Below are 54,955 nucleotides of genomic sequence, written 5' to 3'. Positions count from 1 at the left end.
ACGGGCAGCCCTGCGGCATGGATCATGCGCTCGAGGGTCATCTTGCTCGCAAAGTGCGGCACGTCGGCATAGTCCTCGCCCTTGAACACCGACAGATAGACAACGCCCTTCACACCGGCGGCGCGCGCCGCGTCGAGCGTCAGCATCGCCTGTGTCAGTTCATCGGGTACGTTCGGCGCGAGCAGAAACAGCGTGGTCACGCCGTGCAGCGCGGCGCGTACGCTCTCGATATCCGAGAGGTCGCCTCGCACGGCGATGACGCCTGCCGGGAAATGCGCCTTTTCGGGCGTGCGGGTCAGCGCCTGGACTTCGGCGCCGTACCCAACGAGAAATGCCAGCACCTGCGTACCGATGGTGCCAGTGCTGCCAGTTACCAATATCGTCATGTCGTATCTCCTTGATCGTCGAGACGACCTCGTTGTCACTGGATGCAAGATAGACGTTCCGAATGAGCGAAGAAGATGGCATGATCGGGACATATCGTCTCGATAATGGAACATCCTATGGACCTCGCGGCTCTTGCTGACTTCAACCTTGTCGCCTTGCATGGCGGCTTCGGTCTCGCCAGTCGGGCGGCGCAGCGCCCCAAGGCAACGCTGTCGCGCAAGGTCGCCGAGTTGGAAGCCTATCTGGGCGTTCGATTGATCGACCGCGGCTCGCGGGCGCTGCGCCTCACGCCGGAGGGACGCGCGCTGCACGACCGCACCCAAGGCCCGCTCGCCGAGATCGGCGAGGCCGAGCAGGCGGTCTCCTCGGGCGCGTCCGTGCCACGCGGGACGCTCCGGATCAGCGCCCCGATCGTGTTCGCGCATGTCATGCTGCCGCGCGTCGCCGCCGATTTTGTTCAGGCCTATCCGCACGTCGCGCTCGAGATCGTCGCAGAAGATCGCAAGGTCGATCCGGTCGAGGACAATTACGATCTGGTAATCCGCATCAACCCGGATCCTGACGAGCGTCTGGTCGGGAGACGGATCCTCGAAGATGAACGCCTTTTGGTAGCATCGCCAGAGGTGCCAAACGCATTCCTGATTGATCAAGCAGGCGCCGACTTCGCAGTAGCTGCGGTAGGGCATATTGCTACGTCCGCCGACGCGGTCTGGCGGATCAGGACTGACCAGGGTGTGCGCGAGTTCTGCCCGCAGATGCGGTTGCGATTCTCTTCCTTCCTGATGGTGCAGGATGCGGTGCTCGCGGGCGCGGGCGTGGCCCTCATGCCGAAACTGTTGGTGACGCAGAACATCGCTACGGGCAGGCTGGTCGCTTGGGGAGTCGACGACGGACCGAAGGTTGAAATCTGGGCACTCCAAAACTCTCGCCGCCTGTCGAGTTCCAAGATCCGCGCCTTTCTCGATGTCCTGACGTCGATCGCATAGGCGGATAAGCCCGGTTTCTGGCACCCACCGGACGCCCCGAAACCGCAACGAGTGGGCGCTATCCAACCGGCAGCTTCGCGGCGCGGCGACGATCGCGCTTGTCAGACCGAGACGTTCGCGCCGGCACAGATGAACGTCCTGGTCAGGTCGCGAGCCGTCGGCGGGCGCAGCCGGGCCGGACGGCCCGCCGTAGGCCCTTGTGTCGCCAAAACCGGTCTGGGCGGAATCCACCAAACCCGGTCCTTCCCATCAGGTCGATGGTGATGGCCCGCCTCTGGCGGAAATTCAAACTGGCCCGCTACCTTCCGGCCCAGTTTCTGGCAAATAGACCGCTCCGGATGTTACCAGCGGGCAACCCGCGGCAATATCAACCGAGCAAGGCCGACAACGATAGCGCAGCCCAAGCAATACCACACGACGATATAGAACGGATCGTCGCTGGGGCAGTGAAATGCGAACACGAATGCACCCCATGTCGCTGCTCCGGCGCCGGCTGCCAAAGCGCTCCCCGATCCATCGGTTGGAGCGCCCGACCGCATGAGGATCCCCAAGGCGATCAACGGAGGTATTGAGAGAGCCGTCATCGTCGCGAGACACTCGACGCCCATCTGCCAACTTAGCCGGTCAAGCAGTACCTGCAGGCCCGCGCTGCTGAGGTCGATAACCCACCCGAGAAGCAAAGTAACGACAGCGAGCGTGGCCCAAAGACGCAGCCCCCGGCGTGGCGATGCCGAAGGCTCGAACGACTGGATCGCCACGAACGTGCCTGTGATTGCCAGGATGGCGAGCGAACCCAGCTTCCACCAGAACGCGGTAACGCTCATTGCCGCACCGATGTCCGGACGCATCGTGCCTAGCGCCAGAAACGCGGCGAGTTCGATCGCGGCAAGGCCAAACAAACAAGCCCCTTGCCGGAGCGGATTCCGGCGCCGGACGGGCCGTAATTCTCCAACCAGCGTCTCGATTAACGATTCATTCGACATCGGCCTGCTTCTGAACCATGGCCGCTAGACGCGCCAGTCCCCGGTGGATATTCACCTTGATGAGCGACCCTGACTGCCCGGTCTTTGCCGACGCTTCCTCGACCGAATATCCTTCGATCTTTACAAGCCGGATCGCTTCGGCCTGGGCCGGCTTGAGCTCGCCGAGTAGTTCCCCGAGGACCACCGAACTCGTCACCGCGCTCTCATGATCCCCTACGGCTATCTCCTCGGGGAGTTCCTCGGTCGCCGATCGTCCCATCGCCCGCAAACGATCGATCCACTTGTAGCGGGCTACTGCGATCAGCCAGGGTTTGAAGGGGCGTTCCGGATCATATGTGTGCCGCTTCTCATGAATCGCGATGAGTGTATCCTGCACTGCGTCTTCGACAAATGCTGGCGGTAGCCGCCGTGCATAAAAGCGATTAAGCCACCGGCGGAGTTCATCAAGCAACTGCCGGTATGCCGCGGCCTGCCCCTCCTGGGCTGCGGCCATCAGGCGGCCCCACTCATTTTCGGCAATCCTCATCGACCCCGCCACCCTGAGGCTGATGACTTCAGCTTCATGCCTCGGACGCGCCTGGGGAGTCGGGTACCGCACGAAGCGTGTTTCGACGCAGATCGCGATCCGGTTACAGGTCTCCCCATATTTGGCGGTACCGAGTGATACAGCCCTTTCATGCCACCGGTCGCCACAGTGCAACGCTCACGCATCGGCCAGTTCCTTGATCGGATTATCGCGGCGCATGCGGCTCGGATCGACGCCAAAGGTGTTTCGGAACGCGCGGCTAAAGTGGCTTCGACTTGCAAAACCAACCTGTGCGGCGATCGTCGCAACCGGCAGTTCGGTCGACATCAGCAAATCTCGCGCTTTCGTAAGGCGGGTGCGCGCAACGAACTCCATCGGCGGCAATCCGATTGTCGCGGCGAAGACCTTCGCGAACTTCGACCTGCTCATTCCCGCGGTTCGGGCGAGGTCGTTCAGGGTATGATTTGCCGACGGCGTCTCAACGACCGTTGCAAGAGCGCGCGCGAGCGACGGCCGCTCGAAAAGGCCCGGAAGAACCCGTTCCGAACCGTTGTGCTCCGCGTAGCGTCGAAGCGCCTTCACCAGGCAGGCCTTCATCAGCGATCCGACAAGCGCTCTTGACCCCAGCGAGGTCACATTAATCTCGCGAAGGATTTCTCCGAAGGCGACATGCACCATCGAATCGCCCGATAGATCGCAGCAGATCGGCACCTCAAGGCCGTCGAACGGTCCGAAGGAGCCCCCCACATCGGCCTTAATTTGTCCGCACGCGACCAGTACGGTGCCGGGTGCGCCGCGCCTTGCGTCAAACAGCAGTAAGCCATCGGGTCGCGTGCTGCAGGTTTCTGCTGGCGTGAATAACTGCGACGCAGTTGGTGAGCCCCCCATGACCTGTCTAACGTTGGGTGGGACCAAAACCACACTGCCCGGCGCGAATGCGGCAGCTGGATCGCTGGCGAGGGTAAGATACAAGGTTCCGGAAAGCACGAAGTGGATCTCGATCTCGTCCAACGGCAGAATCTCGATCGCGGAATCGGACGCGAATTCGCACACCGCGAATTCCTTCACGTCAACCGCCAGGGCGGCGAGAATCTGGTCTATGGCCGTATCACTCATGAGACGGCGAACAGTGTGCTCTTTCGTCGTTGCAATTCCAGACGATTCGCAACGCGCCCAAAAATAAGGACGATCCGACACCCGGCAGGACAATATGCGACACCTGTCCCAGCAATCGCAGGTTTCATGCACCGGAACGTCGTGACGGGCTTTCTAATCAGGACCATGCGACGATCAGATCCTACGCCCGGTTGATCGCCGAAACACTTCGCTCGCTCCAAAACGGGGAGGGCCATATGAGGACGCGCTTCCGTGGCGCGAGCGCCTCCGTGACCCTGCTCAGTTGCGCGGGCTCTCGGGGCTACCGTGCTGATCCCTCGCATCGATGGCTAGACCCGTGATGAGCCGGGCGCCGCGCTCGAAGGTCAGATAATTCCAGAGCCAGTTCGCGCCCACCACGATCCGGTTCCGGAATCCGACCAGAAAATAGATGTGGGCGGTCGACCAGAAGAGCCAGGCGAGGAAACCGGACAGGCGCAACCAACCGAAATCGACCACCGCCCGCTTCCTGCCGATCGTCGCGAGGCTGCCAAAATGGCGATACCGGAACGCGACCGGTCGGCGCCGGAATCCGAGTTCGGCCAGCAAGTGCCGCGCCGCATAACTTCCCTGTTGCTTCGCCGCAGGCGCAATCCCAGGAACCGGCGCGCCATTGGCGCCGGTGACGGCGGCCGTATCGCCGATCACATAGACGCCGTCGCAACCGCCGGCCCGAAGATGCCCGTCGACAATCACCCGGCCTGCACGATCGGCTTGGGCACCCAACCAGCGCGCGGCGGGCGATGCCATGACGCCGGCCGCCCAGATGATCGTGGCCGAGCGGATCAACTCGCCATTCACGACCGCTCCTGTCTCGTCGATCCCAGTCACGCGACCACCCAGCCTGACCTCTACACCGAGCTTCATGAGCACATCCCGGGCGGCCTCGCTCAGCTTCTCGGGGAAGGCGGCAAGCAGCCGTGTCCCTGCTTCGATCAGAATGATGCGCACGCAACGTCGGGTGACGAAGCGAAAGTCCATTTCAGCGGCGTGGCGCGTCAGCTCGGCGACCGCGCCAGCCATCTCCACGCCAGTGGGGCCGCCGCCAATGATTAAGAAGGTAAGGAACTCCGATCGTTCTTCCAGATTTTCTTGGCGATTGGTTTCGGCCCGCTCCAGCGAGAGAAGTATCCGCCGCCGCACGTGCAGCGCGTCATCGATCGTCTTGATGCCCGGCGCGTGCCTGGCCCACTCATCGTTGCCGAAATAGCTGTGCGTCGCGCCAGTCGCGAGGATCAGCGCGTCGTAGGCGAGGCTCGCGCCGCTTGCGAGGCTCACCACCTTGTTGTCGCGATCGATCGCGTCGACCCGGTCAAGCAGAACACGCGTGCGCTTCTGTTTCTTGACGATGGATCGGACAGGCGCGGCCACATCGGCCGGCGACAGTCCTGCGGTGGCGACCTGATAGAGGAGCGGTTGGAACAGGTGGTGGTTCTGACGATCGATGATCGTTACATCGACATCATACCGTGCCAGTTCCTTCGCTGCCGCGAGCCCAGCAAAGCCGGCGCCGACGATCACAATATGGGGAGCGGGCGGGGCGTTCGAGCCCTCGCGCAGCAAGCTCTGCGTCGACTTCACGGGCAACCTCCATGGAATGAAGTAACGCTCCGAGTTCGACCGATCAGGGCGGTAGGTTACGAGGCGGACGAAGATCGACGACCTAGCCATTGAACTCGAGCTTGCGCGACACCAGCCTTCATCGTGCGACCGCACCCTTTTTTCCTTGGCCTTGTAACCTTTCAATCTCCGTCGCGAACATCAGGAGGATGCGCTCTCGATTCCTCCCCCTGTTCGGCCCGCTGCCTATCTGTATCGGCGGTATCGGTATTGCCCTGGCCTTCCCAACGGCTGCCTTCGCGCAGGCGGCGGCGCCCGGACAGTTCGCCCTGAAGCTCAGCGGCTACGCGAATGCCAGTGGCGCTGAGCCGGCATCGCAGGCCGACGCCGGCGGCGGCGGGCTCGGCGAGACGGAAGTCGAGCTGACACCGCAGTATCGCACCGCGTCAGGAACGGTCTTTGCTGCGCGCGGCGTTGCCAACGTACAGGGCGTCGCGAGCAATCCCAACAGCGCCTATCGTGCTTCGGTCCCCGAGCTCAGCGTGTTCGCGATCGGCGACTTTGGGCGGATCGAACTGGGCGAGCGCGCAGGCTTCCCTCAGAGCCTGGTCGGATTCACGCCTTCCGAGATCGCCTTCACCACACCGGGTTTCGGGCCGGAATCAGGGGCCAGGCTCGATCCAAATGGTGGCTTGCCGACGAGCTTCCTTCCAAGGGGGCTGGCCTCCAGGATCAACTCGCTCACCTATCTCGGCTACGCAGCGCGCTTCTACAATGATTCATCGCCCAAGATCATCTACCTGACGCCTCGCACGCGCAGCGGCTTTTATGGCGCCATTTCCTATACGCCCAGCACGGTCCGACCCGCCGGCTTCACGCTTGCCGACGGCAGCCGAGTACGAAGCGGCGACATCGAAGGGGCGATAGCGCCTCCTCGTTTCCATGACGTAGTGCAGGCCGCCCTGGTGTGGAATCATCGAACCGAAGCGGTGGATCTATCGATCGGCGCTACCTATTCGCATGCCAATGTTGGCGCCTCGATCACGCCCAACAACCTGCAGCGTTCGTCGGACTCGATCAGCGGCGGATTGAGTGCGACAATTCGCGATACCTGGTCGCTCGGAATCAGCGCTACCTATGACGGTCTGTCGCGGTCGCCGGATCCGGTCTCCGGCACCCGCCAGGCGACGCGGCCGTTCGGGGTCGTTGCAAGCGCGGACTATGTGGGTGGCCCCTGGACGGTCGGCGGCTATTACCAGCACGCGACGGCTGACAGCCAGACGCTCGTTCCGGTGCGCGATACGGTCGATATCGGCGAGTTCGGCGCATCCTACCTGCTCGATCGCAATCATGACCTGCTGGGACAGGGCTTCCACACCGACGTGAAGCTGTTCGCCAGCGTCTATCTCTACCGTTTCTCGGCGGACGCGGCCGAGACCGATCGCTCTCACCAGTCCGGTCAGGTGTTCCTCGCGGGTGCGCGCTTCTCTTTCTACTGACCGGGATATCGTCGACCACACACACGGAGAATGGCAATGACCAAGACAACGACCATCGTCAGCGCGGCGGGGCTGCTCGCCGCGGTGTCGCTGGCGGCGAATGCCGCACACGGCCAGGTGAATGTTCCCAAGCCCACCTACAAGTTTGAAAAATGCTACGGCGTCGCCAAGGCGGGCGAGAACGATTGCTTTGGACCAGCCAATTCGTGCGGCGGCACCTCGAAGGTCGACCGTCAGGCCGACGCCTGGGTCTATGTTCCAGCCGGAACATGCAAGAAGATCGCTGGCGGCTCGACAGGACCTTCCAAATCCTGATGTCGGCCGCGCCCGGCGATGCCTGGGTCGGGATCGGGCTGCGCGGTCCTTATCACGCCGCGTTTCTCGAGCCCGGCCGGCAGCCCGGCGTCGACTGGCTGGAAGTGCACGCCGAGAACTATTTCGATCGCGGGGGCCCGCGCTACCATGCCCTTCGCGAGATCGCCGATCGCTATCCGATAAGCGTTCATGGCGTCGCGCTATCGCTGGGTTCGGCCGAACCTATCGACACTGATCATCTGGAGCGGCTGCGCGCTCTTGCTGCGGACATTGGTGCCTGCCGCGTCTCCGAACATCTCGCCTGGAGCCGGAGCGGAGGGGTCTATTTCAACGATCTTCTGCCCCTGCCGCTCTCGCTCGATGCGCTCGATGTCGTTTCGCGGAACGTCGATCGGGCTCAGCGGCATCTTGGCCGGCCCATTCTGATCGAGAATCCGTCCGGCTATCTCGATCTTCCAGGTTCGGTGATGAGCGAGGGCGTTTTCCTCGCTCGACTGGTTGAGCGCACGGGCTGCGGGTTGCTGGTGGACGTCAACAATCTCTTCGTCAGCTCCCGCAACCTTGCGCGCGATTGGGGAGAGTGGCTCGACCAAATTCCGGTCGATGCGATCGGGGAGGTGCATCTCGCCGGCCACGAAGCTGATGCCGACGGCAGCGGCCTCCTCATCGATACGCACGGATGCGCGATCGCCGAGCCGGTCTGGGCGCTCTACGAATCGCTCGTCGCACTGGTCGGCCCGCGTCCCACTATCATCGAACGCGACTGCAACTGGCCTCCGCTGGAAATGCTGCTCGACGAAGCGGGCCGGGCGGCACGCATCAACGCCGTCAGCGTGAACGTATGAGCGACGATCTCGCCTCGTTCCAGGCCCGTTTCGCGCGGAATCTGATCGGGGCCGACATGCTTCCGGCCAGCTCGTTTGGCGCCGGCTACGCCGTTCATGCGCGCAACGTCCGCAACTCGGTCGTGACCGCTCTTGAGCAGAGCTTTCCGATCGTCGCACGGCTGGTCGGTCCATCCTTCTTCGACCAGGCCGCATGTCAGTTCGCTGCCGGCCATCCGCCAACGCTGGGCTGGATGTCGGCTTATGGCGCCACCTTCCCGGATTTCCTCGACGGCTACGATGCCGCGGCGTCCGTGCCGTACCTTGCTGACATCGCGCGGATTGAGTGGGCGCGGGTGAAAGCAACCTTCGCCGATGAGGCACCGGGTCTCGAGCTCGACGCGCTCGCGCATCTATCTCCGCCTCAATTGATGGAGCGCCGGATTGCTCTCCATCCGTCCGCAACGTTGATCAATTCGGGCTATCCGATCTACCTGGTCTGGATCTGGCACCAGAACCCAACCAGCGACGAACTGATCGCGAGCACCGATTTCAAGCGAGGTGGGGACGATGTTCTCGTTACCCGGACGAGCGACGGCCAGGCTGCCGTCATCAGGCTGCCACCCGCCGACGCGGCCTTTGTTGCTTCCCTGTCCTCTGGTCAGCCGCTCGGCTCCGCCTGGGCGCTAGCACTGGATGTCGACCACCACTTCGATCTGGCAGCAGCTCTGGCGGAATTGGTCCGCGAATGCGCGCTGGCAGGAGCAACCGATGGTCTCCATCATGCCGAGCGCAGCGTAGACCGATGATCCCGGTGCTACGCTGCTTCGCCGGTCAGGCCCCGAGATGCCGACCAAGAAAGTCCCGGATCCGATCCGCGATCTCTGGACCGTGCGTTTCCAGCGCGAAATGACCGCTGTCGAAGAAATGAATCTCGGCCCCTGGAATGTCACGGGCAAAGGCGCGCGCGCCGGGCGGCAGGAAGTAGGGATCCTTGTCACCCCAGACCGCGAGCAGGGGAGGGCGATAGGCCCGGAAATATGCCTGCCAGGCCGGATAGAGCGCCACGTTGGTGCGATAGTCATAGATGAGATCGAGCTGGATCTCGTCCGCGCCGGCGCGCGCGATATAGGCGGCGTCCAACATATACCCATCCGGCGAGACGCGCGATGCGTCCGCACCATGCACATATTGCTCGTGGATCGCCTCGGGCGTCAGTGCCGCGCGGCACGCCGCTCGATTGGCATCCGTCGGGTTCTCCCAGTAGGTCTGGTAAGGACTCCAGGCCGTACTCAGCCCTTCCTTGTAGGCGTTACCGTTCTGGCTGACGATGGCCGTAACGCGCTCAGGATGGGCGGCCGCGAGCCGGAAACCTGTCGGTGCGCCATAGTCGAAGACATAAAGAGCATATTTGCTGAGTCCCAGCGCCTGCGTGAACTGGTCGACCACCTTGGCCAGATTGTCGAAACTGTACGTGAACTGGCCGCGTGGCGGCGCCTTGGTGAGTCCGAAACCGGGAAGGTCGGGTGCGATCACGCGGAAACGGTCGGCCAGAAGCGGCATGAGGCCGCGAAACATGTGACTGCTGGTCGGGTAGCCGTGGAGCAACAAGAGCACCGGAGCGTCGGGCCGACCCGCCTCACGGTAGAAGATCTCGACGTCTCCTACCTTCTGCGTCCTATACGAAACGTGCTGCACGTCTTGCGAGACAGGCGCGGTCTGAGCTGCCTTGACGGCAGGCACGAGAAACGCTGCACCCGCCGATCCTGCCGCTGCGATCAAGGATTGGCGACGCGTAAAACCTTGCACGATCTATTCCCCTTATTGTCCACGGAGCCATCGGCCAATCCAGGCCAATGCCCTCCGATATTCGAGCCTGCTTCGCTGCAGGTTACAGATTGGATCCCGATTTTAGGGACATCTCGCGACGTACATCTGCACGGTCGTTCGCCTCAGCCTTTCTCCTTCCAGGGGCTAACGACCCATATATCGACCGAGGAAAATATCATGATCCACAAGACGCGCGCCCGATACCTCAGCCGTACCGGTCGGGTTTGTTCGGTGTGCCCCAGCACGGCTTCCCCGCGATGAGCGACGCGACTACCCCGTCCGACCCGGACCTCGAGCTCGTCGGCGCAAAGACGGGAAATTGCATCCGTGCGGCGATCGGCCTCAGCGAGGCCGGCCTGAGATATCGTGTGAGACGCCTCGATTTACAGGCAGGCGAGCAACATGACGACGCACATCTCGCGTTAAATCCGGCGGGCAAAGTCCCTGTCCTCGTCGCCAGCGGCGCGGAACAATGGACGCTAACCCAGTCGAACGCGATCCTGTTCTACGCGGCCGCGCGCGCCCATATTTCTCTCCTGCCTTCGGATGGTGATGCGCGCAATCGGGTTCTGGAAGCGTTCTTCTTCTTCACCCAGGACGTAATCTCGGTGAATGGCGCGGCCTTTCGCCTGAAATCGCGGGGCTGTACCGACGCCTATGAAGCGCTGACCGATGAATACCTTACGGCGCTCCGTGGCGCGGAGCGCTTTCTCTCCGCCAACGGCTTCATGGGCGACGACCGGTTCTCGGTTGCCGATATCGTGGGCTATGCGATCACGCGCGCCGTGGCGGATCATCTGCCATGGCCTAAACTCGAGCGTCTTGCCGGCTGGTACGAAAAGATCGCAGGCCGGTCGGCGGTACAGAGCGGTTTGGCGGCATTCGACTGAGGCGGGCTGTGGCCGTTCATCACATTCACCGCGGAGGAGGAAGCTCCATGAACATTGTCGAGGAAGTCGCCCCAGGGCTCAGTGGGCTCGAAACCTTGCAGGCGCTGATCGCTGCCGGACGGCGACCGCCGATCGCCCAGACACTCGACTTCGATCTGGTCGAGGTAAGCGACGGATGGGCGGTATTCGTCGGAACACCCGGCATTCCAGCCTACAATCCAATCGGCACTGTCCACGGCGGATATGCTGCGACGCTTCTCGATTCAGCCTGTGGATGCGCCGTGCACTCGAAGTTGTCGGCGAGCCAAGCCTACACCACCCTGGAACTGAAGGTCGCCTATCACAAGGCCATCACGGTGAGCACCGGACCTCTGCGCGCCGAAGGCCGTATCCTCTCCTTCGGCCGCCGCGCAGCCTTTGCAGAGGCCAGTCTGAAGGACGCTGCCGGACGGCTCTACGCGACTGCGACATCAACGCTACTGGTGATGGAGCGCCCTTAGCCGGGGTCGCCGCGGTCATCGTCGAGCCCAGGCGTTCGCCACACTCCGATCGGAAGGGATCTTCTCAACGTCAAATGGAAGTCGTCAGGTCGGTGAGCCACTGAGGTGATGCGTTCAGCACGGCACCTTCGATCAGGTGATCGGTGCCGGTCACGATCAGCAGGCCGACTGCAATGATCAGCGCCCCAAGCGCCTTCTTGCCGCCGCTGCCTGCGCTCATCAGCCTGCCGCGCCATCTTGCGATCACGCTGCGCGCGGCAAGCGCGAGGATGAGAAGAACGCTGGCAATGCCGAGGCCAAACGCGGCCATCACCACTCCAACCTCGCCAAGATCCTGACCCTGTGCAGCGAGAACCGTGGCTGCGCCAAGGGTCGGACCGACACACGGGCTCCACACCAGGCCCAGCAGGACGCCGATACCGGCCTGACCGATCAGCCCGAAACGCTCGAGGCCGGCCTGTCGCTGCCCCGCCCAATTGGCGAGCGGTGCGGCGATCCGTTCAGCGAAACGCTGGAAATAGGGAACGATCAGCGCCAGCCCGATCAGTAACAACAGGACAGCACCGACCAGACGCACAACATCACTGTCGATGCCCAGGGCCTCGCCTGCCGTGGCAATGACGAAGCCTGTCGCGGTGAAGGACACTACCAGCCCCGCCGCGAGTGCGAGCGGGCCGAAGCGGTGCTTCTGCGCGGCGCTGCCGAGCACGATCGGCACCAACGGCAGCACGCATGGCGACAAGATCGTGAGTGCGCCCGCGGCATAGGCGAGCAGCGGATTGAAGGCGTTGCTCACGGGCGCACCTGAAAATCGGCGGCGGTGAAGCAAAGGTTCGTAGGGATTAAGAGCATCGCTGGATCCGATCATCCTGTTGAATTACTCGGCGCTTGCGCCGCGATCGGATGTAGTTTCGAGGAACTTCGGTGGTTGGTTACAGACGGGATTGGCTAAGACCGATCGTATATCTCTCAAGAGCCCATTTCACGGGCCGGAGATTATCAGACGGTAAATTCGCTCAATAGATGGAGCCTCGTTGTATACGGGAAGACCGCAACGAACTCCGATCACGAACTTCGCAACGGGCCTTGCAGAATTTTGGGAAGCGGCGAGGGCGGCACGCTTGGGGTTGCAGGCAGAGCACCCCGGAACATTCCGGGTCGTCGTGCCGCGCGCCAGCGCCTCACCGCCCGACGGGCTAGTGGCTGTTATTCTGCATGCTGTCAGGCGACCGCATGCTCCCGCCATTGTCGCTGCCCGCCGACATGGCATTCTCGTTCGCTGCCATGCTCTCATTGGATATCATCGCAGCGCCGTCGCTCATGGCACCACCGTTGTCGCTCATGCCCGATACCGTCTGGTTGGCAGGGGATTCTCCCGAGGTGCCGCTGCATCCCGAAACCATGGTCACACCGAGAGCGGCGAAGGCGGCGATCAAGAGGCGGTTACGCAAGGCGGGCATATTCTCTCTTTCCGATATTCTACCGCCAGTTCGACGCGATGAGTCCGCCGGTTACACATGCTCCAAAAATTTGCGCTCGACCGAACGTAGCTTTCCCCAGGCCGCACGTGCGCGTATCCTGAACGCCGAACCCGCCGGTGCGCAGTCTTCGAAAGGCCGCGCGCCGCTCAGCTCTTCCATGCTTGCGGGAACATCCTCTTAAGCGCCTCGACCTTGGGCCGGTCGTTGAAGACGATGTAGGGGTAATCCGGATTCCTCGCCATGAAATCCTGATGATAGGCCTCGGCTGGGTAGAACCCGTGCTGCTTTTCCAGCCTCGTCGCGATGGGCTTCCCATAAACATGGGCAGCAGAAAGCTGGGTGATATACGCGCGCGCAATGGCTTCCTGGCCTGGCGACAACGGGAACAGGGCCGTCCGGTATTGTGTCCCTTCGTCCGGACCCTGGCGATTGACCTCGGTCGGGTCCGCCACCACCGAAAAATAGATCCTCAGAAGATCGGCGTAATTTACCTGGCGTGGATCGAACACGACCTTGACGGATTCGGCATGGCCGGTCGTGCCAGTCGAGACCGTCTCATATTGCGCCGTCGACGCCGTTCCGCCGGTATAACCCGACGTCGCGCTTATCACGCCCCTCACATGAGAGAAGACGCCCTCGACTCCCCAGAAACACCCTCCAGCGAAGATCGCCGTCTCTCGCGCTCCCGATACAGTTTCGCGCGCCTTTGGGGCAGGGGCCGATATCGGTCCCTCTGCCCGCACAGGCCCCAGCGAAGCGAACAACGACCCGCTCGCAAGAGCGGCGGCGGCGGCGAACAGAATGGTACGGGACACTTGACGCTGACTCCGATAGATATCCTACTCGTAGATATCCTACTCGAATTCGTTCGGAAGAGACGACCGGTTACACGCCTGATCGTCTCCCACGAGCCTTATTGTCCGGCAGCTCCCCGTTCTCTTGGTCCGAAGCCCCGACGGCCTGGCGCGCCAGTTGGCCGGCAAGGCCCGATCATATCAAAGTTGACCTTGCCTGTAACCGAACCTGCTCAGCCGCCGAACTAAGGCGCATGACCAAAAGGCCCTCTATCGTCACGCGCCGCAGCGTCCTCGGTCTGAGCTTCACCGCAGCCCTTGCAGCCGTACTCTTCCGCCGCGACGCTTCCTACGCGGCTCCATTGGCAGCGTCCAACTGGCGCCTCAGTGATGCGGAATGGCGGAAGCGATTGTCGCCGCAAACCTACGCTGTGCTGCGTCAGGCATCCACCGAATATCCCTATTCGAGCCCCCTCAATAGCGAGCACCGCAAGGGCACGTTCGCCTGCGCCGGCTGCTCTCTGCCGCTATTCTCTTCCGCGACCAAGTTCGACAGCGGCACGGGTTGGCCCAGCTTCTACGATCATCTGCCTCATGCGATCGGCGAAAAATCCGACACGAGCATCGGCATGGTTCGCACCGAAGTATTTTGCGCGCGCTGCAGTGGTCATCTCGGTCACGTCTTCAATGACGGCCCGAATCCCACAGGGTTGCGCTACTGCATGAACGGCGTGGCGATGCGTTTCGAGCCGGCATAGACACGGTGGCTCTCCGGCTCGACCACTGCTGCACGCGGCACGCTGCCTATGCGCCGGCAGCGCGCGAGCCCATCGAGGGCAGACCAATTTCGCTTAACTCTGAAGGAGAAAGAGCATGACACGCGTCGGACTATTCGTCGAACTGAAGGCCAAGGCAGGGAAGGGGGATGCGGTGGCTGACTTCCTGGCCGGCGCCCGCGAAGCCGCGCTCCAGGAGCCGCAAACTCTCATCTGGTTCGCCTTTCGCTTCGACGAAACAACCTTCGGGATCTTCGACTGTTTCGACGACGAGACTGGCCGCGATGCTCATTTGAACGGGCCGATCGCCGCCGCACTCATGGCCCATGCCGACGAACTGCTGGCCGAGCCGCCCGTGATCCGACCTGTCGATCTGCTCGCCGACACGCTCACAATATCCGCCTAGCCAAGCCAGGGAGAGGTAGTTCCTGGCTCACCTCTCCCCCCAATGTCGAACCACCGGCGGCGACACAGATCGCGGCCGGTGGCCGATCCTTCCTTATTACTGAAAAGCCTTATCCTTGACAGTCGGCCAATTCTGGTCGGCGCGTGAAATCGTGCCCGGCACATCCTTGTTAAAGAGCGCCTGGGCGCGCTTGTCGAAATTCACGTAGAGCTTGCCGTTCACCACGCGACCGGTTTCCGGGTCCGCGTCGACCTTCTCGCCGAAGGATGTCCCGATAGCGCAATAGCCGCCGAACTCGGGAATATAGCGCTGGGGGTCGGCCTGGAACGCTTGACGATGCGCTTCGCTCGCGAACACGTAGCGCGCGCCATCATAGGTGGCGGAAATGGTCTCGATACCCCTGGTCGGAGCGCCTCCGTCGAAATAGGCAACGGGATCGTATCCGCGCAGTGCCAGGCCCGAGCCGTCGACATTCACGGCCGAGGTCGACCCCGGCACGGCGGCGGACGCCACGGTCGGCACGACGACACTTGCCGGCGCCGCCAGGATCATCATTGCAACGGCGAAACGCCGGTTAGGTCGGAACATCACTTTTCTCCTGGTTGGGAATCGAAATTCGGCGGCCCGATCGGTCGGGCCGCAATTCGGTTTCAAAGATCGTCCAGAGACATCCAGGCGCAATCAGTGCAGCGTCGATGCGAGCAGCGCGTCGATCTTGTCCTTGTTGGTCATGTACTGGATGCGGCCGACCTCCTGCCGTCCCCGGAAGGCTATCAGGGTTGCCTGCTTGCGGACGCCGAAGCCCTGCCAAACCGCCTTCTGCTTGTCATAGTTGATCCGGAAGATGATCAGCCCGTCATAGGCTTTGGATGCGTCCACCGTTTGTTTGATCGTATGGTTCTGAGAGGCGCACACCGGGCACCACCAGGCATGAACGTCGAGCAGGATCGGTCGCCCCGCGGCTTGAGCAGCGGCAAAGGCGGCCTGGTCGAAATCGCGAAACTCGGCCGCGTGCGCGGGCGCCACGGCAAGCATCGCTGTAGCGAACAGCGCGCCAGTCATGCGTGTCATCATTGTGCGGTCTCCAAGAACAGTCGAGAAGCCTCAGGCTCTTTTCGACTGTTCGTCAGAACCACCTCTCCCGTTACACGCGCAGTTCAATCGAGCTGGACGCGTTGTTGCATCGCAGACAATGCCAGCATCACGACCGCGAACAAGGCGATCGGTACGCCATGGGCAAGCACTGTGCCGGCATCGCCTCCGCGCAGCGTGGCCTCGCGCGAGGCTCGAATGAAATGGGTGAGCGGGAACAGTTCCCCAATCCGCTGCGCCCACGGCGGCAATGTCGCGAACGGATAAAGAAACCCCGAGAGCAGCATGGCCGGGAGATAGAAGGCCACCGCACCCTGGAGGGCCGCCAATTGCGTGCGCGCTCGCGCAGCCAGGGCCTGACCTAATGCGAGATGCGCCACGGCAAAGATCGGGAGGATCGCTGCCAACGACATCACGCTCCCCCGCAAAGGCAAGTCGAAAACCCAATGGCCCACCGCTAGAACTACGACTCCTTGCAGCGCGCCAATCACGGCGAGAGGCGCAAGCTTGCCCGCTATCAGCGCAGCTCGCCCGATCGGCAGCGCGATCAATGCTTCCCATGTTCCAAGCTCGCGCTCGCGCGCCATGCCGAGTGTTCCGAGCATGAGCATGCTGATCATCATGATCGCGCCCACGAGCGCCGGCAGGAACGCCCAGTCGGCGCGCGCGGCCGGATTGTAGAGCCGCTCGACGCGGAGCCTTGGCCCAAAGTCCGCGACATCGTTGCGCTGCGCCAGCGCGTGCCAATATATCGCCTCGATTCTCGCCTCTGCCGCCGCGGTCAGATTGGGATCGCTTGAATCCACGATCGCCGTGACGGGAGCGAAGGGACCGGTCGGTAGCTCGATCCCGACGGCCACTTTCCCGGCCCGTACCAGGCTTTCTGCGCCACCGGGCCGTAGATCGTGCCCAACGACACGCATCCCGGCGTCGCGAGCGAGGCGGACGACATCGCCCTGACCCGCTGTCGGCCCGGCGAGCGCCACGGCGACGGCTGCGACGCTCGGGCGAATGGCATAGCCAAAGAGCAGGATCTGCAGGGCTGGTACCAGCAAGAGCAGCGTGAAGCTTGTCGGCGAGCGCAGCAGGCGCAGGCATTCCACGCGCGCCACTGCAGATATGGTGAGCAACGTCGCCATCAGCTCGGACGACCCGCAAGGCGCAGTACGGCCTCTTCCAGATCGAGAGAGCCTGTCCGGGCTATCAAGGCCTCGGGCCGCATAGGACCCTCGGCCAGCCCATCGGCATAGTGAAGGATCGTGGGGCAAACCTGGGCCTCGACCAGGTCATGCGTGCTGATGATCACGACATGACCGGCGCGCGCGAAATCAGTCAACCAGCCCCAAATCGCGCGTTTGCTGGCAACGTCCAGCCCGGCTGTCGGTTCGTCGAGAAGCAGCAGTTTGGGGGAAGCGAGCGTGACGGCGGCGAATTGCGCCCGGCGCGCCCAGCCTCCCGATAGCCGATCGAACCGCGTCCGCAGCACACCGTCCAGCCCATAGCGATCGACCGCCTCTCCGATGGTCGTGCGACGATCATTCAGTCCCAAAACCGCTGCCCGAAAGGCCAGGTTCTCAGCGATCGTAAGCTCCGGATAGAGCGAAAGCCTTTGGCTCATATAGCCGATATCGCGGCGCATCCGGCGATTGGGACGGCTCAGATCATGGCCGAGCACTATGCCGGCGCCGCAGTCAGGACGGAGCAGCCCTGCCAGCATGCGCAGCGTCGTCGTCTTGCCGCCGCCATTGGCGCCGACCAGTCCCAGCATGGCGCCCGCACCGAGCGAGAAGTTCAGGTCGCGCACGACCCAGCGCCGGCCGAAGCGTTTGCCGGCACCAAGCATGCCGACAAGAACATCGGCTCCGTCACCGGGTCTCATGCACGAAGCCCCCGAACATAAATTTTGTGGCTTCGGCGCCGAGGACGACGGTGCGCGTGGCGGGCGCGAGACCCCGAGCGCGAAGCTCGGCCAGCGCAATCCAGATCGCGGCCGAGCCCGTGTTACCAACCCGATCGGCATTCACGAAGAATCGCTCCTTGGGCAAACCGAAATGGGCTGCCAGTTGCTCACCGACCTTGCCGCTTGCCTGATGGGGAATGATCCAGTCCGCGTCCGAAAGCGCAAAACCCCGCGCGACCGATGCTGCCGCTCCGGCTTCGAAAAGTTCCGGCCCGCCACGCAGCACTGCGGCAAAATCATGTTCGAATATGAGCGGGCCGATCGTGCCCGACCCAGGACAATCCGAACCCCCGTGGCGCATCTGGAGTCCAGGTCCGCGGTTCAGGCCAAGCGCGCCGTACCAGCCCGCCCGGATCCGGTCGCTCTGCGATCTCGCCGGACCGAGGATGACGGCACCCGCTCCGTCGCCCATCTGGACCAGATTGACGATCTGTCCCGATTCCCCCTCGACCGTCGTGAGGTCGAGGAACACCGAACCCGTCTCGGACCCGACGATGGCGACCGGCCTCGCGTCCGGACGCGCAAGGAGACCAAAAGCAATCATCAATGCGTTGGCAAATCCCGTGCACGCCTGACGCAGCTCGATATGCGGTCCCTCATAGCCCAGCCGATCCGCGACCAAGGTAACGTTCGCCGGCAGCGGCTGCGCGGGTGTGGCGGTGTGGGCTATCAGATAGCCCAGATCCTCGACCCGAAGATCGGCATCCTTCAGTGCGGATCGCACAGCGTCCGCGGCGAGTTCCGGATTCGTGGCCCCTTCACGAGGACAATCCAGTCTCGAACCCCAGGAGCGACTGACATGGCGTGTCAGGATGCCCAACCGCTCGGCTACGCTGGCCGCCAGAATCCTGCTCCGACCGGAGAGGCCTGTACGAAGAAGCAGTTCGTCCGTATCGACCTGAGGGCCCGGAAGCGCCAGTCCCGTACCAAGGACTGCGACCTCTCCATGTGACATCCATGTCCGCGACAGGGCGGCCGAACTCATGCGCGAAAGAGCCCATCGGGCAACTGGCCTACACCGTCACGCAACCATCGAGGGTCGAATGCAAGCGCCTCGAAGGCGTCGGCAACCTCAGTAAGAAGGGCACCGAGATGCTCGCGCACCGGCATGCCAATATGCCGCAGCTCGCGTTCGCCCGCACGTGCCATGGCCAGCGCGCGGGTAACTCGCACGTGATTGGCTTCATCGCGGGCGATCCGCCGAAGGATCGCGGAAACCGAAGCCTCGGCGGAGAGGGGAGTGCCGGGACGCAAGAGCCTTGGGAGCAGCAGGCAAACAGCCGAATCCAAGGCCGCAATCCGCGCCAGCCGCGTAACGCGATCGCCGCGGCCGAGCTCAATATGGAAGCGACGAATGCGGCTGCGAAGCTCCGCCTGCGGCGGAGGCGGGGGCAGAGCGGCGCTGAGCGAATGTATCAATCGATCGTGGACCTGCTCCTCCTCGGCGATACGATGCAGCGCACCTGCTGCCATCGGATCGGACGTGTGCGTCGCCGCGAGGCCCGCAAAGGCGAGCCCGGCTGCCTCCTCTCCACAGCCCAATATCGGCAGCAGGGTAGAAAGTGCTCTCGCCGCCTCGTCCGCGAGTTCGCAGCGAACCGCGAGCGGCTCGCCGGGCGTGGCGGCCGTGAAGCAACGAGATCGACCAGGCTTTGTCCGCATGACCGGATCGCTCACCATCAACGCATGCGCCGGGAAGCGCTTCGCCACCTACTCGGGCCCGACGTTGCTTCCCGGCTCGAACCGCCCGTCACGCCGCGGACCGCAGGCGCGCGATATCCTGCAGAACCAGATTCTCCTGGATCTTCTCGTCGAGCCTGGACTTCAGGACATCGCCGATGCTGAGGATGCCCACGAGCGCACCATCGCTGAGAATCGGTACGTGGCGGGCGCGGTGATGCGTCATCACAGCCGTGACGTGCATCAGCGCATCATCGGGATGAGCCACCAGCGGCTGACGCACCATCACCTCATGGACCATGTGGCGATGGGCGTCGCCACTCCAGCGCGCGAACGCTGCCGTGATTTCCCGTTCGGAAATCAGGCCGCTCAGCGAGCCTTTCGAATCTTCGACGACCAGCGCACCCACACGCGACGAAACCATCAGGGCGGCGGCGGCGGTAATGGTTGCCGTCTCGATGATTAGCCGAACATCGCCGCCTTTGCTTTTCAGTACATCTCTCACGAGCATGGGAATGACTCTCTGTTTGTGTGACGGCATCATCGCTTCCGATGGACCTGCAGCAAATTTCGGTCGATGAGGCTGCGCGGTTACAGCCCCACGGCGATGATTTTGTGAGCGCAAAGGCATTCCGCCTGTAACTCCAGCGCGCCATTCCCGAACTACCGTGAGGGACAATCTTCCCGTCTCGCGTCCGCAGGCCGTGCTCAGCAGGGAGCCCAATCATGTCTCAACCCATTCTCCAGGACGAGCTGCTGCAACTGGGTCAGCAGGTGCTCGTATTCCAGGGCGGCGGTGCGCTGGGCGCCTATCAGGCCGGGGTCTACGAAGCGCTCCACGGCGCTGGGATCGAAGTGGATTGGGCGATCGGCACGTCGATCGGCGCCATCAACGCAGCCATCATCGCGGGCAACGCTCCCGCCGACCGGGTCGACCGGCTTCGCGCCTTCTGGAAGCGTATCGAATATGGCGGATGCCTCGACGATTTTTTCCCCGGCGAAGTATCAACGACGCTTCGTTATTGGTCGGCGATGGCCACCGGCATCCCGGGCTTCTTCGAGCCTAATATGGCATTGAAGTTCGGCGCGCATGCCCAGATCGAAAGCGAGCACGCCGGCTATTATTCGGTCGAGCCGCTCCGGCAGACGCTCGGCGACCTGGTCGATTTCAACGTCATCAATTCCGGTGTCACCCGTCTGACCGTCGGCGCGTCAAACGTCAGCACCAGCGAGATGGTCTATTTCGACTCTCGGGATGAAGCTCTCGCATTATGCCACATTATGGCATCCGGCGCTCTGCCGCCCGCTTTCCCGCCGGTCCGCATCGGCGGCGACTTTTTCTGGGACGGCGGCGTGCTCTCGAACACTCCGGTCGAGACCGTGTTCGACGACAACCCCCGGCGCGATTCGGTGATCTACTCGGTGCATATCTGGAACTCGGAAGGTCCCCCTCCGCGATCGATGCGCGACGTCATGAACCGCTATAAAGATGTCCAATATTCGAGCCGTTCGGCCAGCCATATCAAGCGCCAGCGGCAGCTCCACCGGCTTCGCCATGTCATTACGGACCTCGCCGACCATCTCAGTGAGGAGGCACGCCGGGATCCTCGCGTTCAGGAGCTGCTGGGCTATGGGTGCAGGACGCGGATGCACGTCATCCGGTTGCTCGCACCGCGACTAGGCTACGAAGATCACAGCAAGGACGTGGATTTCAGCCCTTCAAGCATTCGGCAACGCTGGGAGGCAGGCTATGCGCACACGATGCGCATGCTCGAAGCATCGCCCTGGCGGTCCGACGCAGACCCGATCGAGGGGTTCGTCCTGCACGAGACCATGGGCGGCCAAAGCGTGACCACGGCGGCCGCTCAGGAATGATGCGTGGATGACCCGCGGCGATCGGCGGCCCCAGCTATCGCCGCGCGAATTCGACCCTCAGGAAAAGTGTAGTTCGGGACGACCGTGCTCCACCGTCGCCGTTGCTGCCGTTGATATGGGAGCACCGGGTCGCGATACCTGATCCACCGTCCGGAACGTGGTCTGCCAACGTTGCTGGTCGACGTCGCAGACAAGATAGCCACGCCTGTCGTTGGTGAATTTGAGGAACGGATTCTCACGCTGAATCCGCTCCGTTCCTGTACGCTTATCGGCGCCGTCACCACCCGACGAGATCGAGGTACTGACGAACTCCACGCCGACGGCGTCGCCTCGGCCGTTGTTCCGCCTCAATTCGCCCGCGAAATTCTGGTGCTCGTCGCCGGTTAGCGCCACGACGTTGCCGAGCCCGCCCAGCATCGAGAACACGCGCTCGCGCGGCAGGTTGTACCCGCCCCAACTGTCCATGTTGCGCAGCGGCGCCGGCTCATCCCCGGTACGGCGATCGAGCGGCATCATCATCACCTGCTGCGCGATACCTTTCCAGCGCGCGGCTTTTTCCTTCAGGCTCGCCGCCAGCCATTGCTCCTGCTGGCCGCCCAGGATCTGAGCGTCCGGCGCATCCCAGCCGGGGCAATGCGGCTTGAACCCGTCGCCGCATGGCTGGTCGGTGCGGAATTGCCGTGTATCGAGCAAATGCAGGTCGAGCAGGTTTCCGTAGAGCGCGCGCCGATAGATGTGCATGCCTTCAGGCGTGGGGAATGAGGCGGCCCGGAACGGCATATGCTCATAATAGGCCTGGAAGGCAGCCGCGCGACGCAGACGAAAGATTTCCGGGGGTGTGTTGTTCTGGTCGATATCGCCGACCCAATTGTTCTCGACTTCATGGTCGTCGAACACAGCAAACCAGGGCGCTGCAGCATGCGCCGCCTGAAGATCGGGGTCGAGCTTGTACTGCGCATAGCGCCGCCGATAGTCGTCGAGACTGTAGAGCAATTGCCCCTCGTGCTGGCGCACCGGCGGTCGCGCCGCGCCATCCGCACCGATCCTCACCGGGCTGCCCGCGCCTTCGTAGATATAGTCGCCATAGTGAAAGACGAAATCGACCGGCTCGTGCGCCATATGGCCATAGGCGGTGTAGAAACCCTGCTCGTAGTTCTGGCAGCCGACCACGGCAAACCGAGCCCGGTCGAGCACGGCGCCGCGCGCCGGCAGTGTCGCGGCACGCCCGCGCGCTGATCGCTCGCGCCCGATCCGGAAGCGATACCAATAAGGCCGCGCCGGCTGCAGGCCGGTCACCTCCACATGTACCGAATGCGCGAGCTCGGGCCTCGCGATCGCCGTTCCCTGCGCGACGATCGTCTGGAAACGCTCATCGCTCGCGACTTCCCAATCGACGGTCATCGGCACCATCGGCATGCCGCCATGTTCGGCCAGCGGCTCGGGAATAAGGCGCGTCCAGATCACGAAGCCATCGGGCGATGAATCGCCTGACGCCACACCCAGCCGGAACGGGTAGGACGTGAAAATCTGTTGCGCACGAAGGATCGCTGGCGCGCCGATCACGGTTCCCACCGCAGCCGCGCCCCACAGCATCTGTCTGCGAGAAATGTCGTTCATAGAGTCACCATTTCCTGTTGACCCGACGCCCGCTGGCGGGTGCCGGCGTGCTGTTCACTTCGTTGCGTTGCTGAAAAGCTGGTTGAGATAGGCAGCCAGCCGGACGCCTCCCTTTTCCAGCTGTTCGTCCAGCACGGCCTTGTTGTCGAAGGCATAGCGGTATGAGATCTCCGGGGTTTCGGGATAGAGTCGGTCGCGGATCGCCGCGCCTTCGGCAATCCAGACCGCCGGGTCGGTGCTGCTCCACTGTTGCCGCTGGGCAGGCGTGATCTTGGCGCTCAGCCAGCTCGCCCATTCGGAAAAGGAAAGCTGCTCCTGGTCGATCAGTCCCGAATCCCACAAGGCGTGAAGATTGGTATCGCGGCCGCCGAACCGGACGTGGATATCGTTCCCACCCCGATCGAGGCCATTATTCACATGAAGCGGCTGATGAAGATCGCCGACGATATGGATGATGAACCTGAGCGCCAATTGCTTGTCGGCGACCGAGGCACGGGGATCGCGCACCGTTGCCGAAAACTGCTTGAGCGCGGTCACCGCGTCGCCCTGCTGCGGTGGGCCGACCTCGGCGTAGGTCTTGCCCTTGGGGACCGTGACTATGTGATAGGCGCCCGCAACCTTCTGCCAGAATTCATCCGGGCTGGCGCGCATGAAGTCAGGCCAGGTCGATGCCTCCTCGACCGTTTCGCTACCGAGGATCGCCGTGATGCCTGCCTTCGCGTTCGGCGTCAGATATCGATCCGCGATCGCGCCCACGACGCGGTGACCGGTCTTGCCCCAAGCGAACGCGGCCGAGGGCATGAGCCCCACAGCAGCCAGCAGGAGGCAGGCGATCGCGGAGGTGGCGTGCCGCTTCAGCATTGTGTTGATACGCAATTCGAATGTCCTTTCCCGTGCGAAGCGGCCCACGGCGCAAGTGCCGAGGGCGGCCCGGTCTCTATCGATCAAAAGCTCATCCGGACGCCGACGCGGATTGTGTACAGCGATCCCCCAAGGCTGATATTGCGGTCGCTGGGCTCAATATATTGCGAGTAGCGATATTGCGCGCAGGCCTGAGACGTCTGGTTGGTGATATTGGCCGGCGCCGCGGTGCCGGTCGCAACAGGCTGGCTTAGGCACGATACCCGCACCACCGCCAGCGATGACCCTTGGGTGTAGAGCACGCCCCAGCGCGGATTGATCAAGTTGAGCACATTCTCGACGTCGCCAAACAACGTGATCCGCGATTTGCCGAGGAAGGTCGGGATCTGCTGCGCAATATGAAGATCGAGCCGCGTGCTGGCTTGGCCCCGCGAAATGTTCTTGCCGGCGATCTGGCCACGGAAATCCTTGAGCGCGGTCCGGTTGATCAGCGAGTCCAGCGATGCTTGGGTGGCGGCGCTGTCGTAGCTCACCCTGGGATCACTGGGTCCCGTCGGCACGTAGAGCAGATAGCGATTGTTTCCTCCGATCGTCCCGAAGACTGGGGAGCGGGTCTGGCCGGAATTGTCCTGGAAGGTATAGCTGTACGGTGTGCCGGCCTTGGTCTCGCCATAAAGGCTGATCGACGTCAGATAATCCCCGAAGAAGGCGTGCTCGTAGACGGCATTATACTTGAACTGCCATTTCACCTGGTTATCGGCGGGCCCAAGCGCCGCGACGTTCGGGTCACCGTAGACCGAGCTGTTATAGTTCGACAGTGCCACCGTCGCACCCGACGACGAACGCTCGGTGATATCCGACAACGTGTAACTACCGCTCAGCGACAAGCCGTTCGACCAGGATTTGTCGATGTGGATCACGCCCACGTGACTGCGACCGGCGCCGGTGTTGAAGATCACGAAGTCGCCGCTACCGCTGTCCTGAACACCCGGAGAGACGCTGTAGCGCGGGCGCCCGTCGGGCAATGTTCCGGTCTGCGCCAACCGCACGTCCTCGAACAGGACCTGGCTGCGCTGCTTGCTGAAGAGATAGTTGAGCCCGATATTCCAGCCGTCGCCGAGCGGGCCAAGATTAAGCTTGTAGTCGACGGACAGTGTCGCGCGCCAAACCGAGGGAATGCGGAAGTTCGGCACGATCGCGTCGGTTTCGGCCGCCTGAAGCGATGCGATGTTGGTCTGGAGATAGCTGAGGAGCGCCGGATTGAACGATGTGCCAGTGACCCCCCTGACTGCCGCATCACCCACAGCATTGGGGATTCCGTTGGTATAGCGGTTGGCCGTGCTCTGGTTGTTGTTCAAATTGACGTTCACGGTGTTGGTCAGGATGCCCGACTGAGCAAAGCTGTTCTCGAGATAGACCGTGGGAGGAACGCCCGCGAAGATTCCGCCGGCCCCTCGGAGCTTCAAGCGTTGGGTCGGCTTCCAATCAAAGCCGATGCGAGGTTGGAAAATTCCTCGACCGGCAAGCGTGCCGGTGTTGGAATAACCGTAGCGATTGATGAAATTCTGGTTGGTGACGGGGCGGCCGACCGTGTCGAACAAGTCGTAGCGCCCGCCATAGGTCAGGTTCAAGTTGGGCGTGACGGCCCATGTGTCCTGCAGTCCGAACGTGTAGTTGACATCGATGAAGTCATTGACCGCGTCAGCCGGATCGCCCGAAACCGGGCGCTGCAGGGTCAGCGACGACGCGTTGCCATCGATGAAATCCTGGACGGTGTCGAAGTTATAGGCGCCTGTGCCGTAGCGCAGGATTTCATTCCGGTTGCGGTAGCGATCATAGGACGCGATCAGCTTGATGTTATGGTTGGCAAGCTTCAGGCGCGCGGTGAAAGATGCCTGATAGGTATCCGCGAAGAAGGTGTTGACCTGCCGGTTGATATCTGGCCCGAAAACGATGCGCGGCACTCCTGGCGTGCAAGCCGTAATGGTCGAGGTGTTGGCGCCGCCCAGCCCGTTGGTCGCCGAATTCGGATCAAGGCATACAGTGAACTGCGCGAAATTGCGGCCGTTGAGCGGCGTCTGGCCCCGCACCGAACTGAGATAGCCGGCCCGGATTTCGGTCGAGAACTGGCTGCTCCAGTCGCTGTTGAGCTGAATCTGGCCTGAGCGCTGGAGTTCGGTTAGCAGATAGGCATTCGAGGAAAGACCGATCGATGGCGACGACGTGCTCGTGCTGGTGTTCTGAGTGTTGACGACGGAATCATACGCGTTGGTGTAGGTGAGGAAGAGCTTCTGCCGGTCGCTGATGTTCCAGTCGATCCGACCGACAATCTTCTCGTCGACCTCGGGGCGCTCGCTGATCGCGCCGCCCGGATCGAACTTATAGTTCGCTTTGGCGATGTCCTGGATTTGCGTGATTTGCGCGCTCGTCAGATTGGGGATCGGGCTCGCAAAGCCCTGGTCACCGGGTCCGGAGGAATTGGGCTGGCCTTGGGTCGTACGCTCGCCCGTGACCTGGAAGAACAGCTTGTCCTTGATGATCGGGCCCGACAGGCTGAGACCATAAGTCTGGCTGTTGTTCTGGCGGCTGACGGTTCGGTCGGCCACCCGCTTCGATGTGAGACCGGGCGTATTGATGCTCCAGAAGCCCGTGCCCTGGAAGCGGTTGGTTCCGGGTCGCAACGTGATATCGACCGCGCCGCCCGTGAAATTGCCCTGGCTGATATCGACAGGCGCCACACTGACGGCAACCTGCTCGATTGCGTCCAAGGGGATGGGACCGCGCCGGGTAGGGCTGGCGTCGTTGTTCAGCCCGAAGCGGTCGTTGATATTGACGCCGTTGACGTTGAAGGCATTGAAGCGGGTGTTGGTGCCGGCGAACGTAACCGTGCCGGAATTGAAGTCGTAATTGGCAAACGGATCGCGCCGCTCGACCTCACGCACGTCGCGATTCACGGACGCAATGTTGCGAATCTGCTCGGCTGTGACGATCGTTTGCGGGTCCTGCGAACTGGCGGCGCCGCGGAGCCTTCCGGCGGTAACGACGATGTCCGAGCTAGCCCCTATCTCAACCGACAGATCATATGGTTGACCGATGGCAGTGTAGATGTCGGTGACCGTCGACGAAGCGCTCTTCGTGCTCGCGACGAGCTTGAAGGGGCCGCCGGAGCGCAAACCGGCGAGCTGAAAGCTCCCATCGGTTGCCGTCGTCGTGGTAGAAACGGAACCAGACGGCAGATGAGTTACGATGACGGTCGCGCCGCCTACGGGCTGACCTTCATCCGTGATCGTACCGCGAATAATTGCAGTCGTTTCTTGGGCATAGGCACAAGTCGGGATAACGAGTGCAGCCATAGACGCTGCACACAGCCAGTTAATTCGCATGATTCCCCCAAGCGATTTCAATAGATGTTGCGGAAGATGTCTTGAGGTAGGCCGGTATGGTTCGATTATGTCATCCGGATTACGAATCCATGCGATCAGGAACGTCGGTAAAGTTTTGGATTATTTTGAACGTGCATGGACGAATATCCGTGCTTCGACACGAATCCATTGGCCCGGCACTTTTACCTCTGGATACGGAGCCATCGCGTCCGTTCGCCTAAGGTCTGCCCACCGGCCGATGCTACCTTTCGTCCGTCTCTGTGCCTAAGCGTCCACATTTCGCGTGAGGGTCAAAATCGTCTGGACCGAGAGACGCAAAAGTGCGCATCGCCTAGGTGTGAATCGGAACGGTATTGCCTTCGATCAGATCCTGGCCGCGCTCACAGTCGAGGTAAACGAAGTTTCGTTTTGCGAAGTCGCCTCAGAGACTGCGATCGCGATCGAACCTGAAAATGTCATCGAAGTTCATTTCGTGCTGGCGGGTACTCTGTTCGTCAACACGCCGGCAGGGCGGTCGGAGGTTCCAGCGGGCGGCATCGTTGCCGTGCCTCCCGGGGTCTATCACCAGATGGCCAGCGCGCCGGGACCAGAGCGCGTATACCGCTCCGTCGATATCTGTACTGTTCGCCCGAACGGAATGTTCACCTTGGATGCCGCTGGCGAGGATCCGGCCGAGGTTCGCATCGTCTGTGGACATATTCGCGCGGACGTCAGTGGATCGTTCGGACCCCTGCAAGGCATGCACAAGCCGCTCTGTTCAAATCTGCAAGGCGACCCGATCATTCGGGCAGCATTCGAGACAATGTTGCGCGAAGTCAGCAGCGTGGAACTGGGCAGTCGGGCGCTAATCGCCGCGCTGATGAAAGCGTGTCTCGTGCTAGCCCTGCGGCAGCACGCGAGCGTCCACGGGATCGAAAGGACGCTGCCAGGACTGTTCGAGCACCCGTCGCTCGCGCGTGCGGTGGCGAACGTGCTCGAGAATCCTGCCGCCCCACATTCATTAGTCAGCCTGGCAAGGGAGAGCGGCATGAGTCGATCGAAATTCGCCAAGGTTTTCGCCGAAATGCTCGACACAACCCCCATGGAGTTTGTCTCACGCACTCGGCTCACGCGCGGTCGCGAACTGCTTCTTTCGACGACCCTGCCCATCTCCGATATCGCGACAATGGTTGGATATGCGAGCCGCAGTTACTTCAGCAGGGCATTCAGGGCTGCGTTCGACGTCGATCCCTCGACGCTTCGTCGGAGCATGACGGAAATGCATTCAGAACGCCCTTTGCAAGACGCCTAGGTCTCTGAGCGCGCGTGCGAGGTATCCGAGTCAATATGTTGGCCTGAGCGCGGGAAGCCGACCGCAGCAGCGACCAGCTCCCCGCAAACGGTCATTTATGCATCGACCTCTGCGCGATAGCGGGATGCCACCACATTTCGGGAAAGGTTCGGAAGGAGTGCACCACGCGCCTGATCGAAAGCGAGCCACTGACCCTCGTCTTCAGTAAGCGCCGACGGAAGACGGCGTTGACGCGGCGTCAGGTTGCCGCGCAGCAGCGCTTGTACTTTTTGCCCGAGCCGCAGGGGCATTGCTCGTTGCGACCTGTTTTGGCGGTCTGCATGGCGCGGAGCGCGAGTTTCTTATTCTCGCGCATGAGCGCGAGCTTGCGCATTCCGACGAGCGCGCGGGGTATGAGTGCGGCGTGCTCGTCGCGGATTGCGTTGGCGTCGTCGCGTTCATCGAATGGCTCGCCGATGTCCATGAAGCCTGTGAACAGGGCAACGAACGTGGCAGTTCGTTCATCCTCGGCGATGGCCGACCAGTAATCCGGCGCCAGCTTCATGGCGCTCCAGAAGCCCCTGACCCAAGTCCTGACCTTGCCGTGGTCTGGCTTCTGACCCGGCTCGCAGAAGGCGGGGGAGAAGCCTGGCCAGCCTTTGGCGAAGCTTGCCTCGATAGCCTTGCGATGGGCCAGGACCGTAACAAGGCCCTGTTCGATCCGGGCAGTATCGACCGCAGACCGTTCTCGCCACAGACCCATGACCCACTGCGCGGTTTCCAGATGCGGCGTGACCAGCACGCCGGTGAGGTAGCCGTCCATTTCGAGCGGCGGCAGGAGGTCGGGGTCGCGGACCAGCGGCAGTGGGATGGCGGGGTGCGGTGTTGCGGTAGTCATGCCGCCAGGGCAGTATCGCGGGCTGCTTGCCAGCGCCATGGCAGGAGTTCGTCAATCCGGTTGATCGGATGGCTCCCGATCCGCTCGATCACATCGGTGAGCCAAGCCTCCGGTTCGACGCCATTCAGTTTGCAGGTTTCGACCAGCGAGTAGAACAGCGCTGAGGCGTGCCCGCCCTTGATCGAGCCAACGAACATCCAGTTGCGGCGCCCCAAGGCAACTCCGCGCAAGGCGTTCTCGACCAGGTTGTTGCTGACTTCGAGTTGGCCATCATCGCAATAGCGGACCATGGCAGCCCACCGGTTCAGCGGATAGCGACATGCTCTGGCCAAGGCGCTGTCAGATGACAGTCCCTGTTCCATGGTCTCCAGCCAGCTTCGCAGCGACGCAAGTTTGGGTAAGGCGCGTTCCTGCCTGACCCGTCGTCTCTGGTCCGGCGGCGCGCCCTTGATCTCGCGCTCGATCGCAAAGAGCTCCGCGATCCTGACCACGGCTTCGGCCGCGACCGGTGACGGGGTCTTGTCGAGTACGTCGGTAAACTTGCGCCGCGCATGGGCCCAGCAGCCAACCTCGACAACATCGCGTGGTGCCTTGGTCTTCGGGTCCCGGTAGAGCGCGTTGTACCCCGCAAAGCCGTCCGCCTGCAGATAGCCGCGGTAATTGGCGAGGTGCGCGGCCGGATGATGACCGCCGCGATCGGCACTGAAGCGGTAGGCCACAGCCGGCGGCTCCATGTCGCCGCTAGACCAGCCATGGCGCAGATAGACCCAGAATCGTGCGATGGCACTGCCATTCCCGTTGCCTAGCAAGGTGACCGGCGTGTCATCGCCATGGATCTTCGGCGCTTCCAGGATGTACGCCAGTAGCCGCTCGCCCAGCGGCGCCATCAGCCAGGCGAGCTTGCGGGCCCATCGGCTCATCACGTCGCGATCGATGTCGATACCCTGCCGGCGCAGGATCACCGATTGCCGATTCCATGGCACGTGATCGACGAAGCGGCTTACCATCAGATGCGCCAGCAGCGCACTGCTGGCCATGACCCTGGGCAGCGGCAGATCGATCGCGGGGGCTTGGCGGATTTGCTCGCACACCCGGCAGGCAATGCGCGGACGCATATGCCGGATCACGCGGAAGCGCGCGGGGATATAGTCCAGCACTTCGGTGACGTCCTCGCCGATCTGCGTCTGCTGACCAATACAGCCCGGCGAGCATGTCTCCGGCCGATGCTCCACCACCTGGCGCGGCACATGTTCCGGGATCGGCGCCCTGACCCCAGCTTTACGCGGTGCCGGCTGCCGCACCTCGCCAAGTGATCCCGCGTCATCGTTGGCGGCAACAGGCGTGTCGATTTCGTCGAACATCAGCCGCAATTGGGCGATGTCCATCTTCTCGGAGCTGCGGCCGAACTGGACGCGCAGCAACCGCGCCAGGCGATGCTCGAGCTTCTCGATCGTGAGGCTCTGGGTGGTGACGACCGCCTTGGCGGCATTCAGCGCAGCGCGCTCCTGCTCGAGCACTTCGGCCATTTCCCGCAGCATCCGCTGCAGGAGAACCGGGTCGGAAGGAAGGCGATCAAGCTCGAACCGCATGGCCATTTTCATAGCCGATGTGAGGGCAAAACCCCAGTAAAATCCCGGTTTTCCGAAGGTTTTATTGCTACGCCAAGCTCGGCGCCGCCACCTCGTCGTGAACGATTGCCTGCTTCCAGTTCAGGCCCTCGATCAGCATCGCCATCTGTGCAGCCGACAGTCGCACCGCGCCTTCGCTCGCTCTGGGCCACACAAACTTTCCGCGCTCCAAGCGCTTGGCGTACAGGCACAAGCCCGATCCATCCCATACCAACGCCTTCAGGCGATTCCCGCGCTTGCCTCGGAACAGGAACACCGCGCCCGAGAACGGGTCGAGCCGAAGGATGTTGCGGACCTGCGCCGATAACCCATCAAAGCCCTTGCGCATGTCACACGGCGCCAGCGACAGGTAGATCTTCGCTGATGGCGGCAAAGTCAGGCTCAAAGCTCGAACTCCCCGACGAGTTCGAGCACCATCTTCAGCGCACCGCGATCAACCAGGCTGTCGACCGACACCGTAAATCCGCCCCGGGCGCGGATATCGATCCGGCCTTGCGGGAGCGATGACACCTTCGGCGCATCGGGGACCAGTTCGACCGGCACGAACCCGGCCATCGCCCCGCGTAAAAGCTGCCGCCGCCAGGTGTAAACCTGACCGGTCCCAATTCCGTGCCGACGAGCCACTGCCGCCATGATCGCCCCCGGCTCGGTCGTCTCCTTCAGGATCGCCAGCTTCTCTTCATCACTCCAGCGGCGCCGGCGTTCCACTCGAACGAGCACCGCACCATCGTGCCGACCGCTCATACGAGGCTCGTTTGACTGCTCGATATCCACTCGCAAGGCCTCCTGTCGCCTCGCGAACTCCATCACCGCCAAGAAACTGACAAGGCCGGGCTCCGTCGGCGCTTACCGTCTTCAAGCGGCGGGATCGTAACACTCTCACGGCGATCGAACCCAACGAGCGCGGCATCGACCAGGTCGTCGACCTCCATCACCATTTCGATCGGCAGCGCTTCCACAGGCGTTCCCGAATTCTCCCAGATTTCCGTGCGGGTCGCACCGGGAAGGACCGCCTGCACATAGACGCCGCTGTCGGCCAGAAGAGTGCTCAGCGAGCGCGACAGATGCAGATTGAACGCCTTGGTCGCGCTGTAGGTGCCGTCGAACAGCTCAGGCGCGAGCGCGAGAACCGAAGCGATATTGATGATCGAGCCCGAGCCGCGCGCCTTGAATGCCTTGGCCGCGGCGGAAGCCAGCACGGTCGTTGCAGTGACATTGAGTGCGATCAGCTTCTCGAACGCCGGAGCATCATTGTCGAGAATACCACCCTTCAAGGCGACGCCCGCGTTGTTGAGGAAGAGGGTGATCGAGGCATCGGTTGCCAGAAGCTTCTCGATCCGGCTGAGATCGTCGCCATCGGTCAAATCAGCGACCAGGACCTCGATCGTACGGCCGGTTTCGGCGCGGAGCTTTTCGGCGAGCGTGTCCAGCCGCTGCTTGTTGCGTGCGACGAGGATGAGGTCGTAGCCGCGGCGCGCCAGACGATCCGCATAGGTTGCGCCGATGCCCGACGACGCACCCGTGATGAGGGCCGTTCCAGGGGTAGAATCACTCATTGTCCATATCTCCTGCGGCCCGGGGGTGAGCCACTTGCGTTTTAATAGTGAGTCACTATCATATTGCAATGGACAAGAAGATGCAGACCGAGAACAATTGTTGCCCGCTGGTGCGTGGGCTGTCGAAGGTAGGAGACGCCTGGAGCATGTTGATCCTTCGCGACGTTGCGACGGGGCTTGCCCGCTTCGATCAAATCCGGGTCAATCTGAACATCGCCCCGAATATCCTTACTCAGCGGCTTCGATCGCTGACGGAAGCCGGCCTGCTTGCAAAGCGTCGATACAATGACCGCCCACCGCGCGACGAATATGTCCTGACGGACGCTGGCAGAGACTTTTTGCCGGTCCTGTACGTGATCGGGGAATGGGGCCAGCGTCATAACGGGGAGGGCGCTGTGTCGCGCCTGACGGATATGGAGACCGGGCAACCGGTCGAACCAGTCGTGATCGATGGTCGAACCGGTGCCCCGCTGGCAAACCGCCCCTTGAAGCTCGTTGCACCGGATGATGCGGAGATCGACAATCACAGTTGACCTGCGACCTTCGCCGGACAGCAGCGAGTATGATCGCCGCCGGTAGGAGTCTCACAACGCCATGCCCGCGATCTGGGCATCGATCGCCGTCAGGTGGCCGGTCTTGATCCAGACCGTGCAGCCGGCACAGCCAGCGATCGCATCGAAGTCTTGCCCCGGCGGAAGACGCAGCCAGGATTCCGCCTCGAGCAGATCGCCTTCCTCGCTCAAGGTCCCGTCGAGGACCAGCAACTCCAGGCCGGCTGGATTTTCGATCCGAACCGGCGTCAGCGCATCCCAGCTCTCGAGCCGGACGACTTCGTCACCGAAGCTGTGCAACGGCACCGCCGCCACGCCCGAACGATCGGCGACAGCAGCATAACGGATCAAATCGGGGGAAACGCGGACGTGCGTCTGGTCGGCCGGATCGAACTGCCAAAGCTTGACGAAGATGGTGCAACCATCATCCGAGTAAGGCGTGTGCCGCGAGCCGCGAGGATTGCGGACATAGGACCCTGCCGGGAAGTCGCCATGTTCATCCGAAAAGACGCCGTCGAGCACCACGAACTCCTCACCGCCGCCATGGGTATGCGCGGAGAAGTAGGATTGTGGCGCATAGCGTACGATCGTGGTCGCGCGAGCAACCTCGCCGCCGACCCGGTCGAGCATGCGGCGATCGACGCCCGCCATCGGCGACGGCACCCAGGGCTCTTCGGCCGAATGAACCAGAACCCGCTGCGAGAAATCGGCATTCACTTCCATCGTCATATCCTTCCTTGAACCGTCGATCAGAGCTGGAGAGACACCGCGCTGCTCCCTTTTGCGGGGACGGCGCAGCAGATGAGCGCTTCGTCGGCACCCACCTCAGCGCCGGTCTTGCGGGTGTGCGCGATCGTGCCGGCCAGCACGCGCGTCCGGCACGTTCCGCAGGTCCCTGACCGACAGCCGAATTCGGGTGACAGGCCCAACGCTTCGGCGAGATCGAGCAGGCTTCCCTTGCCGGGCAGCCAGGTCGAGGCCGATCCGGCGGCTGCGAAAGTGATCTCCACCGGCTCTTCTGCGGGCGCCGCCCCGGGCATCTCCGGAGCCGCCGCCGCATCTGGTGTGCGTGTCATCGCAGCCGGCCCGAACGCCTCGGCATGGATGCGGCTGTCGGCGATATTCATCGCGCGTAGCCCGTCATAGAGGTCCTGCATGAAGGCCGACGGACCGCAAAGGTAGAAATCGAAGTCGTCGAACGGCAGCACAGCGCGGAGCAGGTCCATGTCGATCCGTCCGTGATGGTCAAAGTCACGGCCCGACGATGCGCTATCGGTCCTGCTCAGTACGCGCACGGCCCGGATCGTGCCCTGGCTCGCCCGCACGAGCGCCGAAATTTCATTGGCGAAGGCGCGTTCGGCGGCGGTCCGCGCCGAATAGATGATCCAGGCCCGGCGCAGCTTGCGCGTGCGCGCGCCCTCAAGGAGTAGATGCCGCGCCATCGCGAGGATCGGCGTGATACCGATACCCGCGGCCAGGAGCACGGCGGGGCGGGGCTCCGCAGCATCGACGGTAAAGGCGCCGGCCGGGGCGCGGGCCTCGATCAGTTCGCCAGCGACAAGGCCGTGCAGATGGCCCGAAACCGTGCCGTCGCGCTTGACGCTGATCCGGTAGAGCTGGTCGCCCGGCGCCGACGAGAGTGTATAGGTGCGGATGAGCGGTTTTGCGTGGCCGGGAATGCTCACGCGGATCGGCAGATGCTGCCCCGCCAGCGGTGCGATCAGCCCGGCGCCGTCGGTCGGCTCCAGATGGAAGGAACGGACGACGCTGCTCTCCTCGACAATGCGCGCGATACGCAGTCGCCGCCATGTCTGGCCCAACTGGGCAGCCTCGAGTTTCGCTTGTGCATCCGCCCAGGTGCCGGTGGCGGCAAGGTTGGGCGACCAGGGATTCTCCTCGAATTGCCACGTGAGCGGCAAACCGGCGCGCCGGCGAACGATCGCACGCGGACGCACCCGCCATAGCCGTTCGGCGCCGGTGAATGCCGCGATCTCGGGCGAATCCAGCACGACCTCGGCGTCACCGCTCATCTGGAGCAGGTCGCCGGTCGACCAATCGATGAAAACGAGGCCCGCCTTCCCGGTTTCGCGGATATTGCCCAGCGTGTTGAAGAACTGGTTGCCGGCGAAATCCGGGACGGTGATGACACCATCCTCATCCACCCGGACGAAGCCGGGGCGGCCGCCGCGATGCGATACGTCGACCCGGCGCCCTTTCGGCGTGTCGACGAAGCTCGCGACATAGAAACTATCGGCGGTCGCGATCGTCGCGCGCGCTCCCTCATCGAGGGCAGGCAGCATCTGAGGCGCTGAAGCCGACACCATCCCGGGATCCCGCGTGTAGCTGGGGGAGCGGCGCTGGATATATTGGGGGCAATTGCCGAAGGATTCGTCGATCGCGATCAGGAACCCGTCATCCTCGGCCCGCTCGATGCGACCATTGAGGCGATTGCGCCGTCGCGTCGCCGGCTCAATCCCGATCATTGCAACCGCCTCGCCGACCTTGAACCCCGCGCTGGCGGGATCGCCGGCATCGACGATGGCCGCCACACGGAGATGCCCGGGGTCTCTGGCACTCAGGAAACCGGGCAATCCAGCCCGAGGTGACGCCCAGACCAACCCGTCGGGATCGACCGCGCCGAACACCGCGAAGGGCAATTGCGCGTAAAAGCGGCGATGCTGGTCGACCAGGTGATCGCGGATGAACTGGCGGCCCATGACCGCCATATCGGCGACGACACCGACCGTCTCCTGCAGGGCGATCTCGCCTGCGTGCCACGGAGACGCTTCGTCGATATCCGGATCTTCCTGCATCGCCTTGATCTCCATGGGGCGGGGCGGCCGTCGGGGAGGGGGAGGGAAACGGCGCGCCCCGCCGTCCGGCATCAGGCTTCGAGGCCGGCCGGTGTCTTCTGGAAGGGAACGAAACGGGGCAGCGCCTCGACCCGTGCAAGCCATGCCCGCGTCAACGGATAGGGGCTCAGATCGACATTTCCCTCCGGCGCGCGCGCCACATAGCTATAGAGAGCGATATCGGCGATCGTCGGGAGGGGCGTGCCAGCAAGCCAGGTGCGTGCCGCCAGCGTCGTCTCCACGACCTTCAGCGTGTCATGGGCCCGGTGGATCACCTCGTCAGGATCGAACGGCGCATCGAACACCGTGATCAGCCGCGCGGCGCAGGCGCCATAAGCGATCTTGCCGGCGGCAACCGATAACCAGCGCTGGATCTCGACCTCGGTCGCCAGATCCCTGGGCAGCCAGGAGGTCGTGTTGGTGATCCGCGCCAAATAGATAAGGATCGCATTGGAGTCGGCGACTACCGTTTCTCCATCCACCAGCACCGGGATCTCGCCGAATGGGCTCATCGCCAGGAAATCGGGGGTCTTGTGCGCGCGGGCGGCCAGATCAACCTCGACCAGTTCATGCTCGATGACGAGCAGCGAAAGGGCGAGCCGTGCGCGGTGCGAATGGCCGGACAGGGGATGGTAGTAGAGCTTCACGCCGATCTCCAGGTACGAGGGGGAAAGGGGTAGCCCCGTGGCAGGGGAGAACCACGGGGCCAGGGGAACGGGCAGGGATCAGGCTGCCTCAGCCGCCGTCACGACGGGGAAGTCGATGTCGGTGTGCAGCGCGTTGTTCAGGTAGTTGGTGAAGACGTTGACCGCGACCAGCGCGATGATCTCGACCACCTGGGCGTCGGTGAAGCCGGCGAGGCGTACTTCGGCCACATCGGCATCCGAGACCTTGCCACGGGCGTCGACGACGGTCCGGGCGAACTTGACCGCTGCGGCTGCCTTGGCGTCGCCCGACTGGCCGCGACGGTTGAGAGCGATCTCGGCTTCGTCGATCTTGGCCAGGTTCAGGCCCAGATAGGTGTGCGCCGACAGGCAATAGTCGCAGCCATTGGCCTGAGCGACGGCGAGCGCGATCCGCTCACGGGTCTTGACGTCCAGCGCCTTGCCGAGCGCGCCATTGAAGCCGAGGAAGCCCTCGAGCGCGGCCGGGCTGGTGCCGATCAGGCGGAACAGGTTGGGAATGACGCCGAGCTGGGCGCCGACCGCATCGAGCAGCGGCTGCGAGGCGGCGGGGGCTTCGTCACGCGACGGGATGGTAACACGAGCCATTGAAAATCTCCTTGGTAGGGCGGTTCGGGGCCGGTCATCGCCGGTGACACCTATTTCGCACCAATCGCGACCAGCGATAATGGAGATAGTCGGCAGATCATTATTGCGGATTTCGCGGCAATCCTACCGTCATGCGATCGCCGGTCTCGACGCGCCTTGCGATGTTCGAACCGATGTAACCGCTGTCCCACCGCAGCCGAATCTCCCTGCGAGAGATTAGGGAGAAATGTCGTGAAAGCCGTACATCTGGTTTGGGCCGCAACCGCCGCCCTCGCGATTGGAACAATGGCCTGGGCTACCCAGCCAACAGCGCAGGCCCCGTTGCCTCGCGGTCCAGTCGTGGTCGAGCTGTTCCAGAGCCAGGGATGCTCCGATTGCCCGCCAGCTCAGCTCAACCTGAATCAACTGGCTGACCAACCCGATGTGCTCGCACTGTCTTTCGGCGTGACCTATTGGGATTATCTGGGATGGAAAGACAGCTTCGCATCACCCCAATTCACCCAGCGCCAGCGTGACTATTCAGACCGCAACAACGGGATCGGCGTCGCGACGCCGCAATATTGGATCAACGGCCGCCAAACTGTGCTGGGCGCAAATCCCACCCGCGTCGCCCAGGTGATCGGCCAGGGCGGCCCGTCGGGCGGTCCGGCGCTGACGGTGACCGGAGCGTCCTTGAACCTCGGAGCAGGCACCGCGCCATCGGGCGGTGCCGATGTCCTGCTCGTCCGCTATGATCCGCGTACCGTGCAAGTGGCGATCCGCGCCGGCGAGAATGGAGGGCGCACCATTCCCCACCGCGACATCGTTCGTCAGCTGGTCCGGATCGGCCGCTGGAATGGCCGTGCCCAGACCATCCCGCTGCCGAGCGAAAATGCCGGCGGGCTGAGAAGCGCCATCCTCGTTCAGGCGGGCGCCGGAGGGCCGATCCTCGCGGCGGCAAAAATCTGACGCGGCCGAACATCGCGGTGAGAGGCCCACCAACTCAGGGAACGGTCTTTTCTGATCGGATCTTTTGCCTCAGCTGAGCACGCTGTTTGCGGAACAATCCTCCGCGCATTAATTAGCAGTTCTGTTGAATTCTCAAACGGGACAAGCCGATGCTGCGCCAGGATCAATTCGATGGGCTGGTCGCGTTTGTGACAGTTACCCAGCAAGGCGGCTTTTCCGCAGCCGCCGTTCGGCTTGGCGTTTCAGCCTCGGCAATCAGCCAGGCTATCCGCACTCTCGAGGAGCGTCTGGGCGTTCCGCTGTTCAATCGCACAACCCGCAGCGTAAGCCTCACCGAGATCGGTCAGCACTATTACGAGCGGGTTTTGCCGTGCGTGCGCGAACTTGCCGAAGCCAATGAAGAACTCGGCCATGAAACCGAACGGGTCGGTGGCCTGTTGCGGCTCAACGTCCCGCGAGCCGGCTATCTGATCGCGATCCAGCCCATATTGCGACGTTTTCTCGACGCCTATCCCGACGTCTCAATCGAGTTGGTACTCGACAATACTTTGGTCGACATCGTCGGCAGGGGGTCCGATGCCGGTATCCGCTTCGGTGACCTGATCGAAAAGGACATGATCGCCGTGCGGATCGGGCCACCGATCGAGGCCTTCATGATTGCCTCGCCCGACTATATCGCCCGCTATGGATTGCCCGGGACGCCCCAGGATCTCTCAAGCCATGACTGCATCCGATTCCGTCATGTAACTACGGGCCAGATCGAGCGATGGGAATTCACCAAAGATGGCGAAACCTTCGAACTGTCGCCGTCCGGACGCCTGATCATCAACGACTCCGAAGCGCTGGTGCAAAGCGCACTCGACGGGCTCGGCATCGCCTATATGATCAACGGCTATATTGAGCGCTTCATCGAGAATGGCAGCCTGATCCGCGTGCTCACCGACTGGAGCCCGCAGTTCGACGATCTCCATCTCTATTATGCCAATCGGCGCCGTGTACCGGCCAAGCTCCGCGCCCTGATCGACTTCTTGCGCGCCGAACAAACCCCGAGTGCTTCAGCCGATCTGCTCTTGCCCCCTACGAGCGCTGCATCCTGACGAGCGCGCGCGGTCATCTGCGCAATTCGCGCCCGGCACCCCAGGCCCGGCGCGAATGCTGGATCGATATCATATGCTCGATCGTGAAATCCCCGATCACACCGTGCGCGCCGAAGCGGCCGAGACAGGAACGCTTCCCGCCGCCGACCGGCATGTCGGGTCATCCCAAGACCTCCTCGATCAATCGGGGAAATCGGTGGAAAGCGCCACGTCCTTCCAGGCGTCGAACTCGCCCCGAAGCATCGTGAGCTTCTCGCCGACCAGCCGGCTGGCATCCGAGCCGAGTAGCAGGTGCACGGGCGGGTCCTTCGCCTCGACCAAATCCAGGATAACAGCGGCAGCGCGGGCAGGGTCCCCCTTCTGCTTGCCGCTATAGCTCTGGCGGGCCTCCCGCAGCGGGTTCATGAGCGCGTCGTAATCGGCGATACTGCGCGAGGCTCGCACCATCGATCGCCCTGCCCAGTCGGTCCTGAAGGAACCTGGCTCGACTGCCGTCACATATATGCCGAAATTCTTGACCTCCTTTGCCAGGCTTTCAGACAGGCCCTCCAGCGCGAACTTGCTCGCATGATAGAGGCCAAGGCCCGGCATGGTGATGATCCCGCCCATCGAGGTGATGTTGATGATCCGGCCGGCGCGGCGCGCGCGCATATGGGGCAGAACTGCTTTCAGGACCGAGAAAGCGCCAAAGACATTGACATCGAACTGGCGCTTGATGTCCTCGATTGTCGACTCCTCGATCAAACCTTCGTGCCCATAGCCCGCATTGTTGATGGCGACGTCGATCGCGCCGACCTCCCGCTCGATCCGATCGATGGTGGTCGGCACCGCGTCGGCATCGGTCACATCGAGCAGGATGCCATGCGCCCGCCCCGGAGCCAAAGCCTCGAACGCGACGCGCTCCTCAGGCTTGCGCAACGTTCCCGCGACGCTGTGGCCGGCCGCGAGGGCGGCTTCCGAAATGGCGCGGCCAAACCCGCTGCTCACACCGGTGATGAAGAAAAGTCTAGATGTGGCCATGATGGTTCTCCTGCGCTCTGCGGTACAGATACGAACGCTGGCCAACCCAGATAAGTATGACAATGCCTGACAGGTCTTGAAGCAGGGCTAATCAATCGTGCGCCCTGCGGGTTAGCGATTATGCGGCAGCGCTTACAAAGCCATGCACGATTGCGTCGGTTATCAGGTCCTCGCCGACCCGTCATAGCCCGAGACGGCGTTCAATGCGCGTCGTGTCAGGCATTCGGCGTCGGGAGATCTAGATGCGTGTTCAGCTACGCCGAGGCGTCGTTCTACTCATAACGACCGTCATTCTCGGAGCCGGCTGTGTCGTCTTCTTTCTCGGCGGCGAGAACCGACCGGCGCGAGTCCAGGCGGACGCCGACGCGCCTGTCCAGGCTTCCGTGGCGGCGATTGCGCGACGCGACGCCGATCTCTGGCAGGAATTTTCCGGCCGCTTCGAGGCTGTCGAAGCCGTCGAGGTACGCGCCAGAGTATCCGGCGCGATCCGCTCAATATACTTTCGGGAGGGCGCCCTTGTCCGCCGTGGCGACCTCCTCCTCCTGATCGATCCCGATCCCTATCGTGCCGAGGTTGACCGTCTGGCCGGACAAGTCGCGGCCGCCGAAGCGCGCGCCCGTTTTACGCGATCCGAGGCGGATCGCGCCGATCGCCTGATCGAGACCGATGCCATCGCCGCACGGGACCGCGATCGCCGTGCCAATGATGCCGCAGAGGCTGCAGCCAATCTTCGCACGGCACGCGCGGCGCTGCGAGCTGCGCAGCTCAACCTTTCCTACACCCAGGTGCGAGCGCCGATTGCGGGACGGATAGGGCGGCGCGCGATCACCCCAGGCAACCTGGTCGATGCCGGTCCGGGCGCGCCCGTCCTTACGACCATCCTCTCGGTCGATCCGATCTATGCTGGCTTCGAGGCGGACGAAGATACCGTCGCCCGGGCGCTCGCCAGTATCAGAGGCAATCGCAGCCACGTCGGGACCATCCCGGTGAGCGCGATGCTCGATGGCGCGCCCATGCCGATCGTGGGGCACCTGCAACTCGTCGACAACCAGGTCGACGCCCGAGCCGGCACCGTTCGGTTGCGCGCCACCTTTGCCAATCCGAACGGCCTGTTCACACCCGGCCAATTCACTCGGATCCGCCTCGGACAGGCGCACCGCGAGCCCGTCATTCTGGTCCCCGAAGCCGCGATCGGCACCGACCAGAGCCGCCGGTTCGTCCTTGTCCTCGGACCCGATAATCGAACGATCTACCGCGAGGTTCAACTCGGCCAGCTCCTCGACGGCATGCGCGTCGTGACCCAGGGACTCCGGCCGGGCGAGCGGATCGTCATCTCCAACCTGCAACGGCTGAAGCCTGGAGCGCTCGTGCAGCCCCGCAATGCGCCCATGGCCGTCCAGGCGAGCTGAGCCGATGTCGATCTCTCCATTCTTCATCCGACGCCCGATCTTCGCGGGCGTGCTGTCAGCGCTGATCTTCATCGCCGGGCTGATCGCCATCCCGAACCTTCCGGTCTCCGAATATCCCGAAGTCGTGCCACCCACGGTGATCGTCACCGCGCGCTATCCGGGCGCCAGTCCGACCGTCATTGCCGAAACGGTGGCGACGCCGATCGAGGAATCGGTCAACGGCGTCGAGAACATGCTCTATATGAGCAGCCAGGCCACGACCGACGGCCTGCTGACTCTGGTGGTCACCTTCCGGCTAGGCACCGATCCGGACCTTGCCACCGAGCTCGTCCAGAATCGCGTCCAGCAAGCTGAGGCAAGACTGCCCGAGGCGGTGCGCCGGCTTGGCGTCACCACGATCAAGAGCACGCCGGACCTCACCCTGACCGTGCACATGTTCTCGCCCGGCGGGCGCTACGACATGAACTATTTGCACAATTACGCGCTGCTCCACGTCCGCGACCGGCTGGCCCGGATCCCGGGTGTAGGCCAGGTCACCATCCGGGGTGCCGGCGATTACTCGATGCGTATCTGGCTGGACCCCGAGAAGGTCGCCGAGCGCGGGCTCGCGGCATCCGACATCGTCAATGCGATCCGTAACGAGAATGTCGAAGCCGCCGGCGGCGCCCTGGGCGCCACGCCTTCGGCCAAGGGCGTCCAGACCCAGCTCACCGTCAACGTCCAGGGCCGGCTCCGTGACCCGGAGGAGTTCGGTAACATCATCGTCCGCACCGCCCCGGATGGCGCGATCACGCGCCTGCGGGACGTCGCCAGGGTCGAGCTGGGGTCCGCGGAATATGCCGTCCGGTCGCTCATGGACAACCAGCCTGCCGCCGCGCTCTTCGTCCTTCAGGCGCCGGGCTCCAACACCGTGGAGATCGGACGGCAGGTCCGCAAGGCCATGGAAGAGCTCAAACAAGGAATGCCTGACGGAGTCGACTATCGCATCGTGTTCGATCCGACCCAGTTCGTGGTGGCGTCAATCGATGCTGTCGTCCACACCCTGTTCGAGGCCGTGCTGCTCGTCGTCTTGGTGGTGATCCTGTTCCTCCAGACCTGGCGCGCATCGATCATCCCCCTGATCGCGGTCCCGGTCTCGATCGTCGGCACCTTCGCGGTGATGGCGCTTTTGGGATATTCGATCAATGCGCTCACCTTGTTCGGCCTGGTGCTGGCGATCGGCATCGTCGTCGACGACGCGATAGTCGTGGTCGAGAATGTCGAACGCAACATCGAGGGCGGCCTCGAACCCACAGAGGCGGCTTTGCGCGCGATGCGCGAAGTCACCGGCCCCATCATCGCCATCGCGCTGGTGCTGGTCGCGGTATTCGTTCCGCTTTCCTTCACGACCGGACTTACCGGCCAGTTCTACCGGCAGTTCGCGATGACCATCGCAATCTCGACGGTCATTTCCGCGATCAATTCGCTGACCCTCTCGCCCGCGCTCGCCGCGCTGCTCCTGAAGACCCCTGACGCTCCCAAGGATTGGCTCACCCGCCAGTTGGACCGGGCCTTCGGACGCTTCTTTGGCTGGTTCAACCGCGGCTTCCGTCGGGCAGGCGAACGCTATGGCGGTGGGCTCGAACGAATCGTCACACGCCGGGTCGGAGTTATGCTCGTCTATGGAGCGCTGGTGATCGCGACTGCGATCCTCTTCCGCATGGTCCCCGGCGGCTTCGTACCGCAGCAGGACCGGACCTATCTGATCGCCAGCGCGACGCTACCCGATGGTGCCACGCTCGATCGCAGCGAGGCCGTGATCCGCAAGATGACCGAGATCGCGCTCAAGGACCCCGATGTCCGCGCTTCGCTTGCGTTCCCGGGGCTTTCGGTCAACGGTCAGCTTAACAGCACCAATGCCGGCATCGCCTTCATCAACCTCAAGCCCTTTGCGGAACGCCATGGCGCCCTCCACAACGCCGCCACGGTCCGTGCGCGGCTGCTCAAATCCTTCGCGCAGATTGAAACTGCACGCATCGTCATCTTTCCACCGCCCCCGGTGCGCGGGCTCGGGGCTACCGGCGGCTTCCGCCTGCAGATCGAGGATCGGGGAGCGCTTGGCTATGGTGCGCTCGATACCGCGGTAAAGGCCTTCCTCGAAAGGGCTTCACAACAGCCCGAACTGAGCGGAATGTTCTCATCCTTCCAGGTCAACGTGCCCCAGGTGGAAGCCGACGTCGACCGCGCGCGCGCGCGCCAGCTTGGTGTCGCCATCCCCGACATCTTCAGCACGCTCCAGGTCTATCTCGGCAGCTTCTACGTGAACGACTATACCCAGTTCGGCCGGACCTATACCGTCCGCGCCCAGGCGGATGCCCCGTTCCGCGCCTCGATCGGGGATCTGGGCGCACTCAAGGTGCGCTCTGCAAGCGGCGAGATGATCCCGCTCGCAGCGCTCATGACGATCCGGCAAAGTGCGGGCCCCGAACGCGCGATGCGCTACAATGGATTCCCCACCGCCGATGTCAGCGGCACAGCCGCGGTCGGCTATTCCTCCGGCCAGGCACAAGCCGCGATCGAGCGCGTCGCCGCCGAGACTTTGCCGCCGGGCATCGGCTATGAATGGACCGATCTCACCTATCAGCAGATTCTGACAGGCTCGAACGGCCTTTGGATCTTTCCGTTGGCGCTGATCCTCGTCTTCATGGTCCTGGCCGCGCTCTACGAGAGCCTCATCCTGCCGCTCTCGATCCTGATGATCGTGCCGATGGCCGTCCTGTCCGCCCTCACCGGCATCTGGCTGACGGGCGGCGACAACAACATCTTCACCCAGATCGGGCTGGTGGTGCTGATCGGGCTGTCGGCCAAGAACGCCATTCTCATCGTCGAGTTCGCCCGCGAGCTGGAATTTGCCGGCCGCACCCCGCTCCAGGCGGCGCTCGAAGCGGCACGCCTCAGGCTGCGGCCAATCCTCATGACGTCCTGCGCCTTCATCATGGGGGTGATCCCGCTAGTTATCTCGACCGGCGCCGGCTCGGAGGTTCGCCGCGTCATGGGCGTGACCGTGTTCAGCGGCATGCTCGGTGTGACGCTTTTCGGCCTCGTCCTGACGCCGGCTTTCTACGTCGCACTGCGCAAGCTCGCGGGCAACCGGCCGCTCGCCCATCATGGCGGACCGAGCGACACTTTCGCCGAACCCCTGGCTCACCCCGCCGAATGACGCAGAAAAGCACCATGCCGGCATTCATCCTACATCGTCGCTTCATGGCGGCCGCCGCAACCCTTTCGCTCGGCGGCTGTGCGGTGACGCCACCACTGCCGACTGGACTACCTCCAACACCCACCGCCTTTCATGCTCAAGCGACGACCGGCGAACCGACAGCGCCCGTGATAGCCGATGGCCGCTGGTGGAAGGCTTTTGCCGACCCAATCCTCGATCGTCTGATCGCGCAGGCCGAAGCCCGCAACGACACGATCGCCATTGCCGCCGCCAATCTCGACCGCGCCCGCGCCGATTTGCGCGGCGCTCGTGCCAACCAGGCTCCCCAGCTCGGCGTCAGTGCCACTGCGGTGCGAGGCGACGGCATTGGCGGCCAGCCGATCACCACGCTCCCCGGTCCCAACGATCTGGGCCAGGCCGGCGTCGAGCTCTCCTATGAGGTCGACTTGTTCGGGCGATTGCGACAAGGCACCCGCGCAGCCGCGCTGGACGCGCAATCGCAGGCCGAGTTGTTGCGCAATGCCCGGCTTCTGGTTCAGGCGCAGCTTGCCACGACCTATTTCGCGCTACGGGCCGCCGATGATGAAAGCGCCGTGCTCGACGACACCATTTCCAGCTATCAGCGCACCCGCTCACTGATCGCAGCCCAGGTCGGAGAGGGCGAACGAAACCCAATCGACCTTGAGCGCGCCGACGGGCAGCTCTCCGATGCCCGGAGTGAACGCACGGCACTGCGCCGCGATCGGGCAGCCCTTGCCAACGCCCTTGCCGTGCTGGTCGGTGAACCAGCATCGACCTTCGACGTCGCACCGCAACTTCCCCTGACGGCACCGCCCATCGTGCCCCTGGGACTGCCAAGCGAAATGCTCCAGCGCCGACCTGACATCGCTGCAGCCCAGCGGACGATGCTCGCCGCTCAGACCCGCGTCGGCATCGCTCGCGCACAATGGTTTCCCTCGCTCGCGCTCACGGCGCGGGGGGGAGGGACCTCCGCCGATCTCGGGTCCTTGCTCGCGAGTGGGGCGCAAGCCTGGTCGGTGGGCGCCTTGCTGGCGGGAACGCTCTTCGATGGCGGACGCCGGTCTGCCAACACCGCCCGGGCGCGGGCGGATCTTGACCGCAGCTTCGCCGAATATCGCGGCGCTGTGCTGGCCGCGTTTCAGGATGTCGAAACCCAGCTTTCAGCCCTGCAAACGCTCGACCGGGAACGGGCGGAGCGTGAGCGAGCGGTGGCCGCTTATGCGCGCGCGGCCCTAATAGCCCGAACACAGTATCGCGACGGCGAAACCGGCCAGCTCGAGTTGCTCGACACCCAGCGCAACGAACTCACGGCGCGCCGTCGCTTGGTACAGATTGTCGGCGCCCAGCACCAGGCGACCGCGTTGCTGATACGTGCGCTCGGCGGCGACTGGCCGGCACCCGTAAGCAGCTCTTAAGAGCCCTTCGCTGAATCCACGGCTAATCCTCGGTAATCAGCGCTGCTATTCGCTCCGTCGACGCAAACGGAGCTTCGAGCAATGCCGCAGAAAATCTGGTTTATCACCGGCGCCTCATCGGGCTTCGGCCGTGGTCTGGCCAAAGCGGTGTTGGACCGCGGCGACAAGGTGCTGCTGACCGCCCGCAATCCGTCCAGCCTGGACGATCTCGTGGCAGCCTATCCTGGCAATGCGCTCGCTGCAGCGCTCGATGTGACCAAGACGGATGAGGTTCGAGCAGCCGTCGAGGCGGCGGTATCGGCCTTCGGCGGTATCGATGTTCTTGCCAATGTCGCGGGCTACGGCCTGATCGGCGCGGTCGAGGAATGCACGCCTGAAGAATATCGTCCGCTGTTCGAGGCTAATCTGTTTGGCCTGATCGAGGTGACGCGTGCCGCGCTGCCGAGCCTGCGTGAGCGCAAAGGGCGGATCGTGCAATTCTCGTCGACGCTCGGCATGCTCGGCCGGGCGGGCTTCGGACTCTATAGCGCCGCCAAGTTCGCGGTTGAAGGTCTCTCGGAGGCGCTCGCGGCCGAGGTCGAGCCGCTCGGCCTCCATGTCATCATCGTCGAACCGGGGGCGTTTCGAACCGATTTTCTCGACCGCTCCATCGCCGTCGCCGAACAGAGCATCGACGCCTATGCCGAGACGGCCGGCGCCGTGCGTGCAGGCGCACTTGCGAACAACGGCCACCAAGGCGGTGATCCCGCCAAAGGCGTTGCTGTAATCCTCCAGGCAGTCGATGCCGAGACCCCGCCATTGCGGCTCGCATTGGGTCTGGACAGCTACCGCAACAACCGAAGCAAGATCGCACGCGCGACCGGCGACTATGACGCCTGGGCCGCGCTCGGCACCGCGACCAGCTTCGACGCTTGATCCCCTCTCAACCAAAGCCCAGGAGCTTCCATGCAGACCCAAGCCTTTGCGGCGGCTACGCCGACCAGCCCTCTTGCGCTCACCACTATTGATCGCCGCGAGCCGAACCCGGCGGATGTCGCGATCGATATCCTCTATTGCGGAGTCTGCCATTCCGACCTGCACACCGCGCGCGGCGAATGGCCGGGCGTCCTTTTCCCCAGCGTGCCGGGGCATGAGATCGTTGGCCGCGTGAAGTCGGTCGGCACGTCGGTGACGAGGTTTGCCCCGGGACAGATCGTCGGCGTCGGGTGCATGGTCGACAGTTGCCGTCGCTGTGCTCCCTGCGAGCAGGGCCACGAGCAATACTGCCAGGGGGAACACGGCTTCATCCAGACCTATAATGGCGGCGCCAAGGGCGGTACCGGAAACACGTTCGGCGGATATTCGGCCCATATCGTGGTGGATCAGGACTTCGTGCTGGCGATCAACCATCCGGAGGATCAGCTCGCCGCGGTCGCGCCACTGCTCTGCGCCGGTATCACCACCTGGTCGCCGCTCAAGCACTGGAACATTGGGCCGGGCAAGAAGGTCGGCATTGTCGGCATTGGCGGGCTGGGACATATGGGCGTGAAGCTCGCCCATGCGCTCGGTGCTCACGTTGTCGCGTTTACGACCTCGGAATCCAAGCGGGCGGATGCCCATGTACTCGGCGCCGACGAAGTGGTTGTCTCTCGCGATGCAGACGCCATGGCAGCCCGAGCCGGCACGCTCGACTTCATCCTGAACACAGTCGCAGTCAGCCACGATCTCGACGCCTATACGAACCTCCTGACGATCGATGGCACGATGGTGCTGGTCGGCGTCCCGGCCGAGCCCCATCCGTCACCTTCGGTCGGCAATCTCATCTTCGGTCGCCGCGCGATAGCGGGATCGGTGATCGGCGGTATTCGCGAGACCCAGGAGATGCTCGACTTCTGCGCCGAGCACGGGATCGTGTCCGATATCGAAACGATCGCGATCGACACCATTAACGATGCGTTCGAACGCGTCCTGAGAAGCGACGTCAAGTATCGCTTCGTGATCGACATGGAGACCCTCGAACAGGCAGCCTGATCGCCAACCGAGCAGGCCGTCGCTCCTCGTCCCGAGTGGCGAGGAAGCGACGGTCGATCGCCATGGCAACACGCAACGTCAGTCGTTGAGGATCTCGTTGAACTCGAGGACGTTGCGATCCGGGTCGCGGATAAAGCATACCTTGCGGCGGCCATGGCCGAACACGCTCGGACCTTCGGTGATCGGGATGTCCTGCTCACCGAACCATTCGACCAGATTGTCCATGTCCTCGATGATGAAAGCAGCGTGGGTATAGCCCGGCCACTTCTCCTTCACATCCATCAGTACGTTTCCGCCCTGAGGCTGCTCGCCATTGTAAATGAGGTGGATGCGAAGGCCGGTACCGTTCACCAGACCGCGCGCGCGGAACTGCGGCTGATCCTCGTCCGGGTCCATCACGAAGCCAAGCTTCGCATAGAAGGCCTCTGCCTCTGCGAGGTCGGTCACGCGGATGCCGACATGATCGAATTTCAGACTATCGAACATAACATTCTCCATGATTCAGTATGTCGCGTCGGCTGGCCCGCCGGCGCGCAGCGAGCAAAGCAGGGAAGCGGACTTGTAGCGGGCCACGGCTCCCAACCATTCGACATAGGGGCAGCGGCTGTCGAAGGTGTGCCGCTTGGCGTGGATTGCAGCGATCGTTTCCTTGACCGCCGCATCCACCTCCCAGCTGCTGAGTTCCGGGCCATGATACTCGAAAAAGACCCGCAGCCACTGGGAGGACCAACGGAGGACCTCCCGATAAGCCACGCCATCTCCGCCCTGGGCTCGCAACATCGCCTCTCCAGGAACGTCGGCAATCGGCACGGATCTCCTGTCTCGCCGGACGCGTGACCTCGATCCCGGCAACAGCGATCGAAGGCCTCCCCAGCGCCCCTTGATCTCCGGCGGACCCGCCGGGGCAGGGGCGTTCATCGCCAATCTCGATTGCATGTAGGACATGGGCGGCCTCCCTTCGTGGACGGCCTCCTTTTCGCTCAGGAACGCGATGGTGATAATCGTCGTCCTTCGCAGATCATTACTGCACAGGTCGCAATAACGTCGTTGTCGGGCTTGCCGCGACGACGCGGCAGACCTTGCTGGATCTGGGGAGATGTTGCCATGGCGCCGTGCGTCGGGACCGTCCAATCCACTACAAACAATCGGAATTTGTCGAACCGAGCGAGCTTGGTTCAACGCTGCTGTAACTTCCCGGCTTTTGATGACGAACTGGTCAGCAGCCGGTTGATCGGTCTCGATTAGGATTTGACGGTGCTGAAACGCTTCCTTCCCCTCTTGCTCCTGCTTGGAGCCTTGGCTGGCCTGCTCGGCCAGGAGGCGGCGTTCGCGCGTGGTCAGAGTCTGACGGGACCGATCGCGGCCACGCAGCACATGGACCATATGAACGGCGCGGATTGCGCAGGGATGCTGATGGAGTCGCCCTCTCACGACGGCAAATCCATACCTTGCAAAGGCATGACGCCGGATTGCATGTCTCAGATGGGCTGCGTTTCGCCTGTCCTTCTAAACGAAGGCACGGTTCCATTGGCCCTCGCGCCATTTGTATCCATGCGGCCATTCGAATCTTCGACCTCGCGTCTCATCGGCCGTTCCTATGCTCCCGAGCCCAACCCCCCGAGCCTCCTGAACTGACTTCGTAACATGCGCGAACGCGCTGTGGAGATCGCAGTCGATCCCCCGCAGCAGCGCCCACGCACCCCACTGTTCGAATTCAATTCAAGGATGACCATCATGAGCAAGTATTTCACTACCGCCGCCACGATCGCGGCCACGACATCCATCCTCGCCGCAGTTGCGGCAATCTTCGCCACGCCTACCGCTGCGATGGCTGCGGACCTACCCAATGCCGTCGGCCATTACGAGTGGCACGCCGCCCCGCAACAGGGGCCGCGCGCTCCGCTCCAGCCGCCCGTGCGCGTCTGGGTCGATGCATCCGGTAAGCGGTCCGCTGGCATGGCAGCACCAGCAATGGCTGCCAATGGGCCTGGCCACTATGAGTGGCGCACCGTCCCGCAATATGGCCCACGGGCAACGCTTCGGGCGCCGATGCGGACATGGGTGAGCGACGCCAGAACGGCCACGATCCCAGCGCAAGGCGGTGCCGTGTCGATGGCTTCGGACACGCAGCCGCAGAGCTAATAGTCACGATCTCAGCCGGCAGTGCCCTTACGCACTGCCGGCATGTGTTAACCACTGACGACGGGCACCTCCACAAAACGGATTGATACGGGTCCGTCCCACTCGGTATCTTTGTCAACGCGATCGACTGGGCGCGTGAGTTGGATCCACAGACCCGAGCCGCGCCCGCGTCATCGGTCCACCCGGCCCGCCCAGTCTGTGCAACCGATGGCCGCCCCAGTCCCTTCCATCGATCCAGCGCCGGCACCCGGCGTGGCGTACTCCTCCACCATCGACGGAGGGAAAATCTCCAATGATCCGTACCCTGTTGATCCTGCCGGCGGCATCCACGCTGGCGCTTACCGCCTGCCGCGAAGGTCGAGTGCCGGGCGATGCTTAAGGCGATGGGCAGATCAAACGAAGATCTGCCCGACGCCGGCATTCGCACCTCGCACAAACATACTATTACAATCAGATGGCCTCGAGCCCTCGAGCGGCGGCATCGGCCGTGTCTTCCGGCCGCGTGTTGAACGCAATCGCCGTTCCTGGCGCCGCCCTATGAACGATGTTCACCACCGCCTCGAACAGGACCAGCCCTTTCGGCGGGATTCTGAGACCGCCGCCGATTACCACACAGTCATAGGCCACGCCTGCCAACTGCTTTTGGAGCACGGCGCTTCCCTCGTCGTCGGGCGTGATCATGCAGGTATCGCCGTGCCACCCGCGTTCCTCGATCTTCTTCACAGCGACCGCGATGCCGGCATTGATCTTGTCGGCATCGAACCCCTGCGGCAGCGACGGATCGGAGAAGTCCACGGTTTCCGGCTTCTGCCCGACGACAATATGCGGGGCCTCGGCCATCCGCTCCGCTGTGACGAGCGCCAGACCGCCGCCGGCGGAGTCACCGACGATAGCGATCCTGGAGACGCCACCACTCGCCAAGCCGCGATAGGCAGCTTCGGCATCATCGACCGCCGCAGGGAAAGGCCGTTCCGGCGCGAGGCCATAATCGGCAACGAATGCGGCCTCCTTAGCGCGCTCGGCGATCTGACCCGCAAAGTGGCGATACGCCTGCGCCGATCCGACGACATAGGCGCCACCGTTGAGATAGAGAATTGCGGCGTCCGGGTTGGCATCTGCGGGACGGCACCACCAGCCGGGGACGCCACCCACGGCTGCCTCCTCATAACCGACGCTGTCCGCCGCAGGCGTCTTGGCCATAAGCTCGTCCAACGCCGCACGGCCACCCGGTCCGAGATCGGCGGCCGACTGCAATGCGATCATAGCGCGCATCGCCAGCATCGCCTTGCGGACAGTTACAAGAATCGCTCGCCAGCGTGGTCACGGAACCGATCGGCTGAGCGGACATAGTCCACGAGGATCTGCACCGTTTTGTGCCGACTAACCTCCTGCATCTTGAAGATCGTCGCGCCCTGGCTTGCCGCTTCAGTGAGGAAGCCCGCGCGCAGCGAATGCCCGGCAAACTTGGTCGCGTCATAGCCTGCCGCGGCGGCACAGCGTTTGACCAGGCGCACCACGGCTTTATCGGACATCGGATCATCAGTGAGCTGATCTCTTCGGGTGAGCCGGCGAAACAACGGCATTGCGGCGTCTTCAGCCGGGGTACGGACGATGTCGGTCTCGAGCGTGCGGACCGCCGCGATCCACTCGAGCAACAGCGCCTTGGGCCGGATGCGCGTACCTTCCGGTATGGCAATGGTCGCACCCTCGCCAGACTGGTCTGTCTTCGTCGTGCCAAGATAGAGTTCGAGGCCTTGGTCTAGGACGCCGATGCTTTCGAGCTTCAGCGCGACAATCTCGGATCGGCGCAGTGCTGCCGCCATGCCGATCGCGAGGAGCGCGCGATCGCGCTTTTGACGCAGGCCATCACCTTCGATTTCGGCCAGCATCTCGCGAAGTGCAGAGGCGTCGGCGGCATCCTTACGGGTTTTCTTGATCTTCTTGTCGTTGCGGATGCCGGCGAGTGCCTCACGCAACCCGCCGGCCTCTGGATGCGCGCCCGGCGCCGGAAAATTGTTGGCGCGATGATAGTGCCCTATCGCGGCGACGCGGCGCTCGACAGTGCTGGGCTTGGCACCAGCGTGCGCCTGGTTGGCGACGAACGCGGCGATCTGCTCGGGATGCGCCGGCATCGGCGGAAGTCCGCGCGAAGCGCACCATTCGGCGTAGATCGCCCAGTCCGATGCGTAGGCGCGGTGCGTCGCGGCGGATCGGGCGGCTTTCTTATATCCAGCGGCGCGCTCGATATCTTCCTGCAGGACGGCGAGCATGCCCTCGGCCGGAACAAGCGCCGGCAGCGCCGTCTCGACGGGGCCGTTCGGGACTTCATCGGAAGTTGGGTCTTGCAAGAGCTGCGCCATTCGGTGAACTGGTTCTTTGGGGGCATTTTGGCACCCTTTCCCGGCCGGCTCAAGTCTGTCCGATAAGGAACATTATCGTACAGACAGGATTTCCAGCTTTGTCCCTTATCCGTTTGCGACATATTTCGTCCCCATGATACAGATACGCCCTATCAATGTATCATGAGGCGATATCCGTACATGAATGCGCAACGTGGCAAACTCGTCAGTGGCGGCAGGCTCCAGCTTCCAGCGGAGATGCGCCGCGAACTCGGTCTGGTGGACGGCGACGTCGTGGTGATGAAGATCGTTGATGGCGTGATCGAGGTCCGCCCGCTGAAGGACGCGATCGCCCGCGTGCAATCCCGGCTGCGCGAGTTTACCGGCGACGAAACCGGCCGGACTTCGGTCGATGGCTGATCCAGCCTATATCCTCGACGCCTCGGCCGTTCTCGCATTGATGCTCAGCGGACCCGGCGCCGGCCAGGTCGAGGCAGTGTTCGGCGATGCCTGCGTGAGCAGCGTGACGTTGAGCGAGGTGATTGCGCAACTCCAGGCCCGTGGCGTGCCCGATGAGATGATCGACGCGAGCCTGGCCGATCTCGACATGGACATTGTTCCCTTCGACGGTCGGCAGGCCGACGTCGCCGGCAAGCTGCGGAACATGACCTACGCCTACGGCCTCGGCGCCGACGATCGCGCTTGCCTCGCGCTTGCGTGGTTGACCAAGGCGACCGCGGTCTCGGCCAATCCGAAATGGCGGTCGCTGCGCAGCGACATCAAGCTGATGCTCGTAGCTCCGGAGCAGGAATCGGAACCGTGAGCCGGCAGGCTATCTAACATTAGATGGACATTTAACAGTAGTGATGTTAAATGGCGTTCATGATGTTAGAAGCCGTCGACAAGCAGCGCCTGGATGGTCTCGCCGAGGCCGCCGAAGCCTATGTCCGCGGCGCTTTCGGGCTCGGCCTGGGCTTGCAGCCGTTGGCGCCGGCGAACCTCCCCCATTTCCTTCTCGATCGCTATCGATTCTGGCAAGGAGCGCTCCAGGATCATCCGGTCATCCTTATGGAAATGAAGGGGCAAGGCCGAGGGGTGACCGCCGATCTGCTCAAACACCGCGACCTGGTGCGCCGCCACCTCGGCGTCCCGCTCGTTCTCGCGCTCCTCGACAGTGTGCCGACGGCAATACGCAAGCAGATGGTCGAGCGGAAGATCGGTTTTCTCGCCCCCGGTGCGCAGATCTACGTTCCCGAGGCGTTGCTCGATTTGCGCGAGCGCGCACCAGCCATCACGCACGACCCGGGGGCGCAGCTTACCCCCAGCGCGCAAGTCCTCGTGTTGGCAGCCCTCCTGGGTGAGCCCATCGACGGCGCGAATCTCACCGAGCTCGCCCTACGGTTCGGCGTTGCGATCATGACCATGACGCGCGCGCTGGATGAACTCGAAGCGCTCAAGATCGCCAAGTCGAAGCATGTCGGGCGGCAACGCCGATTGAGCCTCCAATATACGGGACGCGAGCTGTGGCATGCCGTCGAGGCACGTCTTCAATCTCCTGTCCGAAAGGTGCGCGAGGTCAAAGGCCGATTGCCCGACGAGGTCGCGCCGCTCGCGGGCGAGAGCGCGCTTGCCCACTATACGATGCTGTCTGAACCGCGCATCGCACGCCGAGCGCTCGCTGCCGCGCGATGGAAGCACATCACCGGGCAGTTCGGTCTTGCACCAGCCACGCCCTTCGACCACGACCGCGTCGAGATCGAGACTTGGAGCTACGATCCGCACGTGCTCGCCCGCCAGCCGGCGGTCGATCGCCTCTCGCTCTACCTCAGCGTCCGGCATGATCCGGACGAACGTGTCGCGCAGGCGGCTGCACAACTCTTGGAGACCTTCGAATGGTGATTGGCGTTGACCGCTTCCGCGCGCATTTTGAAGGATATGATCACCAATAT

Annotated in this window: 56 protein-coding genes (1 of these 56 cut by a window edge); 23 read left to right on the top strand and 33 right to left on the bottom strand. The window is 63.1% G+C overall.

Going from position 1 to position 54,955, the window contains the following annotated elements:
• Positions 1-386, bottom strand: the 5' end (the start) of a protein-coding gene (locus tag ACODRZ_RS14005) for an SDR family oxidoreductase (RefSeq protein ID WP_159832034.1). 493 nt of this gene lie to the left of the window's left edge; 386 of the gene's 879 nt are visible here — the first part of the coding sequence; the start codon lies at positions 384-386; its stop codon lies off the left edge, out of view.
• Between the two features lie 117 nt (positions 387-503).
• Here ACODRZ_RS14005 and ACODRZ_RS14000 point away from each other — a divergent pair, with 117 nt between their 5' ends.
• On the top strand, positions 504-1,373 hold the full coding sequence (locus tag ACODRZ_RS14000; RefSeq protein WP_159832033.1) for a LysR family transcriptional regulator: 870 nt from the start codon (positions 504-506) through the stop codon (positions 1,371-1,373).
• Positions 1,374-1,714: 341 nt separating this feature from the next.
• Here the strand turns inward: ACODRZ_RS14000 and ACODRZ_RS13995 are convergent, their stop codons facing one another.
• The 4 genes from ACODRZ_RS13995 to ACODRZ_RS13980 all read right to left on the bottom strand — a co-directional run bounded on the left by ACODRZ_RS13995 (position 1,715) and on the right by ACODRZ_RS13980 (position 5,618).
• On the bottom strand, positions 1,715-2,356 hold the full coding sequence (locus ACODRZ_RS13995; protein ID WP_159832032.1) for an NrsF family protein: 642 nt from the start codon (positions 2,354-2,356) through the stop codon (positions 1,715-1,717).
• On the bottom strand, positions 2,346-2,882 hold the full coding sequence (locus ACODRZ_RS13990) for a sigma-70 family RNA polymerase sigma factor (protein WP_159832031.1): 537 nt from the start codon (positions 2,880-2,882) through the stop codon (positions 2,346-2,348). The genes ACODRZ_RS13995 and ACODRZ_RS13990 overlap by 11 nt, the downstream gene beginning before the upstream one ends.
• A 177-nt stretch (positions 2,883-3,059) precedes the next feature.
• A complete protein-coding gene (locus tag ACODRZ_RS13985) occupies positions 3,060-3,998 on the bottom strand; it encodes an AraC family transcriptional regulator (RefSeq protein ID WP_159832030.1) in 939 nt (312 codons plus the stop codon).
• Positions 3,999-4,277: 279 nt separating this feature from the next.
• A complete protein-coding gene (locus ACODRZ_RS13980; RefSeq protein WP_488971406.1) occupies positions 4,278-5,618 on the bottom strand; it encodes an NAD(P)/FAD-dependent oxidoreductase in 1,341 nt (446 codons plus the stop codon).
• A gap of 188 nt (positions 5,619-5,806) precedes the next feature.
• Between ACODRZ_RS13980 and ACODRZ_RS13975 the strand changes: the two genes are divergently transcribed.
• Genes ACODRZ_RS13975 through ACODRZ_RS13960 form a run of 4 tightly spaced genes read left to right on the top strand, consistent with a single transcriptional unit; the run spans position 5,807 to position 9,044 of the window.
• Positions 5,807-7,096, top strand: coding sequence for a porin family protein (locus ACODRZ_RS13975; protein WP_488971407.1), 1,290 nt, complete (start codon positions 5,807-5,809; stop codon positions 7,094-7,096).
• Between the two features lie 36 nt (positions 7,097-7,132).
• Positions 7,133-7,411, top strand: coding sequence for a BufA1 family periplasmic bufferin-type metallophore (locus ACODRZ_RS13970; protein WP_488971408.1), 279 nt, complete (start codon positions 7,133-7,135; stop codon positions 7,409-7,411).
• Positions 7,411-8,256 (top strand): MNIO family bufferin maturase, encoded by an 846-nt coding sequence (gene bufB, locus ACODRZ_RS13965; protein WP_488971409.1) that lies wholly within the window; start codon positions 7,411-7,413, stop codon positions 8,254-8,256. The genes ACODRZ_RS13970 and bufB overlap by 1 nt, the downstream gene beginning before the upstream one ends.
• Complete coding sequence (locus ACODRZ_RS13960) at positions 8,253-9,044, top strand: HvfC/BufC family peptide modification chaperone (RefSeq protein WP_488971410.1); 792 nt, start codon at positions 8,253-8,255, stop codon at positions 9,042-9,044. Before bufB ends, ACODRZ_RS13960 begins: the two co-directional genes overlap by 4 nt.
• 25 nt (positions 9,045-9,069) lie before the next feature.
• Here the strand turns inward: ACODRZ_RS13960 and ACODRZ_RS13955 are convergent, their stop codons facing one another.
• Entirely contained in the window at positions 9,070-10,044 is a 975-nt protein-coding gene (locus ACODRZ_RS13955; protein WP_488971411.1) for an alpha/beta fold hydrolase, read from the bottom strand.
• Between the two features lie 278 nt (positions 10,045-10,322).
• Between ACODRZ_RS13955 and ACODRZ_RS13950 the strand changes: the two genes are divergently transcribed.
• Complete coding sequence (locus ACODRZ_RS13950) at positions 10,323-10,955, top strand: glutathione S-transferase family protein (RefSeq protein ID WP_488971412.1); 633 nt, start codon at positions 10,323-10,325, stop codon at positions 10,953-10,955.
• 47 nt (positions 10,956-11,002) lie between these two features.
• The gene (locus ACODRZ_RS13945; protein WP_488971413.1) at positions 11,003-11,455 is read left to right on the top strand and encodes a PaaI family thioesterase; all 453 of its coding nucleotides are present in this window, start codon (positions 11,003-11,005) and stop codon (positions 11,453-11,455) included.
• A gap of 70 nt (positions 11,456-11,525) precedes the next feature.
• Here ACODRZ_RS13945 and ACODRZ_RS13940 read toward each other — a convergent pair whose 3' ends face one another.
• The 3 genes from ACODRZ_RS13940 to msrA form a co-directional block, all read right to left on the bottom strand.
• On the bottom strand, positions 11,526-12,251 hold the full coding sequence (locus ACODRZ_RS13940; RefSeq protein WP_488971414.1) for a cytochrome c biogenesis CcdA family protein: 726 nt from the start codon (positions 12,249-12,251) through the stop codon (positions 11,526-11,528).
• 400 nt (positions 12,252-12,651) lie between these two features.
• Positions 12,652-12,915, bottom strand: coding sequence for a hypothetical protein (locus ACODRZ_RS13935; protein WP_488971415.1), 264 nt, complete (start codon positions 12,913-12,915; stop codon positions 12,652-12,654).
• A 167-nt stretch (positions 12,916-13,082) separates the two neighbouring features.
• Positions 13,083-13,751, bottom strand: coding sequence for a peptide-methionine (S)-S-oxide reductase MsrA (gene msrA, locus ACODRZ_RS13930; RefSeq protein ID WP_488971416.1), 669 nt, complete (start codon positions 13,749-13,751; stop codon positions 13,083-13,085).
• A gap of 233 nt (positions 13,752-13,984) precedes the next feature.
• On the opposite strand from msrA, the gene msrB reads away from it, so the two are divergent.
• Together msrB and ACODRZ_RS13920 are read left to right on the top strand one after the other, a co-directional pair.
• The gene (msrB, locus tag ACODRZ_RS13925; RefSeq protein ID WP_488971417.1) at positions 13,985-14,488 is read left to right on the top strand and encodes a peptide-methionine (R)-S-oxide reductase MsrB; all 504 of its coding nucleotides are present in this window, start codon (positions 13,985-13,987) and stop codon (positions 14,486-14,488) included.
• A gap of 115 nt (positions 14,489-14,603) precedes the next feature.
• Positions 14,604-14,912, top strand: a complete 309-nt coding sequence (locus tag ACODRZ_RS13920; RefSeq protein WP_488971418.1) for a putative quinol monooxygenase — start codon at positions 14,604-14,606, stop codon at positions 14,910-14,912.
• 96 nt (positions 14,913-15,008) lie between these two features.
• Here ACODRZ_RS13920 and ACODRZ_RS13915 read toward each other — a convergent pair whose 3' ends face one another.
• The 7 genes from ACODRZ_RS13915 to ACODRZ_RS13885 all read right to left on the bottom strand — a co-directional run bounded on the left by ACODRZ_RS13915 (position 15,009) and on the right by ACODRZ_RS13885 (position 20,155).
• A complete protein-coding gene (locus ACODRZ_RS13915; RefSeq protein ID WP_488971419.1) occupies positions 15,009-15,500 on the bottom strand; it encodes a YHS domain-containing (seleno)protein in 492 nt (163 codons plus the stop codon).
• A gap of 93 nt (positions 15,501-15,593) precedes the next feature.
• Complete coding sequence (locus ACODRZ_RS13910; RefSeq protein ID WP_488971420.1) at positions 15,594-15,986, bottom strand: thioredoxin family protein; 393 nt, start codon at positions 15,984-15,986, stop codon at positions 15,594-15,596.
• 83 nt (positions 15,987-16,069) lie between these two features.
• Positions 16,070-17,143, bottom strand: coding sequence for an ABC transporter permease (locus tag ACODRZ_RS13905; RefSeq protein ID WP_488971421.1), 1,074 nt, complete (start codon positions 17,141-17,143; stop codon positions 16,070-16,072).
• Positions 17,143-17,883, bottom strand: coding sequence for an ABC transporter ATP-binding protein (locus ACODRZ_RS13900; RefSeq protein WP_488971422.1), 741 nt, complete (start codon positions 17,881-17,883; stop codon positions 17,143-17,145). Before ACODRZ_RS13900 ends, ACODRZ_RS13905 begins: the two co-directional genes overlap by 1 nt.
• Positions 17,870-18,688, bottom strand: a complete 819-nt coding sequence (locus ACODRZ_RS13895; protein WP_488971423.1) for a 3-oxoacyl-ACP synthase III family protein — start codon at positions 18,686-18,688, stop codon at positions 17,870-17,872. The genes ACODRZ_RS13900 and ACODRZ_RS13895 overlap by 14 nt, the downstream gene beginning before the upstream one ends.
• A 257-nt stretch (positions 18,689-18,945) precedes the next feature.
• The gene (locus tag ACODRZ_RS13890; protein WP_488971424.1) at positions 18,946-19,674 is read right to left on the bottom strand and encodes a 3-oxoacyl-ACP synthase; all 729 of its coding nucleotides are present in this window, start codon (positions 19,672-19,674) and stop codon (positions 18,946-18,948) included.
• Between the two features lie 40 nt (positions 19,675-19,714).
• Positions 19,715-20,155 (bottom strand): CBS domain-containing protein, encoded by a 441-nt coding sequence (locus tag ACODRZ_RS13885; protein ID WP_488971425.1) that lies wholly within the window; start codon positions 20,153-20,155, stop codon positions 19,715-19,717.
• A 215-nt stretch (positions 20,156-20,370) separates the two neighbouring features.
• On the opposite strand from ACODRZ_RS13885, the gene ACODRZ_RS13880 reads away from it, so the two are divergent.
• Entirely contained in the window at positions 20,371-21,519 is a 1,149-nt protein-coding gene (locus tag ACODRZ_RS13880; protein ID WP_488971426.1) for a patatin-like phospholipase family protein, read from the top strand.
• 57 nt (positions 21,520-21,576) lie between these two features.
• On the opposite strand, the gene ACODRZ_RS13875 is transcribed toward ACODRZ_RS13880, so the two are convergent.
• From ACODRZ_RS13875 to ACODRZ_RS13865, 3 genes are all read right to left on the bottom strand, one after another.
• Complete coding sequence (locus ACODRZ_RS13875) at positions 21,577-23,136, bottom strand: alkaline phosphatase D family protein (RefSeq protein WP_488971427.1); 1,560 nt, start codon at positions 23,134-23,136, stop codon at positions 21,577-21,579.
• A gap of 54 nt (positions 23,137-23,190) precedes the next feature.
• Entirely contained in the window at positions 23,191-24,012 is an 822-nt protein-coding gene (locus ACODRZ_RS13870; RefSeq protein WP_488971428.1) for a S1/P1 nuclease, read from the bottom strand.
• Positions 24,013-24,080: 68 nt separating this feature from the next.
• Positions 24,081-27,350: a TonB-dependent receptor gene (locus tag ACODRZ_RS13865; protein WP_488971429.1), complete on the bottom strand. Its 3,270-nt coding sequence runs from the start codon at positions 27,348-27,350 to the stop codon at positions 24,081-24,083.
• Between the two features lie 313 nt (positions 27,351-27,663).
• On the opposite strand from ACODRZ_RS13865, the gene ACODRZ_RS13860 reads away from it, so the two are divergent.
• Positions 27,664-28,671, top strand: a complete 1,008-nt coding sequence (locus ACODRZ_RS13860) for an AraC family transcriptional regulator (protein ID WP_488971430.1) — start codon at positions 27,664-27,666, stop codon at positions 28,669-28,671.
• Between the two features lie 238 nt (positions 28,672-28,909).
• On the opposite strand, the gene ACODRZ_RS13855 is transcribed toward ACODRZ_RS13860, so the two are convergent.
• The 5 genes from ACODRZ_RS13855 to ACODRZ_RS13835 form a co-directional block, all read right to left on the bottom strand.
• Positions 28,910-29,548 carry a UPF0149 family protein gene (locus ACODRZ_RS13855; protein ID WP_488971431.1) on the bottom strand — a complete coding sequence of 213 codons (639 nt, stop codon included), beginning with the start codon at positions 29,546-29,548 and terminating at the stop codon, positions 28,910-28,912.
• The gene (tnpC, locus tag ACODRZ_RS13850) at positions 29,545-31,137 is read right to left on the bottom strand and encodes an IS66 family transposase (RefSeq protein ID WP_488971432.1); all 1,593 of its coding nucleotides are present in this window, start codon (positions 31,135-31,137) and stop codon (positions 29,545-29,547) included. The genes ACODRZ_RS13855 and tnpC overlap by 4 nt, the downstream gene beginning before the upstream one ends.
• A 67-nt stretch (positions 31,138-31,204) precedes the next feature.
• Entirely contained in the window at positions 31,205-31,561 is a 357-nt protein-coding gene (gene tnpB, locus ACODRZ_RS13845; RefSeq protein WP_488971433.1) for an IS66 family insertion sequence element accessory protein TnpB, read from the bottom strand.
• Complete coding sequence (gene tnpA, locus ACODRZ_RS13840) at positions 31,558-31,950, bottom strand: IS66-like element accessory protein TnpA (RefSeq protein WP_488971434.1); 393 nt, start codon at positions 31,948-31,950, stop codon at positions 31,558-31,560. Before tnpA ends, tnpB begins: the two co-directional genes overlap by 4 nt.
• 32 nt (positions 31,951-31,982) lie before the next feature.
• Positions 31,983-32,732: an SDR family NAD(P)-dependent oxidoreductase gene (locus ACODRZ_RS13835; RefSeq protein WP_488971435.1), complete on the bottom strand. Its 750-nt coding sequence runs from the start codon at positions 32,730-32,732 to the stop codon at positions 31,983-31,985.
• A gap of 68 nt (positions 32,733-32,800) precedes the next feature.
• On the opposite strand from ACODRZ_RS13835, the gene ACODRZ_RS13830 reads away from it, so the two are divergent.
• Positions 32,801-33,265, top strand: a complete 465-nt coding sequence (locus ACODRZ_RS13830; RefSeq protein WP_488971436.1) for a winged helix-turn-helix transcriptional regulator — start codon at positions 32,801-32,803, stop codon at positions 33,263-33,265.
• Between the two features lie 51 nt (positions 33,266-33,316).
• On the opposite strand, the gene ACODRZ_RS13825 is transcribed toward ACODRZ_RS13830, so the two are convergent.
• The 4 genes from ACODRZ_RS13825 to ACODRZ_RS13810 all read right to left on the bottom strand — a co-directional run bounded on the left by ACODRZ_RS13825 (position 33,317) and on the right by ACODRZ_RS13810 (position 37,406).
• On the bottom strand, positions 33,317-34,006 hold the full coding sequence (locus ACODRZ_RS13825; RefSeq protein ID WP_488971437.1) for a cupin domain-containing protein: 690 nt from the start codon (positions 34,004-34,006) through the stop codon (positions 33,317-33,319).
• A gap of 26 nt (positions 34,007-34,032) precedes the next feature.
• Positions 34,033-36,096 carry a 2Fe-2S iron-sulfur cluster-binding protein gene (locus ACODRZ_RS13820; RefSeq protein ID WP_488971438.1) on the bottom strand — a complete coding sequence of 688 codons (2,064 nt, stop codon included), beginning with the start codon at positions 36,094-36,096 and terminating at the stop codon, positions 34,033-34,035.
• 71 nt (positions 36,097-36,167) lie between these two features.
• Complete coding sequence (locus ACODRZ_RS13815) at positions 36,168-36,782, bottom strand: glutathione S-transferase family protein (protein ID WP_488971439.1); 615 nt, start codon at positions 36,780-36,782, stop codon at positions 36,168-36,170.
• Between the two features lie 78 nt (positions 36,783-36,860).
• Positions 36,861-37,406, bottom strand: a complete 546-nt coding sequence (locus tag ACODRZ_RS13810; protein WP_488971440.1) for a carboxymuconolactone decarboxylase family protein — start codon at positions 37,404-37,406, stop codon at positions 36,861-36,863.
• A 339-nt stretch (positions 37,407-37,745) separates the two neighbouring features.
• Here ACODRZ_RS13810 and ACODRZ_RS13805 point away from each other — a divergent pair, with 339 nt between their 5' ends.
• Positions 37,746-38,354, top strand: coding sequence for a DUF1223 domain-containing protein (locus tag ACODRZ_RS13805; protein WP_488971441.1), 609 nt, complete (start codon positions 37,746-37,748; stop codon positions 38,352-38,354).
• Positions 38,355-38,503: 149 nt separating this feature from the next.
• Positions 38,504-39,451 (top strand): LysR family transcriptional regulator, encoded by a 948-nt coding sequence (locus ACODRZ_RS13800; RefSeq protein WP_488971442.1) that lies wholly within the window; start codon positions 38,504-38,506, stop codon positions 39,449-39,451.
• Positions 39,452-39,631: 180 nt separating this feature from the next.
• Here the strand turns inward: ACODRZ_RS13800 and ACODRZ_RS13795 are convergent, their stop codons facing one another.
• The gene (locus tag ACODRZ_RS13795; RefSeq protein ID WP_488971443.1) at positions 39,632-40,516 is read right to left on the bottom strand and encodes an oxidoreductase; all 885 of its coding nucleotides are present in this window, start codon (positions 40,514-40,516) and stop codon (positions 39,632-39,634) included.
• Between the two features lie 197 nt (positions 40,517-40,713).
• Here ACODRZ_RS13795 and ACODRZ_RS13790 point away from each other — a divergent pair, with 197 nt between their 5' ends.
• From ACODRZ_RS13790 to ACODRZ_RS13770, 5 genes are all read left to right on the top strand, one after another.
• Complete coding sequence (locus tag ACODRZ_RS13790; protein WP_155188036.1) at positions 40,714-41,880, top strand: efflux RND transporter periplasmic adaptor subunit; 1,167 nt, start codon at positions 40,714-40,716, stop codon at positions 41,878-41,880.
• Positions 41,881-41,884: 4 nt separating this feature from the next.
• Entirely contained in the window at positions 41,885-45,079 is a 3,195-nt protein-coding gene (locus ACODRZ_RS13785) for an efflux RND transporter permease subunit (protein WP_155188033.1), read from the top strand.
• Positions 45,080-45,093: 14 nt separating this feature from the next.
• Positions 45,094-46,515 carry an efflux transporter outer membrane subunit gene (locus ACODRZ_RS13780; RefSeq protein ID WP_488971444.1) on the top strand — a complete coding sequence of 474 codons (1,422 nt, stop codon included), beginning with the start codon at positions 45,094-45,096 and terminating at the stop codon, positions 46,513-46,515.
• Positions 46,516-46,596: 81 nt separating this feature from the next.
• On the top strand, positions 46,597-47,430 hold the full coding sequence (locus ACODRZ_RS13775) for an oxidoreductase (protein ID WP_155188027.1): 834 nt from the start codon (positions 46,597-46,599) through the stop codon (positions 47,428-47,430).
• Positions 47,431-47,460: 30 nt separating this feature from the next.
• Entirely contained in the window at positions 47,461-48,525 is a 1,065-nt protein-coding gene (locus tag ACODRZ_RS13770) for an NAD(P)-dependent alcohol dehydrogenase (RefSeq protein WP_155188024.1), read from the top strand.
• Positions 48,526-48,603: 78 nt separating this feature from the next.
• On the opposite strand, the gene ACODRZ_RS13765 is transcribed toward ACODRZ_RS13770, so the two are convergent.
• Both ACODRZ_RS13765 and ACODRZ_RS13760 read right to left on the bottom strand, forming a co-directional pair.
• The gene (locus ACODRZ_RS13765) at positions 48,604-49,011 is read right to left on the bottom strand and encodes a VOC family protein (RefSeq protein WP_230461499.1); all 408 of its coding nucleotides are present in this window, start codon (positions 49,009-49,011) and stop codon (positions 48,604-48,606) included.
• A gap of 15 nt (positions 49,012-49,026) precedes the next feature.
• Positions 49,027-49,908 (bottom strand): hypothetical protein, encoded by an 882-nt coding sequence (locus tag ACODRZ_RS13760; protein ID WP_155188018.1) that lies wholly within the window; start codon positions 49,906-49,908, stop codon positions 49,027-49,029.
• Positions 49,909-50,259: 351 nt separating this feature from the next.
• Between ACODRZ_RS13760 and ACODRZ_RS13755 the strand changes: the two genes are divergently transcribed.
• Positions 50,260-50,667, top strand: coding sequence for a hypothetical protein (locus ACODRZ_RS13755; RefSeq protein WP_155188015.1), 408 nt, complete (start codon positions 50,260-50,262; stop codon positions 50,665-50,667).
• 450 nt (positions 50,668-51,117) lie between these two features.
• Here the strand turns inward: ACODRZ_RS13755 and ACODRZ_RS13750 are convergent, their stop codons facing one another.
• A complete protein-coding gene (locus ACODRZ_RS13750) occupies positions 51,118-51,930 on the bottom strand; it encodes an alpha/beta hydrolase (RefSeq protein ID WP_488971445.1) in 813 nt (270 codons plus the stop codon).
• A gap of 32 nt (positions 51,931-51,962) precedes the next feature.
• A complete protein-coding gene (locus ACODRZ_RS13745) occupies positions 51,963-53,027 on the bottom strand; it encodes a tyrosine-type recombinase/integrase (protein WP_155188009.1) in 1,065 nt (354 codons plus the stop codon).
• A gap of 180 nt (positions 53,028-53,207) precedes the next feature.
• On the opposite strand from ACODRZ_RS13745, the gene ACODRZ_RS13740 reads away from it, so the two are divergent.
• Genes ACODRZ_RS13740 through ACODRZ_RS13730 form a run of 3 tightly spaced genes read left to right on the top strand, consistent with a single transcriptional unit; the run spans position 53,208 to position 54,905 of the window.
• Positions 53,208-53,426 (top strand): AbrB/MazE/SpoVT family DNA-binding domain-containing protein, encoded by a 219-nt coding sequence (locus ACODRZ_RS13740; RefSeq protein WP_196221882.1) that lies wholly within the window; start codon positions 53,208-53,210, stop codon positions 53,424-53,426.
• The gene (locus ACODRZ_RS13735; RefSeq protein ID WP_155188004.1) at positions 53,419-53,829 is read left to right on the top strand and encodes a type II toxin-antitoxin system VapC family toxin; all 411 of its coding nucleotides are present in this window, start codon (positions 53,419-53,421) and stop codon (positions 53,827-53,829) included. Before ACODRZ_RS13740 ends, ACODRZ_RS13735 begins: the two co-directional genes overlap by 8 nt.
• A gap of 50 nt (positions 53,830-53,879) precedes the next feature.
• Positions 53,880-54,905, top strand: coding sequence for a helix-turn-helix domain-containing protein (locus ACODRZ_RS13730; RefSeq protein ID WP_230461497.1), 1,026 nt, complete (start codon positions 53,880-53,882; stop codon positions 54,903-54,905).
• Positions 54,906-54,955: the final 50 nt, after the last annotated feature.

The sequence above is a fragment of the Novosphingobium sp. FG90 genome (assembly GCF_057808725.1).
Note: the sequence above shows the minus strand (reverse complement) of the source record. Positions and strands in the feature narration are given on the sequence as shown.

Excerpts from the sequence above, each read along its gene's own strand:
- ACODRZ_RS14000 (WP_159832033.1), top strand. The coding sequence starts at position 504 with ATGGACCTCGCGGCTCTTGCTGACTTCAACCTTGTCGCCTTGCATGGC.
- ACODRZ_RS13995 (WP_159832032.1), bottom strand. The coding sequence starts at position 2,356 with ATGTCGAATGAATCGTTAATCGAGACGCTGGTTGGAGAATTACGGCCC.
- ACODRZ_RS13990 (WP_159832031.1), bottom strand. The coding sequence starts at position 2,882 with ATGAGGATTGCCGAAAATGAGTGGGGCCGCCTGATGGCCGCAGCCCAG.
- ACODRZ_RS13985 (WP_159832030.1), bottom strand. The coding sequence starts at position 3,998 with ATGAGTGATACGGCCATAGACCAGATTCTCGCCGCCCTGGCGGTTGAC.
- ACODRZ_RS13975 (WP_488971407.1), top strand. The coding sequence starts at position 5,807 with ATGCGCTCTCGATTCCTCCCCCTGTTCGGCCCGCTGCCTATCTGTATC.
- ACODRZ_RS13970 (WP_488971408.1), top strand. The coding sequence starts at position 7,133 with ATGACCAAGACAACGACCATCGTCAGCGCGGCGGGGCTGCTCGCCGCG.
- bufB (WP_488971409.1), top strand. The coding sequence starts at position 7,411 with ATGTCGGCCGCGCCCGGCGATGCCTGGGTCGGGATCGGGCTGCGCGGT.
- ACODRZ_RS13960 (WP_488971410.1), top strand. The coding sequence starts at position 8,253 with ATGAGCGACGATCTCGCCTCGTTCCAGGCCCGTTTCGCGCGGAATCTG.
- ACODRZ_RS13950 (WP_488971412.1), top strand. The coding sequence starts at position 10,323 with ATGAGCGACGCGACTACCCCGTCCGACCCGGACCTCGAGCTCGTCGGC.
- ACODRZ_RS13945 (WP_488971413.1), top strand. The coding sequence starts at position 11,003 with ATGAACATTGTCGAGGAAGTCGCCCCAGGGCTCAGTGGGCTCGAAACC.
- ACODRZ_RS13935 (WP_488971415.1), bottom strand. The coding sequence starts at position 12,915 with ATGCCCGCCTTGCGTAACCGCCTCTTGATCGCCGCCTTCGCCGCTCTC.
- msrB (WP_488971417.1), top strand. The coding sequence starts at position 13,985 with ATGACCAAAAGGCCCTCTATCGTCACGCGCCGCAGCGTCCTCGGTCTG.
- ACODRZ_RS13920 (WP_488971418.1), top strand. The coding sequence starts at position 14,604 with ATGACACGCGTCGGACTATTCGTCGAACTGAAGGCCAAGGCAGGGAAG.
- ACODRZ_RS13915 (WP_488971419.1), bottom strand. The coding sequence starts at position 15,500 with ATGTTCCGACCTAACCGGCGTTTCGCCGTTGCAATGATGATCCTGGCG.
- ACODRZ_RS13910 (WP_488971420.1), bottom strand. The coding sequence starts at position 15,986 with ATGATGACACGCATGACTGGCGCGCTGTTCGCTACAGCGATGCTTGCC.
- ACODRZ_RS13905 (WP_488971421.1), bottom strand. The coding sequence starts at position 17,143 with ATGGCGACGTTGCTCACCATATCTGCAGTGGCGCGCGTGGAATGCCTG.
- ACODRZ_RS13900 (WP_488971422.1), bottom strand. The coding sequence starts at position 17,883 with ATGAGACCCGGTGACGGAGCCGATGTTCTTGTCGGCATGCTTGGTGCC.
- ACODRZ_RS13885 (WP_488971425.1), bottom strand. The coding sequence starts at position 20,155 with ATGCTCGTGAGAGATGTACTGAAAAGCAAAGGCGGCGATGTTCGGCTA.
- ACODRZ_RS13880 (WP_488971426.1), top strand. The coding sequence starts at position 20,371 with ATGTCTCAACCCATTCTCCAGGACGAGCTGCTGCAACTGGGTCAGCAG.
- ACODRZ_RS13875 (WP_488971427.1), bottom strand. The coding sequence starts at position 23,136 with ATGAACGACATTTCTCGCAGACAGATGCTGTGGGGCGCGGCTGCGGTG.
- ACODRZ_RS13865 (WP_488971429.1), bottom strand. The coding sequence starts at position 27,350 with ATGGCTGCACTCGTTATCCCGACTTGTGCCTATGCCCAAGAAACGACT.
- ACODRZ_RS13855 (WP_488971431.1), bottom strand. The coding sequence starts at position 29,548 with ATGACTACCGCAACACCGCACCCCGCCATCCCACTGCCGCTGGTCCGC.
- tnpC (WP_488971432.1), bottom strand. The coding sequence starts at position 31,137 with ATGCGGTTCGAGCTTGATCGCCTTCCTTCCGACCCGGTTCTCCTGCAG.
- ACODRZ_RS13835 (WP_488971435.1), bottom strand. The coding sequence starts at position 32,732 with ATGAGTGATTCTACCCCTGGAACGGCCCTCATCACGGGTGCGTCGTCG.
- ACODRZ_RS13830 (WP_488971436.1), top strand. The coding sequence starts at position 32,801 with ATGGACAAGAAGATGCAGACCGAGAACAATTGTTGCCCGCTGGTGCGT.
- ACODRZ_RS13825 (WP_488971437.1), bottom strand. The coding sequence starts at position 34,006 with ATGGAAGTGAATGCCGATTTCTCGCAGCGGGTTCTGGTTCATTCGGCC.
- ACODRZ_RS13820 (WP_488971438.1), bottom strand. The coding sequence starts at position 36,096 with ATGCAGGAAGATCCGGATATCGACGAAGCGTCTCCGTGGCACGCAGGC.
- ACODRZ_RS13810 (WP_488971440.1), bottom strand. The coding sequence starts at position 37,406 with ATGGCTCGTGTTACCATCCCGTCGCGTGACGAAGCCCCCGCCGCCTCG.
- ACODRZ_RS13800 (WP_488971442.1), top strand. The coding sequence starts at position 38,504 with ATGCTGCGCCAGGATCAATTCGATGGGCTGGTCGCGTTTGTGACAGTT.
- ACODRZ_RS13790 (WP_155188036.1), top strand. The coding sequence starts at position 40,714 with ATGCGTGTTCAGCTACGCCGAGGCGTCGTTCTACTCATAACGACCGTC.
- ACODRZ_RS13785 (WP_155188033.1), top strand. The coding sequence starts at position 41,885 with ATGTCGATCTCTCCATTCTTCATCCGACGCCCGATCTTCGCGGGCGTG.
- ACODRZ_RS13780 (WP_488971444.1), top strand. The coding sequence starts at position 45,094 with ATGCCGGCATTCATCCTACATCGTCGCTTCATGGCGGCCGCCGCAACC.
- ACODRZ_RS13775 (WP_155188027.1), top strand. The coding sequence starts at position 46,597 with ATGCCGCAGAAAATCTGGTTTATCACCGGCGCCTCATCGGGCTTCGGC.
- ACODRZ_RS13770 (WP_155188024.1), top strand. The coding sequence starts at position 47,461 with ATGCAGACCCAAGCCTTTGCGGCGGCTACGCCGACCAGCCCTCTTGCG.
- ACODRZ_RS13765 (WP_230461499.1), bottom strand. The coding sequence starts at position 49,011 with ATGTTCGATAGTCTGAAATTCGATCATGTCGGCATCCGCGTGACCGAC.
- ACODRZ_RS13760 (WP_155188018.1), bottom strand. The coding sequence starts at position 49,908 with ATGGTCCATGTGCTGCGTGGCCGCGATCGGTCCCGTCAGACTCTGACC.
- ACODRZ_RS13755 (WP_155188015.1), top strand. The coding sequence starts at position 50,260 with ATGAGCAAGTATTTCACTACCGCCGCCACGATCGCGGCCACGACATCC.
- ACODRZ_RS13750 (WP_488971445.1), bottom strand. The coding sequence starts at position 51,930 with ATGATCGCATTGCAGTCGGCCGCCGATCTCGGACCGGGTGGCCGTGCG.
- ACODRZ_RS13745 (WP_155188009.1), bottom strand. The coding sequence starts at position 53,027 with ATGGCGCAGCTCTTGCAAGACCCAACTTCCGATGAAGTCCCGAACGGC.
- ACODRZ_RS13740 (WP_196221882.1), top strand. The coding sequence starts at position 53,208 with ATGAATGCGCAACGTGGCAAACTCGTCAGTGGCGGCAGGCTCCAGCTT.
- ACODRZ_RS13735 (WP_155188004.1), top strand. The coding sequence starts at position 53,419 with ATGGCTGATCCAGCCTATATCCTCGACGCCTCGGCCGTTCTCGCATTG.
- ACODRZ_RS13730 (WP_230461497.1), top strand. The coding sequence starts at position 53,880 with ATGGCGTTCATGATGTTAGAAGCCGTCGACAAGCAGCGCCTGGATGGT.